This window comes from Pseudomonas sp. NFPP07 (genome assembly GCF_900115645.1).
GTDB classification, from domain to species: domain Bacteria; phylum Pseudomonadota; class Gammaproteobacteria; order Pseudomonadales; family Pseudomonadaceae; genus Aquipseudomonas; species Aquipseudomonas chlororaphis.
The window spans coordinates 399,616-453,733 of the sequence record NZ_FOXG01000001.1; the positions used below are offsets into that span (position 1 = coordinate 399,616).

Here is a 54,118-nt window from a genome sequence, read left to right on the forward strand (position 1 = left end):
CGCCGAAGTATTTGCTGTCGGTGAACGCCGGGCCGACGAACGCGAAGCCTTTGCCGGCGTCGGTTTTCAGGAAGCCGTCATTCAGCAGAGTAGCGTCTGCCACGGTGCCGTCGAGGCGACCGGCCGCCACGTCCAGGTAGATCTCGTTCTGCGAGCCATATGGCTTGATCTCGGCACCCAGCGGAGCCAGCACTTCACGGGCGAAGCGCTCGTGGATCGAACCGCGCTGCACGCCGATGTTCTTGCCCTTGAGCTCGGTCAGGCCATCGCTGACCTGGGTACCGGCCTTCATGACCAGGCGCGCAGGGGTGTTGTAGTACTTGCCGGTGAAGTCCACGGACTTCTTGCGGTCGTCGGTGATCGACATGGACGACAGGATCGCATCGATCTTGCGTACCTTGAGTGCGGGGATCAGGCCGTCGAACTCCTGCTCGACCCACACGCACTTGACCTTCATTTCTTCGCACAGGGCGTTGCCGATGTCGTAGTCGAAACCGACGATGCTGCCGTCCGGAGCCTTGGAGGCGAATGGAGGGTAAGCCGCTTCGATACCAATTTTCAGAGGCTTTTCATCGGCGAACGTCGGCAGGGAAAGCACGGAGGACAGTGCCAGGGCGCCAAGAAGCACGAGTTTCTTCATCTTAGGACTCCATCGGTAAAGGGCGAAAACGGCAGAGTGAGCGACAGCCCAATATGCGAATGGGTGGAACCTGATAGCGGCGCTGCGTCCTTGAGGACCTGGCCACGAACCCCATGCGGGTTCCCGGGCAGGCAACGACGAGCGAGTGATCGGCATTCTAACGACAGGCCCGAAGCCGATATTTCCTCAATGCGACAACAAATTACAGAAGCACTGAGAAACCAGGTCGAGCACATTGACAGCTCTTCAGATTTATGCAAGAGCAAAAGACGGTAAACCAATCTGTGTTGCAAATTGCGGGCCTATTATTCGCAAAGCCTTCTATTCCGGCAAGCGCAGCGTTATGACTTATTTTTTACCGACCCCGCAAAGGCCCTGAAACAGGGCTTGGCGTTTCTCATTGCCCCGAATCCGGGCAGCGGGTTACACATTCCCTCCCGCCGGTAACATTCAGATACGCCTGATGGATATGCCGATATTTATTCGATCGAAAAGCCGCTGCCTGTAGCCGCTGCCGCAGGCTGCGATAAGGCCCGAAGGGCCTTTCAGGGCCTTCAAGAGCGCGTCTCCTGCGGAGCCGATCGCAGCCTTCGGCAGCGGCTACAGAAGCCCCCGATAGCGCTCACAAAAAAGCCCCGCCCGGCACAAGGCCGGACGGGGCTTTCGCTGACACAGGTCCGTCTCAGGCGACGTTCATGGTCTTGTGGGTATCGACCAGATGCTGCACCACACCCGGGTCAGCCAGGGTGGAAATATCCCCCAGGCTGTCGTACTCCGCCGTGGCGATCTTGCGCAGGATACGGCGCATGATCTTCCCGGAACGGGTCTTCGGCAGGCCTGGCGCCCACTGGATGACATCCGGCGAGGCGATCGGACCGATCTCCTTGCGCACCCAGTTCTTCAGCTCCAGGCGCAATGCTTCGCTCGGTTCTTCGCCACCGTTGAGGGTGACGTAGACATAGATGCCCTGCCCCTTGATGTCATGGGGCACACCGACCACCGCCGCTTCGGCGACTTTCGGGTGAGCGACCATCGCGCTTTCGATCTCGGCGGTCCCCATGCGGTGGCCGGAGACGTTGAGCACATCGTCCACACGCCCGGTGATCCACCAGTAGCCGTCTTCATCGCGACGGGCACCGTCACCGGTGAAGTACATGCCACGGAAGGTCTTGAAGTAGGTATCGACGAAACGATCGTGGTCGCCATACAGGGTGCGCGCCTGGCCTGGCCACGAATCGAGGATCACCAGGTTGCCTTCGGCGGCGCCCTCGATAATGTTGCCCAGGTTGTCCACCAGCGCCGGCACCACGCCAAAGAACGGACGCGCCGCCGAACCCGGCTTGAGGGCATGGGCGCCCGGCAGCGGGCTCATCAGGGTGGCGCCGGTCTCGGTCTGCCACCAGGTATCGACGATCGGGCAACGGGATTGACCGACGTTCTTGTAGTACCAGTCCCAGGCTTCCGGGTTGATCGGCTCACCCACCGAACCCAGCAGGCGCAGGCTGCTGCCATCGGCGCCTGCGCAGGCGGCGTTACCCGAGGCCATCATGGCGCGGATCGCGGTCGGCGCGGTGTAGAGGATATTGACCTTGTGCTTGTCGACGATCTTCGCCACGCGGGTCACGTCCGGGTAGTTCGGCACGCCCTCGAACAGCACGGTGGTCGCGCCATTGGCCAGCGGGCCATAGACGATATAAGTGTGGCCGGTGACCCAGCCGACGTCGGCGGTGCACCAGTAGATTTCCCCCGGACGATAATCGAATACGCGCTCGTGGGTCAGGGCCGCGTACAACAGGTAGCCGCCAGTGGTGTGCTGCACGCCTTTGGGCTTACCGGTGGAGCCGGAGGTATAAAGGATGAACAGCGCTTCCTCGGCACCCATTTCTTTTGGCGCGCAGACGGTACCGGCCACTTTCATCAAGTCTTCGTACCAGATGTCGCGATGCTGGTTCCACTTGATCTGGCCATTGGTGCGCTTGCACACGATGACCTTCTGGATGCTGCTGGTTTCCGGGTTGGTCAGCGCATCGTCGACATTGGCCTTGAGCGGAATCTTCTTGCCCGCGCGGATGCCTTCGTCGGCGGTGATCACCACCTTGGATTTGCAGTCGATGATCCGCCCGGCCAGCGCTTCCGGCGAGAAGCCACCGAACACCACCGAATGAATCGCGCCGATCCGGGTACAGGCCAGCATGGCGACCACGGCTTCGGGGATCATCGGCATATAGATAGTCACCACGTCGCCGCGGTGCACGTCCTGGCCACGCAGGGCGTTGGCGAACTTGCAGACTTGTTCGTGCAGTTCGCGATAGGTGATGTTGCGGCTTTCGGAAGGATCGTCGCCTTCCCAGATGATCGCGATCTGATCGCCGCGCTCGGCCAGATGGCGATCCAGGCAGTTGTAGGAAACGTTGAGGGTGCCGTCGGCAAACCATTTGATATCGACATGGTGATCGTCGAAGGAGGTCTGCTTCACCGTGGTGAAAGGCTTGATCCAGTCGAGGCGCTTGGCTTGCTCGCGCCAGAAGCCGTCCGGGTTGACGACCGACTGCTGGTACATGGCCTTGTAGGTCGCCTCGTCAGTCAGCGTGTTGGCCGCAACCTCGGGACGAACGGGATACAGAGAAGCCGCACTCATCTTTCTTACCTCGGTGACATAGTTGTTGTTGTATGACCCCGTTGTAGCCGGGGCGGGCCTATAGAACCATTCGACGATGGTAGTAACAACCCCCAGCCGATCCCCCTGGAAAGTGCTTTGCCCCCTCTATTACGGGACTTGCGGCAGTTTCTGCGGCAAGTAGAAGACCGCTGCCAGGTCACTGGGGGTCGTTTTTACCGGGATTGTTACAAAAACCGTCAATAGTGTTTATCAAAAGCACGCCTGTATAGCGCCTATTCAGGAGCCTAAAATCAACCTCGCCAACAAGGCAATGTGATTAACCAAGTTACAGCCCCCACGAAGGCAGTTAATCCAGACTTCTACTCAAGTTCCACACGCAGCCCCACAAAGGCTGCGTGACCCTACACGACCTTAGAAAGGTGAAATCAAAATGAAAGCTTTATTAGTTCTGGCCCTCAGCAGTCTTTGCGTTACAGCAATGGCCGACGAGATCCCGACTGATGTCGCAAGCCAGCAACCAGCTGTAGAGGAATACTCTTACTCGTCCGACCTGGACATCGCCAAAGTTATATCCATGAGCGAAGTTCCAAATGTATGCGAAGTTGTACCTGCGCGTATGGAATATGAAGATTCGAAAGGCCTGCGACATATCCTGCAATACCACGTCATGGGTAACGGCTGCTCTAACGGCTGATACTAAAGTTGCTCTTAAAGTTCCAACAATTGCCGGCCGCAAGAGATCTTTCTTGCGGCAAAGATGGCCAGACGCATAACTGAATCCAGACTGGTTGCAAGCCATCGCCCAATGCAGTGCGACCACGGCTTTCGCACTCCCCTTTTTCATCTGTCGAGCCACCTTGCAGGGAGCGTTTCCGTATCGCCCCAAGGGGTTTGATGATGGTCCGAAAATGCCTTCTCGAGCATCAAGAACGACCTCGAGTGGCAACCCGGGACAGTAGTGTTTCAAAGGTCAAAAATTGACCATCCAACACAAGATGTAGTGGCAAAAGCGTTTTTTTGCTTATTTTTTGAGCAAACCATCCGAATGACAATTTGCACCATGAATTGAACACAATCCTGTCTACCAAAGCCCACGACCTTCCCTGTAAGCCATATACTACGGGGCTTGCAGAACATTGCACGAAAAAGCCGAGGTCTCGGATCGCTTCCAGGCGGCAAAAACCCGCGAAACCGGGTGAAAAAAAATCTTTGCCGGCCAAAGCCTTGTAAACCCTCGCTCCGCCGCGATCACGCCCCTCGCCGACCGAATCGTGAGCCACTTCGTCGCACCACAGCGGCAAAAAAATCCCTATAATGCGGCCTTAAAACGGGCCTGCAATATTCCCTTACAGGGATAAACAGCCAATCCGAAGCCCGCGCAGGAGTCGACTCGGTCCTCTGTGCCCATAACCGCCTCGGAACTCCCGTACATATTTTTGTTTATTGCCTGCGTTAGCTGCCGCAACAAACGATTCCTTAAGATCCAACGCGGCCAGTTCGGCCGTGTGAAAAGCCAACCATCAGGTTTCACACGGGCATCTGGCCCTCACGCAGGAGACGACACGTCATGCTGAGCTGGGACGAATTCGACAAAGAAGAAGGCGAAGTCGCCGTTAAAGGCGCCAACGCCGGCCACGCTGCCGAAGCTGCCATGGACAAACTCGACAGCGCCGGTGGTGCCGCCGCTCTCGAAGCCCGCGCCGTAACCGCCAGTGATTCCGCTGCCGTTGCCCGTGCCAAGGCCTCTCTGGACCAGCTCGACATCGCCGAAGGCCTGGCCGAGTTGGAAGGTGCTTCCGCCCGTGTCGCCGTCGATGAAAAGCGCATGATCAACTGCCGCGCCGACCTCAACCAGCTCGTGCCATTCAAATACGACTGGGCCTGGCAGAAGTACCTGGACGGTTGCGCAAACCACTGGATGCCGCAAGAAGTCAACATGACCGCCGACATCGCCCTCTGGAAAAACCCGGAAGGCCTGACCGACGACGAGCGCCGCATCGTGATGCGCAACCTGGGCTTCTTCTCCACCGCCGACTCCCTGGTTGCCAACAACCTGGTGCTGGCCGTGTACCGCCTGATCACCAACCCGGAATGCCGCCAGTACATCCTGCGCCAGGCGTTCGAAGAGGCGATCCACACCCACGCCTACCAGTACTGCATCGAATCCCTGGCCATGGATGAAGGCGAGATCTTCAACATGTACCACGAGATTCCATCGGTCGCCAAGAAAGCGGCCTGGGGCCTGAAGTACACCCGTTCGATCTCCGATCCGAAGTTCGAAACCGGCACCGTCGACACCGACAAGGAACTGCTGCGCAACCTGATCGCCTACTACTGCGTTCTGGAAGGCATCTTCTTCTACTGTGGCTTCACCCAGATCCTGTCCATGGGTCGCCGCAACAAAATGACCGGCGTCGCCGAGCAGTTCCAGTACATCCTGCGCGACGAATCCATGCACCTGAACTTCGGTATCGACGTGATCAACCAGATCAAGATCGAAAACCCGCACCTGTGGGATGCCGAGATGAAGGAAGAAGCCACCCAGATGATCCTCCAGGGCACCCAACTGGAAATCGAATACGCTCGCGACACCATGCCGCGCGGTGTACTGGGCATGAACGCGGCGATGATGGAGGACTACCTCAAGTTCATCGCCAACCGTCGCCTGTCGCAGATCGGCCTGAAAGAAGAATACCCAGGCACCACCAACCCGTTCCCATGGATGAGCGAAATCATGGACTTGAAGAAAGAGAAGAACTTCTTCGAGACTCGCGTGATCGAGTATCAGACTGGCGGCGCGCTGAGCTGGGATTGATTCCGAGCTCCAGCCCTGTGCCGATCTCGATCTGAATCGGCACAGCGAAAGATCAAAAAAGCCCTGACTTGCTCAGGGCTTTTTTATTGGGACCCGGTATCCCCGACTCCAGGCAAATCATCCAACCCGGAACTCAATCGGTGGAGGCCAAGGCACCACGAATCTCCTGTTTCACCGCCTCGAAATCCGCCGCCGCGCGGGGATCGTCCAGCAGCCGGGCCGCCAACACCGCGGCACTGATCTTTCCGCCCTCCAGGTCGCTGGGAAAATGCACGCCGGCGATGACCCGGCTGTCGGCATTGATCTGTGCGCGGCTGAACAACTCGCTGCGTTTCTCCGGCAGCGCCATGCTCAGCAAGGTGGCGTTGAGATAGCCGTTCATCGAATGACCGCTGGGGTAGGAATCGCCCTCCGGTGGCGGCAGTACCGGCTTCACCAGTGCCGATGCTTCGTAAGGGCGCGGCCGACCATAGCTGTGCTTGGCCGGCATCAGGAATTGCACCAGATCTTCCTGGGCCCGCCGGAAGAAGGCCCGGGTCAGGGGCAGGCGCTCAATGCTGAAACCGGCGCCGAGGGATTCCCTGGCGAAGTGGAACACGCTGTCTTCCCATTCATCATCCTGCTGGACCCGGCTCACCTGAGCGCTACTGCGTGCTGCCTGGGCCGCCAGCACGGCTGTTAAATCGCTTTGTTGCAACGATGAATCAACAGTTGGAGGCGGTGGCAGGTAGTCAGCCAGCCGGAACTGATTGGCCGGCAGATAAGGCAAGGCTGCCTGCTCCGCCAGGACGGCCCCTGTGCCGGACAGGGCCAGACAAAACAACAATGAACGCGCAACAACAGGCATATGAAGGTCCTCGTTATTGTGAGGGGAAAAGCCGTCTGGCTGGTTCCCACCGGGCCTTCATTCATGAGGCCGGCGCCTTCTTATCGGCCATTTGTTCGAGGCTTACTTGTCCCTCCTTGCCAAAGCTGTGACGTTCTCTGCCAGGACTAATCAAGGAACCTAAGCTTTTGTTTTTACAAGCTTTAACGCGTAGGACTCGTCTCTATATGGTGAGAGTTTTGTAAATTAGAACTGTAGGAAATTTCGTGCCCCTCATGCAGCCGCGATGACCTGGAAAGACTCAGGAAGGCTGTCAGTTTGATGGGTCCTGACGGGGAATTTTTCGCGAGCACGCTCGCCCTACCAAGGGAGTGGTTGGAACGGGGTCATGGCTTGTTCTGCTCAAGCGGACGCCAGTCGAAATGCTGCCGTTCGCCGACGCCATTGAAGTCGACGCGATAGGTGTGTTGCTTGCCGCCGATATCGCAGACGCCGATCAGATCGTGGTTATGCTGTTCGCGCGGCGGTGGCGTCTGGATACGCACGGTACCGTGGCAGTTTTCGTAATTGCAGGGCGCGGTATTGCGATACAGCAGGTAATCGCCACTTTCATCACGCTCGACCCAACGCCCATCGATGAATCGGGCCTGGTCGGGCGCAATGCTGGCGGTGGCCATCTTGCGCTTGCCGTTGCACAGCATCACCCCGCCCATGGCGGCGGCCATGATGAGGTAGGCCAGGATCCGCGATTCCACATTGAAGTAGGAAAGGATGCCCAACGCGTCGGCCAGGATCGACATGACCGAAAGCGCCAGTGCCGGCAGCGATAGAAAAAACGCCACCGCGCCTTTGATGACGCTGCCCCGGCTCACCCGCTCGACACTCCTCGGATCGATGACGAACTGAATGCTGGTGCGTTCAGGCGCCTGATTCTGGGCAATGTTGATGTGGTTTGCATCACCAATGGAGCCGATATTGATGCGATTACCGTCAGACATGAACCTGAGCCTTTTCCGGTGATGAGTAGAACGTGCTACCTACAAGGTTATGCCGAGATCAGCGCCCATGCTTGAAAAGATCAGTGCACTGCCCTGCGCCACCCGCTATTAATAGCCTTCTTCACTCAAGGACCCGAGCCCCCATGAAATTCGACACCGCCTACTGCATCAGCCTCGACGACAAGCTGTCGATCTATGACGTGCGCGATCTGAATTTCGACGAGACCATGGCCTTCGACTCGGCCAAGGAACAGTTCCAGTGCCCCAACGATGCCTGTCGCGCCGCCTTTGCCGCTGACAATCAGTTGGGGACCTTCAATGCCAAGAACGTCAATTACATCCGCACCCCGCATTTCAAGAACCTGCCTGGCACCCGGCATATCGAAGGCTGCCCGTATGGCACCAGCAGGACGCTGGCAGCCGGGGTGGAGGGTACGCCGGACGAGGATGATCGGGAGGAGCATTTCCCATCGGAATTGCTGCTGGCCCGCCGCGAATATGTGCGCAAGCCCGCCAGCCCGGCAGCGGATGGCGATACGCCAGGCACTGCCGCGCCAGCCCCCTCCTCCAGCCTGCGCACGCCGGCCCCGGCTCAGGCCGGCACCCCAGACAAGACCAGTGTCTTCGCCCATCCGGTGGAGTGTTTTGTGTCGAATATCGACGACAAGGAGCTGCTCAAGCGCATGCCGCTGAAGATCGGCGAACACACGGCGTCCTATGCCTCGTTCTTCAAGAAGATCGAATACCTGCTGGACAACAAGGGGTTGATCTACTGGGGCAAGATCAAGGAGATCAAGGACTATACCCAGAGCTTTCGCATCGACTTCGAACAGAAGGTCTGGTTCAAGCAGGCGGACGAGACGAAAAAGAAACCCTATTCGGTCAACGTCTACCTGAGCAAAAGACTGATCGAGAGCTACCGCAAGCGCAAAGCCTTCCTCGAAGAGATCAAGCATGCGATCGACAGCGAACAAGAGCTGTATTGCTTCTTTTATGGCGTGACCCCTGAGCTGAAACAGGTGCCGAGCAAAAAACACCCCGAACAGACGTTCGGGGTATTCAGCGCCAACATCGAGAACCTCGACCACTTCATCATTCGTGAAGCGCCGGGGTTGGCGCTGGGCTAACCCTTAGCGGACCAGCATGCCGAGCATCACCAGCACCAGCAGGCCGATGTACACCCGCGCATGCAGCCGGTCGGGAATGCGCCCGATCCACGGTGAGGCCAGGCGCATGCCCAGCAATGAGCCGAGGGTCAGCACGGCAAAGGCCAGCAGATCGATATAGCCGATAAACCAGGGGCCCAGATCGAAGCGACTGAAGCCGGCCATGGCCATATAGGTCAAGGTCCCGGCCAGGGCTACCGGCACGCTCAGCGGGTTGGCCATGGAGGTGGCCTGGGTCATGCTCAAGCCACAGCGGCGCAGCAGGGGCACGGTCATCACACTGCCGCCGACACCCAGGAAGGTAGCAATGGCCCCGATGCCCAGGCCTCCGGTGTTTTCCAGTCGCCCCAGGCAGCGCGGCGCACGGGTGTCGCCCTGTTCAAGAAAGCCACGACGCATCAGGCAATCGGCAATGGTCAGCGCCAGGTAGGCAATAAAGGCGTAGCGCATCGCCTCACCACTCACCGCCATTGCCAGGACCGCCCCCGCTATCGCTCCCAGCCCGATGTAGCCACCCAGCGGCCACAGATAATGTCGAATCAGGTTGCCCGCGCGGCGGTGTTTGCCGGTGGCCATCAGCGCGTTGACGATCATCACGCAGGTCGAGGTGGCGACCGCTATATGCATGGCCGACTGGGCGACGGCATCGTCAGCGCCATGGCTGCTCAGCAACATGCGATACAGCAGCGGCACCACTACAAAGCCGCCGCCAAAGCCGAACAGCACCGCGCTGATCCCGCTCATGCAGCCGAACACAGCCAGCCATAGATAAAACATCGAAGGTTCTCCGTTAGCAGAAGACCTCGACGATAGAGCGTCAGGGCTTGGCCGGCTTTAGCAAGTCGGCCAATACTGTTTGCATTCACGCCAACCCGCGGACGCCGATGCCATGCGTAACACTTCGATCGATCTGCTGGATCACACCCCACGCGCCGTGGTGGCGATCGGCACCGATTACCCCCAGGGCCACCTGTTGCCGAGCCACAGCCATCGTCGCGCGCAACTGTTGTATGGCGCCACCGGGGCGATGCAGGTCAGCACCACGAATGGCCGCTGGGTGGTGCCGCCACAGCGCGCGGTATGGATTCCACCGCGGGTGGCCCATGAGGTGCTGATGCTCGGGGTCAGTACCCGCAGCCTGTACATCGAGCCGGCGGCCATGCCGGCCCTGGGCGATGAGTGCCAGGTGATCAGCGTGTCGCCACTGATGCGCCAGTTGCTGATGGAGGCGGTGGATCTGCCGCTGGCGTACGACGAGAACGGACGCGACGGCGTGCTGGTCAGTCTGTTGCTGCATGAACTGAGCCGTACCACCCGCCTGCCCCTGCACATTCCCCTGCCCGAAATGCCACGCCTGCTCACCCTGTGCCAGGCCTTCCTGCAACAACCCGATGCCCACCAGTCTCCCGAGCAATGGGCGCAACGGCTGCATATCAGCCTGCGCACCTTCAACCGCCTGTTCCGCGAGCAGACCGGCATGAGTTTCGTCCAGTGGCGCCAGCGCGCCTGCGTGGTCAGGGCCTTGACCCGGCTCGCCGCAGGCGAGGCGGTGACGCGAATCGCCCTCGATTTCGGCTATGACAGCCCTGCCGCCTTTTCCACCATGTTCCGCCGGGTAGCGGGGCAACCGCCCAGCGCCTACCTGGAAACCGGGGCATAGGGCCGGGACAAGACTTGTCACGAAGACGTTGAGGCGATCGGCAAAATGAGTTTGATCCGGGAGCAAAACAACTGTACAAATAAACAGTACTTTATCGACTCATCTTCACCCGCTTCCGGAGAAATCCCATGGCCGCACTCGCGATGAAAGTCACCCTGGAACGTATCGCCCTCTTCCAGTTCACCCCAGAACACTGTATTCAGGCCCGCGCCATGCTGGGTTGGAGCCAGGAACAGCTGTCACAGGAATCCGGCGTCTCGATAGCCGCCATTCACCGCTTCGAGGCGGGCGGCGAATTGCTCGACGTGACCCGACTGGCCCTGGCCTTTCGCCTGGAAGCAGAAGGCCTGGTGTTCTTCCCCGGCTTCGCTCCGGGGCGTGGCATGAACATCAAGGGTGCGACGCCCAACCCGATGGAACGGCCCGACTACGCCATGATCGAGTGATCCAGGGCGCTCAATACCTCTTCCTGTAATGCCTGCACCGAGCGGTGAGTGGCATCGAGGCGGATTACCGGGCAGCTCAGCCCGGTGATCCAGCTCTCATGCCGGCGCAGGCTGCGCGTACCTTGGCCTCCCGTGTCGTAGCCAGCCGCCCAGGCAAGAAAGGTTTGAGTCGCGAGATGGCGTTCGCCGCCCTCATGGATCTGCTCGCCATAACGCTGAAACTCGCGCACCCGCAAACGCTGCAGGCGGACCTCGGGGTCCAGGCGGAGGAAAATGGCATGGGTAAAGGCCGGAATCATCGGATCGCCCCAACCGCACAAGGAGCCGGACAGCACCCAGCTGTCCAACCCGGCCACCTGCTGCTGCAACAGCTGGATGCGCTCGTCCCGGGGACGGCGCAGGCTGAAAGGCTGTTCGCTGGGGCGCCAGAAGAAGTTATCGGAATCGAAGTGGGCGATACCCAAACGCTGGGCCAGCGCCTGGCCCAAGGTCGTGGTGCCGGAACCAGACGCGCCAAACAGATGAAGCCGATAAGCCATCACCAGGTCCGTCGAGGATATTGGGGGAGTTCTCTAGATACTCCCCAGGCCCGGACACGGCAACCTGGCGATAGCCGGGCTCGGGGAGCAGCCGATGAAGGGTCTACAGATCGCTTGCCGTTACCTGCTCGGCCACGGGGTCGACCTCCATCCACCAGGCGTGCCCCCGTTGCGGGTGCGCCAGGTTGAAGGCCTCGCCCATCTGCGGCGTGGCAATAGCGATGCTGCGTTCCCAGGCCAGCGAGAGGATGCGATCGAACGGTTCGTACCAGGCATGCATCGACAGGTCGAACGTGCCGTTGTGGATGGGTAACAACCAGCGGCCCTTCAAATCGATGTGCGCCTGCAGGGTCTGCTCCGGCTGCATGTGCACGCCCGGCCACTCGACGTTGTAGGCGCCGGTTTCCATCAGGGTCAGGTCGAAAGGGCCGTAACGCTCGCCAATCCGCTTGAAGCCATCGAAGTAACCGGTGTCACCGCTGAAGAAGATCCGGCTGTCGCCATCGATCATTACCCAGGAGGCCCACAGCGTGCTGTTGCCATCGAACAGGCCACGGCCGGAGAAATGCTGGGAAGGCGTGGCGATAAAACGAATGCCATCGACTTCCGTGCCTTCCCACCAGTCCAGCTGGCGCACTTTGTCGGCCGGCACGCCCCACTTCACCAGGGTATCGCCCACACCCAGGGGGGTGAGGAAATGGCGGGTCTTGTCCGCCAGCTTGAGCACGGTCTGGTGGTCCAGGTGATCGTAGTGGTCATGGGACAGGATCACCGCTTCGATCGCTGGCAATTGCTCCAGGCTGATAGGCGGCTGGTGAAAACGTTTGGGACCGGCCCATTGCACCGGCGATGCGCGTTCGGCGAATACCGGATCGGTGATCCAGAACTTGTCGTGCAGCTTCAACAGCACCGTCGAATGCCCCAGGCGGTAGACGCTCTGGTTCGGCGCCGCCAGCAGCTGTTCGTGGGTCAATGGCTGCACCGGGATGGCCCCGACCGGGCGGGTATTACGCGGTTTGTGGAACAACATGCGCCAGAAAATACTCAGCGTCCTGCCCAGCCCGGCACGCCGGACCGGCGCGTGATTACGGAACGCCCCTTGTTCCTGCAAGGACGTTTCGGGGCGTGAGGCGCTGTCTGCACGGGAAGAGAGAGTGGCCATGAATCAGTGACTCCAAGGAGCCCGACAAGGCTCCGGTGATTCTCTGCGGAAACGACAAAGGCCAATGCACGCAAGCGTCAGCCGACCATCATTTTTTCTGCCATGAGCTACACTGCACAGTGTAGTTTTTCTAGATTGCAACAAACCCGGGACTAAGTAAACTGCCCCGGATAACTGCCAACGACCGCCATCGAACCCAACTTATGACAGCTCCCAAGCGCCTGACCGACCTCAAACGCGAAGCCATCATCCAGGCGGCGATCACCGAATTCCATGCCAGCGGGTTCGATATCACCAGCATGGACAAGATCGCGGCAACCGCCGGAGTGTCCAAGCGCACGGTGTACAACCACTTCCCCAGCAAGGAGGAGTTGTTCACCGAGATCATGCATAAGTTATGGGCGAGCATCAGGGCGCGGGCGGACATTCTTTACCACCCCGGATTAACCCTGCGTGAACAGTTGCGGGACTTGTTGATGGCCAAGCTGCAACTGCTGGCCGATGACAACTTCCTCAACCTGGCGCGGGTCGCCATTGCCGCGACCCTGCATTCCCCCGAGCGCGCCCAGTACATGGTGGCGCGCATGGGCGAGCGTGAAGAAAGCCTGATGGTGTGGATTCGCTCGGCCCGGGCGGACGGCCGGCTCAAGCCGCTGGACCCGGACTTCGCCGCCCAGCAGCTCCACGGCATGCTCAAGGCGTTTGCCTTCTGGCCACAGATCACCATGAATCAGCCGCCCCTCAAGGAAGACGAACAGCAGCGCGTCGTCGAATCCACGCTGGACATGTTCCTGGCCTGCTATCAAGCCTGATTCCCTTCTCCCCCGGTTTGCTCCGACAGCGGATCTGCCGACCGCCATGACTTGCACCGAGTGCTCTGCAATGGGCATTTGCGTACGCTCGTTCCACTAAATGGCCTGCAAGGACACTGATTATTCTTGTTGGAATAAATGACAATATTCGCCGCCTTGCCCAATGAAGGGTGACGGCCAATAAAAACACCACAAAGTGTTTCAAACCCGGGCTCGCGCAGAAATTTATGGATAACCAACAAGGCAAAGGGCTGTCGTTTGCCAAACGTATTTACCTGCCCAGGATCGTCGGGCTGGGGATTGGCAGCCTCAGCGTATTCGCCGGCTTGTACCCGCTGTCGCAACCGACCTGGGTTTGGCTGCTCCTGCTGTTCAACGGCTTTATCTGGCCGCACCTGGCATACCTGATCTCGACCCGCGCGGCCTTCCCCTACCAGGCCGAACGCCGCAACCTGCTGTGCGACTCGCTCTTCGGTGGTTTATGGGCGGCGGCGATGCAGTTCAATCCGCTGCCCACGGTGACCATTCTGGCCATGATGGCAATGAACAACGTCGCGGCCGGTGGCCTGCGCCTGTTCATCCATGGCTCCATGGCACAACTGAGCGGGATACTGCTGTCGTGGTTGCTGCTCGGTCCTGCCTTCACCGGGGATGCCACCCAGCTGCAGATCTACGCCTGCCTGCCGATGCTGACCCTCTACCCGATGGCGGTGGGTATGGTCTGCTACCGGCTGGCGATCAAGCTCTCCGAGCACAAGCGCACCCTCAGCGCGCTGAGCCGCACCGACAGCCTGACCGGCCTGCTCAACCACGGCGCCTGGAAAGACCTGCTGCACCTCAAGTTCACCAAATGCCAGCAGCAACGCTGTCACGGCACCATTGCCTTGATCGACATCGATCACTTCAAACACATCAACGACAGCTACGGCCATATCCTCGGCGATGCCGTGCTGCATCAATTGAGCCGGGACCTCAAGCTCAACCTGCGCCAGGACGACCTGGCCGGGCGCTATGGCGGCGACGAGTTCTGCGTGATCCTGCCGACGACCTCGATCCAGCAGGCCCACGAAGTGATGGAACGACTGCGGCAAGTCTTCAGCAACTATCGCCATCCGGGCGTGCCACCACTCCGGGTCAGCCTGAGTATCGGCCTGGCCGCCTGGCACCCGGGGCTGCGCGATGCCGCAATGTGGTTCATGGAGGCCGACAAAGCCCTGTATACCGCGAAAAACACCGGGCGCAACAAAGTCGCTGTCGCCCCCCCGATAAACGACGCGCTCCTGACGGCGTCCACCGGCTCCTGAAAAGTTGTACAAAAATGTAAAAACCCGCAGCTTTGTACAATTCTTACCCGCATCGCTCCCCACCAAGCCGGCATAATGCCGCCATGCGGTTGCCTAAAAAAAACGCGCGGCATATTCGCCGCCGTGCAACATAACTTCCCTAAATTGACTCGCAGGCCCAGCGTCTCACCTCAGACGTTGAGCAAGGGTACGCGCCGGACAGGGGCGTGCCCTTCCAAGGGGTATCTGTCAGTCATGGAATGCTGGCATTGAGCAGACAAGGCCGAGGCCCAGGGGGCTTTCGGCATGCAGGCGCAGACAACAGGGACTGACTCCAGGTTTTTCCCACTGAGCACCAGCCATCATGCTATTCAACCGCCATAACAAAACCATCGACGCCTTGCACCACACCATCGCCCAGCAAGCCAGCCTGCTCGAGGCCATCGACCGTTCGATGGCGGTGATCGAGTTCGACCTGGAGGGCACGGTCCTGCGGGCCAACGACAACTTCCTCAAGACCATGGGCTATCGCGCGGAGCAGGTCATCGGCCACCCCCATCGGCAGTTCTGCAATGCCGAATTCGCCCGCGGCAATCAATACCGCGAGCTCTGGACGCGCCTGAAAAACGGCCAGTTCCAATCGGGGACCTTCGAGCGCGTCAATGCTCAAGGCCAGCCGGTATGGCTGGAGGCCAGCTACAACCCGATCAGGGATGCCGACGGCAAGGTCTTCAAGGTGGTCAAGTACGCCCTCGATGTGACCGAGAAGGTCCAACAGGAAAGCGAGTCCAGAGGCAAGCTGCACGCCATCGACCGCGCCATGGCGGTGATCGAGTTCAACATCGACGGCAGCGTCATCACGGCCAACCAGAACTTCCTCGATCGCCTCGGCTACAGCCTCGCCGAACTCAAGGGCAAGCATCACCGGATCTTCTGCAAGCCCGAGCTGGCCAACAGCAGCGCCTACCAGGACTTCTGGCAGCGTCTCAACCAGGGCGAGTTCTTCAGCGGGCAGTTCGAGCGTGTCGACAAACGCGGGCAATCGCTGTGGCTGGAGGCCAATTACAACCCGGTGTACGACGCCGCCGGGCGCCTGTGCAAGGTGGTGAAGTTCGCCTCCGACGTAACCGCGAGGGTGGAGAAACACGCCCAGGACGCCCAGAGCGCGACCCAGGCCTATCACATCTCGGTGGAAACCCGGCAAGTCGCCGAACAGGGCACCGCGGTGATCCAGCAGGCGGCCAGCGAGATGCGCCAGATCGCCGCCAACATCGAAGACTCCTCGACCCTGATCGCCAAGCTCGGCGAGCGCTCCGAGCAGATCACCGCCATCGTCAACACCATCCGCGCGATCGCCGAGCAGACCAACCTGCTGGCGCTCAACGCCGCGATCGAAGCCGCGCGCGCTGGCGAACAGGGCCGGGGGTTTGCCGTGGTCGCCGACGAAGTCCGGCAACTGGCCGCCCGTACCAGCGGCTCGACCGCGGAAATCTCGGGAATGATCGACATGATCCAGCAAGAAACCCAGCAGGCCATCAAAAGCATGGACGGGACCCGGGACCGGGCGGCCAAGGGCGTGGACCTGGCGGATCAGGCCGGCACGGTGATCCTGCAGATTCGCGACGGTGCCAGCGAGGCGGTACAGGCGGTGAGCATGTTCGCCAACGAGCGTGCCACGCTCTGAACCGGCGCCTCTGAATCAACGATGTCGACGCCAGGGAAGGCGTCGGGCAACGGGCTATAGTGACCGGCAGTCCCATCGCCCCGAGCCCGTCATGACCCCGACCCCATCCGCAACCGCCTCAGCCGCCCCTGTCGACCACCTGCGTTTCCACCGTCCCCATGCCCATCTGGCCCCGACCTTCGGCACCGACCGCTTTGCCCTGAAGGCCGAAGCCTTCGCCCGCTTTTTCGGCACCCCGACCTTTCTCGGCGCGCAAACCCTGATCGTGCTGATCTGGGTCGGGCTCAACCTGAGCGGGGTGACGCACTTCGACGCCTACCCCTTCATCCTCCTCAACCTGGCCTTCAGCCTGCAATCGGCCTATGCCGCGCCGCTGATCCTGCTGGCCCAGACTCGCCAGGCCGCGCGCGACAAAGCCCAGACCGACGCCGATGCCCAGCACCGCGAAGCCATCGCTATCGCCAACAGCGAACGCCAGGCGCAAGCCGCGCAACACAGCGCGCAACTGCTCGAACTGCTGGAGCAGAACACCCGCCTGACCGAGATGACCAAACAGCTGACCGAACGTATCGAGGGCCTGACTTCGGAAATGCACCGGCACGTCCTGCACAAGGACCCGCCCCAGGCATGACTCACTGCGGCGCGCGCAGACGCTGGCTCAATTCGTCGAACAGCGTCACCACCGCGCGCAGCGCCCGGCAGTCGGCCCGGGTCAGCAACCAGAGCGCGGTGTCGCAGCCCGGCAGCGGGTCGCTCAGGGGTTGCAGGGCAGTGGTGTCGTCAAGCAGGAAATCCGGCAACACCGCCACGCCCAGCCCGGCCTTCACCAGCTCGCTGACCGCCAGCATGCTGTTGCAGCGATAGCCCGGCACCACACCAGGCAACGCCTGCCGGCGCCAGGCCACCGTGGCGTGGTCCGGGAGAAAATCGTCCGGGGCGATCCAGGTCAGCCCGGCCAGATCCGTCGAGGCGACCGACTGCCTGTAGGCCGGGCTGGCACAGACCCGGTAAGACACCGCCCGCAACTGCCGGCCCACCAGGTGCTCGGGTGGCGTGCGTGTCAGGCGCAGGGCCAGGTCGGCGTCGCGGCGGCTGAGGTTGGCGAAATCATTGGAGGTGCTGAGCTCCAGGGCCAGTGCCGGATAACGCGGCATGAAGTGCGCCAGCGCCGGCAACAGCAGGCCCTGCAACACCGAGTCGGTACAGGTCAGGCGTACCGTGCCGCTGACCACCGCGCCGCCCTGCTCCACCCCGACCTGTGCCGCGTCCAGTGCCTGTTCCGCGCGTTCGGCCTGCTCGGCCAGGGTGCGGGCCAGGCCGGTGGGCAGGTAGCCGGCGCGGCTCTTGTCGAACAGCTGCTGGCCCAGCGCGGCCTCGAGGCGCCGCACCGCACGGAACACCGTGGACACATCGACCTTCAACAACGCCGCCGCGCGGGCCAGGGAGCCGCCACGCACCAGGGCGAGGATCAGCGACAGGTCGGAGTAGTCGAGCCGATAGTGCGTGGCTGCATTGATCACTTGGATAAACGCCAATATTGAGTGCGTGAGCGCCAATCTATAGTGGCATCCAGCAACCGACAAGCGTTGGCCCTACCAGGAGAAATCCATGCCGCACATCGCACATCCGCCGACCCTGCACATCGCCCTGGTGGGCGACTACGACCCTCAGGTCACCGCGCACCAGGCCATTCCCCTGGCCCTGGAAATGGCCGCCGAGGAAACCAGCCTCAAGGTGCACTACCGCTGGCTGGCCACCGACAGCCTGACCAGCGACGCGCCACTGCAAGAGTTCGACGGCATCTGGTGTGTGCCCGCCAGCCCCTACCGCTCGATGGACGGTGCCCTGCGGGCGATCCGCTTTGCCCGCGAGCAGCAGCGGCCCTTCCTCGGCACCTGCGGCGGTTTTCAGCACGCGGTGCTGGAGTACGCGCGCAATGTGCTGGGCTGGGCCGATGCCGAACACGGCGAAACCCATCCCGAGGCCGAGCGCGCCGTGCTCACACCATTGACCTGCGCCCTGGTGGAAGCCACCGACAGCATTCACCTGTGCGCAGGCAGCCGAATCGCCGAAGCCTACGGCGAGCAGCAGATCAGCGAAGGTTATCGCTGTCGCTATGGGGTCAATCCGCAGTTCGCCGCGCAATTGCTCAAGCACGACCTGCGCCCCAGCGGCTACGACTCGGCCGGCGACCTGCGGGCGGTGGAACTGCGCGACCAGCGGTTTTTTGTCGCCACCCTGTTCCAGCCAGAACGGGCGGCGCTCAAAGGCGTCGTACCGCCCCTGGTCAACGCCCTGCTCGCCGCTTGCCTGGAGCGTCACGCATGATCGCCCGCACACCCGAGGCGCCCTACTACGCGGTGATTTTCAGCGCTCAGCGCCGCGAGCCGGACCCGGCCTACGAGCAGGCCGCCGAATGCATGGTCGAACTGGCGCGGCAGCAACCGGGGTTTCTCGGCCTGGAGTTCGCGCGTAACGAGGACGGCTTCGGCATCACGGTCTCCTATTGGCGGGACCAGGCCTCGATCCTCGCCTGGAAGCAGCATGCCGAACACCGCATCGCCCGCGAACGCGGGCGCAGCGACTGGTACGCGGCCTGTCACACCCGGGTATGCAAGGTCGAACGCGCCTACCTGTTCGAACGCTGAGACCTGATCGCCAGCCCGGCCACCGCGCATCCTGGTTATTGCGCCGCCGGCACCAGGCTGCGCACCGCCGAAATCTCCGGCAGGTCGGTGCGGCGCATGTACACGCGCAAGGGTTCGCTGATGTTGATGCGGTCGTCGATGTTCTGTTCCAGCAGCAGCTGGATCAGCTCGCGCTTGAGCACCATGACCTGGCCCTCGGCGCTGGCCCAGACGAATTCGCTGGCGGGGGTGATGGCGTCGTCGGCGACGTCCATGCCGAAGGAGTCTTCGCTGAAGCGCACGATGTGCTGGCCGCTCTTGCGGTTGAAACCGACAAAACCCTTGAGCTGGTCGGCGGCCTGGCAGATGAGTTCGGATGTGATGCGCATGGTAAACCTCACTGAGTGTCCCGAAGGACAGGTGATCGATGGTTTACACGCCAGGCAAGAGTGGAAATGTTTTCGCGCTTCCCTCTGACGGGGAAACTTCAGGGCGCAAGCGTACTGCAAAGCACCCCGCAAAAGCGTCGGAAAATTTGCCGCACCTGCAGATTTATGTCGGTTTCGCGATAGCACAACGGCCATTCAATTGTTAAAAGGTAGTCCTTTGAAAATCGCCCTCCACGAAAGGACCTCGACCATGCCTGCCACTTTCACCAAAAGCGCCCTGATGCTGAGCCTGATGCTTGGCCTGGGCCAGGCACAGGCCGCCAGCCCAAGCCCCACCGCACTGGCTGTCAGCCAAGGCATTCCACACCCCGCGGTGATCGCTCACCGGGGCGCGTCCTTCGATGCACCGGAGTCCACCGCCGCCGCCTACAAACTGGCCCGCGACCTGGGCGCCGACTACCTGGAAATGGACCTGCAACGCAGCAAGGACGGCGTGCTGTTCGCCCTGCACGACAACAACCTGCAGCGCACCACCGACGTCGCCAGCAAGTTTCCCGAGCGCAAGGACAGCCCGGCCAACGCCTTCACCATGGCCGAGCTGAAAACCCTCGACGCCGGCAGCTGGTTCAACCAGGCCTATCCCGACCGTGCCCGTGCGAGCTACGTCGGCCTGAAGATCCTGACCCTCGACGAAATCATCGACATCGCCCAGAGCAACCCGCATCACAAGCCCGGCCTGTACATCGAGACCAAGGAGCCCAAGCAGTTCCCCGGCATCGAGCACGACCTCAAGGAAAAACTCCAGGACCGCGGCTGGCTCAGCCCGGCCGGCTCCAAGCTGGCGAAAAGCGACCTGGCGGTAGGCCAGGGCAAAGGCAAGGTGGTGTTGCAGACCTTCGAGAAGAGCAGCCTGGAACTGCTGCAGAAAGAAATGCCGAAAGTGCCGAAGATCCTCCTGCTGTGGATCGGTGAAGGCGGCATGCAGCCCAAGTCCGACGTAACCTTCGCCAACAGCGGCGAGAAGGACAAGGCGGCCTACTACGCCAAGCAGGAGCCCAAGGACAAGGCCGAGTTCGAGCAGTGGGTCAGCTACGCCAAGGCCCAGGGCGCCATCGGCACCGGCCCGTCGGCGGCACTCACCAATGGCGGCGACCAGAGTTACTTCGACCTGGTGCAACCCTGGATGAACCAGTTCACCCACGACCAGGGCCTGCTGGTGCACGTCTACACCATCGACGAGCCGGTGGACTTCAAGAAGGTCCTGGACTCCGGTGTCGACGGTATCTTCACCAACCGCGCCGCGGAGCTGCTCAAGTACGTCAAGCGTCCGGCCAGCGGCAGCGTCAGCCAGCTGCTCGAGGCCAACGGCTACTGAGCCGGTCGCCGTGCGCACGCCCGAGTGGACAGGCCAGCTGTGGCTCGGGCGTGACTACGGACTGATCCAGGGCGAGCTGGGGCGTACCGCGCCCCACGCCCACTACGCCCATCAACTGATCCTTGCCCCCGCCGCACCGGTCACCGTCAGCCTCGACGACCAGCCCTGCACCGCAAAGCATGTGTTCATCCCGGCCATGCAACGGCATGCCATCCTCGATGCACCCGGGACCCTGTTCACCCTCTACGCCGAACCGCTGACGATTGACGCCCAGGCCCTGCAAGACAGCCTGCTGGGTGTCGAGCTGACGCTGCCGGCGCTGACCGAAGCGCTGCGGCGTTGCCCGCGCCGAATCTTGCAGGACCGGCGGATCGAAAAGGCCCTGGCGGTCCTCGACCGACAATTGACCGGCAAGGTCTCGGCCAGCGCCCTGGCGGCCCATGCGCACCTGTCCCTGAGCCAGCTCGAACGGCTGTTCAGCGGCCAGCTAGGGTTGCCGGTGCGGCGCCTGGTGCTGTGGCGGCGCCTGCGCCTGGCGATGGGCCTGGTGCTGGCGGGCCAGGCCATCACCGAGGCGGCTCATGGCGCCGGGTTTGCCGATTCCGCACACTTCTCCCGCACCCTGAAAACCCTGTTCGGCGTCACCGCGCGCCAAGCCCTGCAACACATCGAGCTGCGCCTGCTGGACTGACTCAACGGCGCAACGGCAAGGGCACCGGCGGTTCCTCATGCACGGCTTGCCTGCTGAAGGGTGCCAACAATTGTCGCCAGTACGCCTGCGGATAATCCGGCTGGCTGCCGATGCCCAGGTCGCCCTGGCGGATCGGGTAGGTCGAGGAATAAAACGCCGTGCCCAGCAACCAGTCCCAGACATTCAGGAACAGGCCGAAATTCACATTGCCGGCGGTGCCGTACTTCATGTGGTGAAAGCGGTGCATCGGCGCCCAGGCGAACACCCAGCCCAGGGGACCGGGGCGCATGTCGACATTGGAGTGCTGCAACAGCAGCTGGATGGCAATGGCAAATGCGAGCAGCTGCGCCACCGGCAAGGGGACTCCCAAAAACAGCAGCGGCAATAGTCCGGCGCTGGCTTCCAGCAACTGATGCAGCGGATGCTTCATCAAGCCGTTGAAGCCATACAAACGCTGCACGCTGTGATGCACCGCGTGCAGACGCCACAGCCAGGGCAACCGATGGCTGAAGTAATGCGCCAGGGTCAGGCCACAGTCGGCGACGACCATCGCCAGCGCCAACTGCGCCCACAGCGACCAGCCGCGCGGCCACAGGCCATCGAACGCCAGCAGGCTCACCAGCCCCGGCAACAGCAGCAACCCCAGGGCGTTCAGGCTTTCATTGACCAGCGCGTGCAACACGTCGCGCAAGCGATCCTGCCGCGGGCGGTTCCAGTCCACCTCATAGGGCAACCACCACTCCGCCAGAAAAGACACCCCCAGCGCCCCGGCGAACACCAGCAGCAACCAGCCCGGGGCCAGCCCCGGCGAGCCCATCACCCACACGCCAGCGCCGATGAAGCCGGCAAAGAACGTCGGTCCGTACAAGCCTTTGATCATTGCTTTCATCACTGCCTCTCCTGTTCGAGAGCACAGCTTGAAAGACCCGAGGGCCACTGCGATTGAACAAACGGCGCAAAGCTTGCGCTGAATTAAGGGTGAATTAAGTTGTACCGGCTAACCTGAACCCACTTAAACGAATCACCCCAAGGAAAGACCCTATGAAAACGTTGACTGCCCTGTTCGCCGCTACCGCCCTGACCCTGACCGCTGGCCTGGCCCAGGCCGACGTGCGCCCGGACCTGATCCCGGGCCTGCTCAAGGCCGGCACCATCATGGACCTGGAAAAACTCAACCAGGCAGCACTGGCCGAACACCCTGGCACCACCGCCGCCAACATCACCGACACCGAGCTTGAGCAAACAGCGGCCGGCGCCTACGTCTACCAGGTGGAACTGCGTGACGCCAAGGGCGTCGAGTGGGACGTCGATCTGGATGCCAAGACCGGCAAGGTCCTGAGCAACAAGCAAGACAAGTAATTCTTCAGGACAAAAAAAGCCGCGTGCCCGAAAGGCCACGCGGCTTTTTCATGCGCTGGGGCATCAGGCACTCAGGCGTGCCGTCACCTCGTTCAACTGCCCCGACAGCTCGTGCAGGTTCTGACTGGCGCGCTCGGTGCGCTGCACATTATCCAGGTTGGTGCTGGCGATCGAGGTGATCTCGGTCAGGTTGCGCGAGATGTCCTCGGCCACCGAGGTCTGCTCTTCCGCCGCCGTGGCGATCTGCCGGTTCATGTCGCGGATCGCTTCGACCGCCTCGGTGATCCGCTCCAGCATGGCGCCGGCCTGGGTCACCTGCTCGACGCTGGCATCGCTGCGCGCCTGGCCACTCTCGATCGCATGGGCGGCGTCCAGCGCGCCGGTCTGCACGCTCTGGATAATCTGGTTGATCTCGATGATCGACGCCGCGGTGCGCTGCGCCAGGCTGCGTACCTCGTCGGCGACCACGGCGAAACCACGCCCGGCCTCGCCGGCCCGCGCCGCCTCGATGGCCGCGTTGAGCGCCAGCAGATTGGTCTGCTCGGCGATGCCGCGGATCACTTCCAGCACTTTGCCGATACGCCCGCTGTCGGCTTCCAGGCGGCGGATCACCTCGGCGGTGTTGGCAATTTCACCGCGCATCAGGGTGATGGTGTGGATGGTGCCCTGCATCACTTGCTCGCCCTGCTGGGCCGACTGGTCGGCGTCATCGGCGGCGCGCGCCGCATCCGCCGCATGGCGCGCCACTTCCTGGACGGTGGCGGACATTTCATTCATCGCCGTAGCGACCTGATCGGTGCGATTGAACTGATCGTTGGTGCCCTGGGACATCAGGGTGGCAATCGCATTCAGTTCGCCGCTGGAGCTGTCCAGGTCGGTGGCGCTGCGCTGCAGGCGGCTGAAGGTTTCAGCGAGGAAATCCCGCAAAGTGTTGGCGGCCACCGCCAGCTTGCCCAACTCGTCCTGGCGGCTGCTGGCCACGCGTTCGGCAATCCGCCCACGGCTGAGTTGCGCCACGTAGTCGATCAACTGACGGATCGGCTCCACCAGGCTGCGGTTGACCAGCCACAGGCTCAGCAGGCCGATCAACAAGCCCGAGGCCAGCATCACCAGCAGGCCGATCCACACCGTGCGCTGGGCGGCGGCGCTGATGTCGCGCGACCGCTCGCTGCCCTGCTTGCGCAGCTCGCTCACCAGTGCGCTCATCTGCTCGCTGGCGGCGCGGTCCACGCCCTTGACCGCGGCATCGCCGGCGGCCGGGTCGGCACCGGCGGCGACAAAGGCATCGCGGCCCTTCTGGTACGCCGTGCCCAGCACCCGATGTTCTTCCCGCAAGCGCTCAATACGGCCCTTGAGCGCCGCATCGATGCCGGGCTCGGCCGCCAGCTGGCCAAGAATGCCCTGCACATCGCGCTGGCGATCCTCGAACTGCTGCCAGTATTTGCTCAGCTCGGCGCTCTGCTTGCCACGCAGCAACACGTTTTTCCACTCCTGCACCTGGACCTTGAATTGCAGGTTGGCTTCATCGATCAATTGCGAGGTGCGCAACGGCCCCTCGATCAGCTCGCGATAACCTTGCACGCCATTGGACAGGAAGTGAAAACACGCCAGCGCGATCAACAGCACCGCCAGCAGGCTACCGCTCAACAAAGCCAGGACTTGCGCTCTCAGGGATTTTTGCAAGGACATCGAATGAGATCTCTCAACAGGGATAGAGCACGCCCGAGGTGGGCATGGGTAGCGTGCGAACATCCCTGTCAGGCGAACCGGGGCAAGCCGGTCGTGCAGTCGTCACAGGCGTGATCGGCCTGGAAGAGGCTTTCTTGAGCGCCTCCGACAGCCGGTTATAACCGCCGAATATTGCACTTCGAACCGTCACAAAACAGTCATGAAGCCTTGCGATGATCGGGCTCAAGTGAACCTGTAAAACCGCCTACAGGTGCCTTCCCTCCTGCGAGCCTCCATGAACCACAGCATCGACCATGCCCATCGCGATTCGGATCTGTTCGGCCTGCTCTACGGCTTTGCGTTCCGCCCTGGCGAGCGGGGTCGCGAACTGGATTCGGCCAAGGCCCTGCAAGCCCTGCAACAGCCGGACGATGGCGAGGCGTTTCTCTGGCTGCACCTGAACCTGGCCCATGCCGCCTGCGAACGCTGGATGCAGACTCACCTGGCCCTGCCCGAGGAATTCTTCGAGGCCTTGCACGAAGGCTCGCGCTCGACCCGCATCGAGCATGTGGACTCGGCCCTGCTGGCGGTGGTCAACGACGTGGTGTTCAACTTCGGCAGCATGCTTTCCTCGGACATCTCCACCCTGTGGGTCTGCGTGCGCAGCCGGCTGATCGTCAGCGCGCGCCTGCAGCCCCTGCATTCGGTGGACAAGCTGCGCTCCTCGGTCAAGGCCGGCGAACGTTTCCGCTCGCCCCTGGAACTGCTGGTGCACCTGCTGCGCGACCAGGGCGAAGTGCTGACCCAGATCGTGCGCAAGACCAGCCTCAACGTCGACCAGATCGAAGACCAGTTGCTGGCCGCGCGGATCTCCACCAACCGTGCCGAACTGGGGGCCATGCGCCGGGTGCTGGTGCGCCTGCAACGCCTGCTGGCGCTGGAGCCGGGCTCGCTGCTGCGGCTGCTCAACCGGCCGCCGCAATGGCTGCAGAAGGAGGACGTCAAGGAGCTGCGCAAGTCCACCGAGGAGTTCGCTCTGATCATCAACGACCTCACCGCCCTCGGCGAGCGGATCAAGCTGCTGCAGGAAGAAATCGCCGCCAATATCAACGAACAGACCAACCGCACCCTGTTCACCCTGACCGTGGTCACGGTGCTGGCGCTGCCGATCAACATCATCGCCGGCTTCTTCGGCATGAACGTCGGCGGCATCCCCTTCTCCGAGGACCCGGAGGGCTTCTGGATCCTCGTCGCGCTGGTCGCCACCTTCACCGTCATCGCCGGCCGCTGGGCGTTTCGCAAGCGCCAGGATATGTAGGCCCTATTCCCTGTAGCCGCTGCCGCAGGCTGCGCAAGGTCAGCAGGACCTCCGGCGATTTCATGGCCGCCACGGCCGGCCCAGACCGATCGCAGCCTGCGGCAGCGGCCACCGACGCCATCGCGGGCAAGTCGGATCGCCGCCCGCTCGCTCCTACAGAAAAGGGCGCGGCTTCTTGACCAGTGGTTAAAGGATTCACCCAAACACTGACCTGAGGCAGTCTCTCTGTAATATTTGGCAACGATCATGGGCGACACTCCTCCCTGCCACAGGATTGTCCGGCAATGGCCACCCCTTCACTGACCGCCGCCTCCCCTTCCCCCGCCCTCGAAGCCAGACCGCAGCTGGACAAAAAAGCCAGCCCCTTCACCCTCGTGGTGTTCTTCGCGATCCTCGCCATGGGCCTGTTGTTCACCGCCTACAGCCTGATGCACGACGTGCACGAGCTGGGCACCACGGTCACCACCTGGACCCCGTTCCTGCTGCTCGGCGTGGCGCTGCTGATCGCCCTGGGCTTCGAGTTCGTCAACGGTTTCCACGACACCGCCAACGCCGTGGCCACGGTGATCTACACCCACTCGCTGCCGCCGCATTTCGCGGTGGTCTGGTCGGGTTTCTTCAATTTCCTCGGCGTGCTGCTGTCCAGCGGCGCGGTGGCCTTCGGCATCATCGCCCTGCTGCCGGTGGAGCTGATCCTGCAGGTCGGCTCGTCGGCCGGCTTCGCCATGATCTTCGCCCTGCTGATCGCCGCCATCCTGTGGAACCTCGGCACCTGGTGGCTGGGCCTGCCGGCCTCGTCGTCCCACACCCTGATCGGCTCGATCATCGGCGTCGGCGTGGCCAACGCCCTGATGCACGGCCGCGACGGCACCAGCGGCGTGGACTGGAGCCAGGCCACCAAGGTCGGCTACGCCCTGCTGTTCTCGCCGCTGATCGGCTTCGCCTTCGCCGCCCTGCTGCTCCTGGCCCTGCGCCTGTTCGTCAAGAACCGCGCGCTGTACAAGGCGCCCAAGGGCAACACCCCGCCGCCGTGGTGGATTCGCGGCATGCTGATCGTCACCTGCACCGGCGTGTCCTTCGCCCATGGCTCCAACGACGGCCAGAAAGGCATGGGCCTGATCATGCTGATCCTGGTCGGCACCCTGCCCATGGCCTACGCGCTGAATCGCACCATGCCGGCCGACCAGGCCCTGCAATTCGCCGCGGTGGCCGAAGTCACCCAACAAGCCCTGGTGAAAAACGCCCCGCAGCCGGCTCCGGCCGACCCGCGCGCGGTGCTTTCCGACTATGTACGCAGCAAGGAAGCCACGCCGCAGCTGGTCCCGGCCCTGGCCGCCCTGACCGGTCATATCGGTGACGAAGTGAAGGGCTACGGCTCCCTGGCCAAGGTGCCGGCCGAAGCCATGGGCAACGTGCGCAACGACATGTACCTGAGCAGCGAAACCATCCGCCTGATGGACAAGAACCAGGTCGGCGATTTCGACGCCGACACCCAGGGCAAGCTGCAACTGTTCAAGCAGCAGATCGACAACGCCACGCGCTTCATTCCGCTGTGGGTGAAGATCGCCGTGGCCATCGCCCTGGGGCTGGGCACCATGGTCGGCTGGAAACGCATCGTGGTCACCGTCGGCGAGAAGATCGGCAAGACCCACCTGACCTACGCCCAGGGCGCCTCGGCGGAAACCGTGGCGATGCTGACCATCGGCGCCGCCGATATGTTCGGCCTGCCGGTGTCCACCACCCACGTATTGTCTTCAGGTGTGGCCGGGACCATGGTCGCCAACGGCGGCGGCCTGCAGATGCAGACCATCCGCAACCTGCTGATGGCCTGGGTACTGACCCTGCCGGCGGCGATCCTGCTATCCGGCAGCCTGTACTGGCTGTTCACCCAATTGTTCTGAGCCCGCCTCTTCGGCTGAATCGGCGGTGTGGCTGCTGACGCCATCGCGAGCAAGCTCGCTCCTACAGGGGCGGGATTGCCCTTCGGTATATGGCCCCCTGTAGCCGCTGCCGCAGGCTGCGATCGGCCGGTACGGCCGCTGCGTACTGAAGATCGCTGAAGGCCTGCGGCCTTCTCGCAGCCTACGGCAGCGGCTACAAGAGCCGGGTCAGGGACAGCGGGTGGCGGGATTTTGCGCCCAGCGTTTGGCGGTGCCGGCAATGCGCTTGGCCAGCTCGTCGATGGCCCGCTGGTGGGCCTGGACCAGGCTCGACAGCTCGACGCTGCCCGGTTGGCTGATGCGGCTGCTGCAGGTCAGGCTGCGGCGCTCGACGCCATCGCCGCGCAGGCGCAGGTTCCACACCACATCGATCAGCGCATAACGCCCCGGCACCGATTCGAAGCGGCGCACATCGGTCTGCAACGACAGGATCGGCTGCCCCGCGGACTTGGGCAGACCCTCCAGGTTGCGCGTGCCCAATTGCTGCTCCATCTGGCTGGCCAGGGCATCGTGGAACTCATCCACCAGCGGCGCGCTCCAGCGCGCGGTTTCCAGGATCGCCAGGGTGCCGCCATCCTGGCGCACCACGAGTTGCGGCTGGTCGACCTGCATCGGAATGCGCACCCCGGCCATTTCGAATTGCAGGCCCGACGCCGCGCCGCCAGCAGCCACCGGCTCGGGCGCCGGCGGCATCAGGGTGTAGTAATGGGTCGGCGCCGAGCTGCAGGCCGCCAGGCCCAGGGACGCGATCAGCAACACTAGAGTTTTTTTCATGGCTGGACTTCCGATTCAGGCTCACGAGAAGACGAGGTCGAGGATTTGTAGGCGTCCGGCTGATTGTCCTTGAGCCGCCCACGGATCAGTGCTTCGGGATGACGACTGAGGAAATCGGTGAGCACCCGTACCGAACGGGCGGTGCGCTGCACTTCGTCCATCGCCTGGCCCAGTTGCAGACGCTGCGGCGAGTCCTCGGCGAAGCTGTCGTTGGCCGTGGTCAGGGTTTTCTTGGTCTGCTCCAGGGTGTCGCGCATTTCTGGCAGCACCTTGCCGTTGACGTTCTGCAAAGTCTTCTGCATCTCGGTCAGGCTGCCATTGAGGTTGTTGGCGATAGCATCGATCGGCAACTTGCTGATCTTCTCCACCACTCGCTGCAACTGCTCCTGCAGCTTGTCGAGGCCGCCCGGCACGGTGGGAATTTCCAGCGGCCGCGCGGTCGCATCGAAAGGCACCGGCTTGGCGTTGGGGATGAAGTCCATGGAGATATACAGCTGGCCGGTCAGCAGGTTGCCGCTGCGCGCCTGGGCCCGCAGGCCATGCTGGACGAAGGCACCGATCAGGTAGCCCGCGCGACTTTCATCGGCACCGCTGAGTTTCTCCAGTTGCTGATGGACCTTGCCCAGGCGTGCCGGGTAGATCACCACGCCAACCACGGTGGAGAAGGTCTTTTTCTGCTCGTCGTAATCCAGGTCCATCGACACCACCCGGCCGATGTTCACCCCGAGGAACTCCACCGGCGCATTGAGCGCCAGCCCGCGCAGGGTCTGGTCGAAACGCATGCGCATGTAGTACGGGTCGCCATCGGGCGGCGCCAGCGCGGTGTCCTGGTCGGCGAACAGCTGGTAGCTGGCGTTTTCCTCGGCCGGCTTGGCGTTGGGGCTGTACTTGGGTTCGACGAAGGCGATGCCGCCGGCGAGGATCGACGACATGGATTCGGTGTTGACCTTCAGGCCGTTGGCGCCCAGGGTCACGTCCACGCCGCTGGCGTTCCAGAAGCGCGAGTCGGTGGTGACGAACTGGTCGTTGGGCGCGTTGACGAAGATCCGCACGTCCACGCCCTTGCCGTTATCCGACAGTTTGTAGGAAATCACCTGGCCCACCTCGATGCGCCGGTAATAGACCGGCGAACCGACATCCAGCGAGCCCAGGTCATCGGTGCGCAGGGTGAAGCGCTTGCCCTTTTGCCCGTAAGTCACCGCAGGCGGCGTTTCCAGGCCGACGAAGCTTTTCTTGCGTTTTTCTTCATGGCCGGCGTCGGCGCCGATAAAGGCCCCCGACAGCAGGGTGTCGACCCCGGACACACCGCCTGCGCCAATGCGCGGGCGCACCACCCAGAACATCGAGTCGGCGGCGGTGAAGGACTCCGCCGACTGGTCCAGCTCGACCTTGGCGATCACCTTGCTGCGGTTCTTGCTCAAGGCAATGGAGGTGACCTTGCCGATCACCACGTTCTTGTATTTGACCTGGGTCTTGTTGGCTTCCAGGCCTTCGGCGGTCTGGAAGCTGATGGAGATCTCGGGCCCGGCCGACAGCGACTTGTGCACCAGCATCGACAGGCCGACGAGGGCCGCGACTATGGGCACGATCCACACCAGCGAGATATTGAACCGGCGCGTCCTGACCGCGGGGGTACCCGGCCTCGCTGGCGCGTTTGAAGCGTTGGAACCTGGATGATCAGACATCTTCAACCTCTACATCCCAGATAAGCCGGGGATCGAAACTCATGGCCGCGAACATCGTCAGGACCACGACCAAACCAAAAAACAGAATGCCCATGCGCGGTTCGATCGAGCTCAGGGCGTGGAATTGCACCAGCGCCGCCACCAGGGCGACCACCAGCACGTCGAGCATCGACCAGTAGCCGATCACCTCGATAAAGCGGTACAGCTTGGCGCGCTCGCGCATCGCCCAATGGCTGCGGCGCTGGCAGGTGATCAGCAGCATCCCCAGGACCAGGAACTTGCTGCACGGCACCACCACGCTGGCGATGAAGATCAGCAGGGCAATGTCCCAGGAGCCGTGCTGCCAGAACTCCAGCACGCCGCTGAGAATGGTGTTTTCGCTGCCGCTGCCGAAGATCTGGGTATACATCACCGGCAGCACGTTGGCCGGGATGTAGAGAATCAGGCTGGCCACGAGAAAGGCCCAGGTACGGCTCAGGCTGTTGGGTTTGCGCGCATGCACCACGGCCTCGCAGCGCGGGCAGTAGTGAACGTCCCGGGGGCAGGTCTGGCCGCAGGTGTGGCAGAGCATCAGGCCCAGGTCGCGGGCATAGGGAGGCTGGCTCATCAGTAGCGGCCCTCCAGGTCGTCCCAGAGGCGGCGGATGCCCTTGCCGGAAATCAGGATGATCAGCACCGTCAGCATCGCCAGCGACCACAGCCCCAGGCCCGGATGCACGTCGAGCATGCCGGCCAGCTTGACGATGGCCACCAGGATGCCCAGCAGGCACACCTCCAGCATGCTCCACGGCCGCAGGTGTTCCAGGGCCCGCATGCAGGCCTTGAAGCCCGGCGCCGCGCGCCCGATGTTGGCAAAGCCCAGCACCCAGCACAGCAGGGCAATCTGCAGGCCGGGGGCAAGGATGATGGCCAGGCCGGTGACGGCGGCGATCAGGCTGATGCGGCCCTGGGCCAGGGCTTCGACCGACTGCCAGAGGGTGGCTTCGTTGCTCAGGCCTTCGAGGCTGATGCCGATCACCGGGAAGGCATTGGCGAACACGAACAGCAGCGCCGCGGTGATCGACAGGGCGAGCAGCTGCTGCACGTTCAGGTGCCGGGCGCGCTCAAGCACCGCCCCGCAGCGCGAGCACTGGGAGGTCTGGCCTTTTGCAAGCGGCACGGACTCGTACAACGAATCGCAATGCTCGCAGATGATCCAGTTGGGAGAGAGTGTCATGGTCTTCAAGTCAGGTGGGACAGCGGAGGGCGCTGATCCATGGCGCGTATTCTCTGCAAAAGTAGAGGATGGTGTCTAGTTTTACCTGAGGACTGCAATCGCCCCGGTGCGCCATAATGTATGCCCCTTGCTGCCTCTCAGACCATGAACGATTCAAAAATGCTCCCGGCTAAAAACCCGCGCTCGCCGAAACAGACTCGTGGCCATGAACGGGTCACGGCGATTCTCGACGCCTGCGCCCACCTGCTGGTCAGCCAGGGAGTGGCCAGCCTGACCATGCATGGCCTCGCGCGCGAAGCCGGCACCTCCATCGGTTCGCTGTACCACTTCTTCAGCGACAAGCAGAGCGTGCTCGACGCCCTGGGCCAGCGCCATATCGACGCCTTCGAACAGATCACCGCCAACCTCCTGGCCATCGACCCGGCCACCTGGGTCGAGTCGAGCAGCCAGGAGGTGATCGACCGGATGATCATGCCGATCATGGAATACCTCGAGACCCATCCCGACCTGCTGCAGATGATCAGCCCCACCTTCACGCCCTGCCAGCTCCAGGCCCCGACCATCCAGGCGCGAATCCAGGAAACCTACGACCGCATGCTCGCCCTGCGCCTGCCCACCGCCAGCGCCGCGGAGCGCGACGCTTACGTGACGGCCATGCGCGGATTGCCCATCGGCCTGTTTCAGGTTGCCCTGGAGAATAGCCAGCTCAAGAGCATCCTGCTGTTGCAGGAAGTCCCCCGGGCGATGAAGGCCTACCTCGAAGCCATCGAGCGGCACCACGCCGCCCGCTGACCCCTGCGCTGTTCAACTGGCGCGATCGAGCGGACGACGCAGCATCAAGCGTTCCCGCACCAGGTCGTAACCCCAGTGATAGACATAGGTGTACGGCAGGAAGAACAGCAGCACGCCGATGTCGAGAATCAACGCCTGCATCAGGCTGACCTGCAGCCACCAGGCAATCAGCGGCACGCTTACCGCCACCAGGCCACCTTCGAACAGCAACGCATGGGCGACCCGGGTCCAGCCGCTGGGCGCCAGGGCCAGGCGCTTGAGCAGGCGGTCGAACAGGCCATTGAAGATCACGTTCCAGGCCAGGGCGATCAGGCCGATGGCGATGGTCGCCACGCCCATGTCGACAAAGGGTTTGTCCATGATCCAGGCCAGCAGCGGCGTACACAGCGCGAACGCCAGCAGCTCGAAGCCCACGGCCTGGAAAACCCGCTCGGTCAAGGACTTGGTGCTGCTCATGATCTGGCTCCCGCAAGTGAATGTGGTTGCCATGATCACCTTAGGTTCCGATACTTCATAATCATTAACCATCGAGCAAGGCGATAGTTCATGGCCTCACACGAAGTACTGCTGGCCTTTGTCCAGGCGGCCACCCAAGGCTCGTTTTCCGCGGCCGCGCGCAAGCTCGGCAAGAGCCAGTCGACCATCAGCGCGGCGGTGGCGAGCCTGGAGATCGACCTCGACCTGCAGCTGTTCGACCGCAGCAGCCGCAAGCCCGCCCTCACCCCGCAAGGCCACGTCATGCTGCAGCGGGCCGAAGACATCCTGGCCGCCACCAGCCGCCTGGAAATGGCCGCCAGCCAGCTGGCCCAGGGCGTGGAAGCCAAGCTCACGGTGGCCTTGTCCGACACCTATCAATCGGATCGTTTCGAGACCTCGCTGAGCGCCTTCGAACAACGCTACCCGGACCTGGAACTGGAATGCCTGATCGCCGAATGCGACGACCTGATCGAGCTGGTCCAGCGCGGTCGGGCACAGATCGCCTTTGCCGAGATGCAGCCCGAATACCCGGCGGACCTCGACCATTCGACGGTGGACGAGCGCACCGAAATCGCCCTGTTCGTGTCGCGCAACCACCCCTTGGCGGCACTGAAAAATATCGATCAGGCGCGCCTGCAACAGCACCGCGAGCTGCGCCTGGCGACCATCGTCAACCCCTACGACAGCCGGGCCCGGGGCCGGGTGTGGTCGGCGCCGAGCTACCTGATGCTGCTGGAAATGGCCCAGGGCGGCTTTGGCTGGGCGCCCCTGCCGCGCTGGCTGGTGGAGCGTTTCGGCGCCGACAGCCTGGTGGAACTCGATGCCCGTGGCTGGCCGCGCAACGTGGCGGTCGATGCCCTGTGGTCGCGCCTGCACCCGCCAGGTCCGGCGGGCAGCTGGTTGCTGGGGCGGATGCTGGAATAAGCGTTTTTTGCAGAGGCTCGCCCCGCTGGCGGCCGCTCCGCGCCCGATCGCAGCCTGCGGCAGCGGCTACAGGGCTCGGCTGATCTGAAGAAAAGCGCATCGTTGCGACGTTTCCGGAGTCGCTCCCGGCCCCTCCTCGCGTCACAATCCCTGTAGCCGCTGCCGTAGGCTGCGATAAGGCCAACAGGGTTCGGCTGATCTGAAGAAAAGCGCATCATTGCGACGTTGCAGAGCTCGGTCCCGGCCCCCTGCTCGCGCCACAATCCCTGTAGCCGCTGCCGCAGGCTGCGATAAGGCCGAAGGCCTTCAGCAATCGTCAATAGACCACGACCGCTCGGCCGACCACAGTCTTCGGATCGGCAGGCGTTCAGAGGGTTTTCAGAGCTTCGAGCTTGCTCTCGATAAAACGCCGCTCCGGTTCCTGTCGGGTCAGTTCCAGGGCGCGCAGATAGGCTTCCCGTGCCGGTTCGATCCGGCCCAATTGCCGGCAGAACTCGGCCCGCGCCGAATGGGCCAGGTGGTAATCCTGCAACTCGCCCCGGGCCAGGATCGCCTCGACCCGCTCCAGGCCAGCCAGCGGTCCGTCCCGCTGGGCGATGGCGACTGCGCGATTGAGTTCGATCACCGGCGAGGGCATGGCGCGCAACAGCACGTCATACAGGCCGACGATCTGCTGCCAGTCGGTTTCCCCGGCGGTCGCCGCCTCGGCATGCACCGCGGCGATCGCCGCCTGCAGGCAGTACGGGCCGAAACGGCGGGTGCCCAGGGCGTGCTCCACCAGGGCGCAGCCTTCGGCGATCAATTCGCGGTCCCACAGCGAGCGGTCCTGCTCGTCCAGCAGCACCAGCTCCCCGGTGGCCGAGGTTCGCGCCAGGCGCCGCGACTCATGCAACAGCATCAAGGCCAGCAGGCCCATCACTTCGGGTTCCGGCAGCAGTTCCAGCAACAGGCGGCCGAGGCGGATCGCCTCATGGGTCAGGTCTTCGCGGGTCAGCTCGGCGCCCATCGACGCCGAATAGCCTTCGTTGAATACCAGGTAAATCACCCGCAACACACTGTCCAGGCGCTCGGGCAGTTCGCCCAGGGACGGCACCTGATAAGGGATGTGCGCATCGCGGATCTTGGCCTTGGCGCGCACGATGCGCTGGGCGATGGTGGCCGGCGCCGAGAGAAAGGCCCGGGCGATTTCCTCGGTGGTCAGGTCGCAGATCTCCCGCAACGTCAGCGGCACCTGGGCATCCGCCGCCAACGCCGGGTGACAGCAGGTGAAGATCAGGCGCAGGCGGTCGTCTTCCAGGTCTTCCTCGCTCCAGTCTGCCTGCTCCAGCTCTTCGAGCTGGCTGACCAGCGCCGCCTGGGACGCGGCGAAACGCGCCCGCCGACGCAAGCCGTCGATGGCCTTGAAACGCCCGGCCGACACCAGCCAGGCCCGCGGGTTGTCCGGTACGCCGTCGCGCTGCCAGCGTTCGACCGCGACGAAGAACGCCTCGTGCAAGGCTTCTTCGGCGAGGTCGAAATCCCCCAGCAGGCGAATCAGGGTCGCCAGGATCCGCCGCGACTCGTTGCGGTAGACCGTCTCCACCAGCGCCTTGACGCTGTCTTGCGCCACCGCCGGCATCAGTCCGGCATGCCTCGGGTCACCAGGCTTTCCAGGCGATCCAGGCTCTGCCCCCAGCCCTCGTGAAAACCCATGGCTTCATGGGCCTGGCGATCCTCTTCGCTCCAGTGCATGGCGCGGGCGGTGTAGAGGGTCTTGCCATCCAGGTCGTCGAAGGTCACCTCAGCGCTCATGAAGGCCTTGTCCGAAGGAATCCAGCCCGGCAGGAAGGCATCGGTGAACACCAGCCGCCGCGGCGCGACGATCTCCAGGAACACGCCCATGGTCGGGTATTCGTTGCCGTCCGGGGCGCGCATCAGGGTGCGAAACTGGCCGCCGACCCACAAGTCCATTTCACACTCGGGGGTGGTCATGCCGTGGGGTCCCCACCATTGCACCAGCAACTGCGGTTCGGTCCAGGCACGGAACAGCTTGCCGGGCGGCGCATCGATCAGGCGGCTGATGGACAACTCATATTGGGCGGGCGCACGGCCCACGCAGTGCTCGGTCATTGCGAAACTCCTGCTTATGCTTGTTTTTCCAGGGCTCGTTTTCCAGGGTGGCGATCAGGGATTCAACTCACGCACCGGGCGTACCTCGACGCTGCCGACCCGGGCCGCCGGAATGTTGCCGGCGACCTGGATGGCTTCGTTGAGGTCCTTGGCATCGATCAGGTAGAACCCGGCCAACTGTTCCTTGGTTTCGGCGAACGGGCCGTCGGTGATCGACAGCCGGCCGCCGCGCATGCGCACCGTGGTCGCGGTCTGCACCGACTCCAGGGCCTCGGCGGCGAGCATCCGGCCGCTGCCCTGCACCGACTCGGCGTACGCCATGCACTCGGCGTCCTTCGGGCTCTCCGGCAGGCTGTGCAACAGCTGTTCGTCGCTGTAGACCAGGCATAGGTATTTCATGGGGCTCTCCTCGATCGGGCTGATCAACTATGGCTGCAGTTTCAGGCTTTGGCGAAAAACCCGACGATCAGGGTTGCAGGTCGAACAAGGCGGTGCCGCTCTGCATGTCGAACGGCGCCGACCAGTGTTCGTGGACCACTTTCCACTGGCCGCCCAGGCGCTGGTAACCGGCGGTCACGCGCATCCAGCAGGCCTTGCTCTCGCCCTTGTCGTCGGTGCCGCCGCAGTGGGCCAGCCAGTGGGCGAAGGCGCTGTCGCTGGCGCCGACTATGTGCAGTTGCTCGAAGTCGAAGATGCCCGGGCCGGGGCAGAACTCCATGCAGGCCTTCCAGTGCGCGCGGTAGGCTTGCTTGCCCTTGAATTGCAACGCGGCCACGGCGTCGAACGCGGTGATGTCGTCGGCGTAATAGCTGACGATGCGCTCGATGTCCTTGGCCATCACGGCCTGGCGCCAGGCGTCGATCAGGCTGCGGATTTCGCTTTCGGTGGTTTGGGCGTTCATGGCGATTCTCCTTGCGATTGAGTGATACGGGCTCAAGGTGGCCGCCGCAGGCGACCGTTAAATCGTGAAGACACCCTTAGTCGTCTGGCCGCCTGGCAAATCGACAGGGCCAGGAAAAAAAACCGGAACCCTGGGCAAAATCGCTAGAATCGCCACTTACCCAGCCCCCTCAGTGCCCGGATATGGACAGCCCAGTGACCACCCGACTCGTGCCCTACGAACAGCTCGACGCCAGGCAATTGCAGCAGCTCGACGCGCTCGAAGTGCACCCGCGGCAGAAGCATTATTCCGGCGATATCTACACCGCGCTGCATACCCTGCTCAAGGCGCCGGAGCCCGGGATCAAGGGCTTCGCCCTGCTGGCCGACGAGGTCCCGGTGGCCTTCCTGCTGCTCAAGCGCCCGCCGTTCCTGCCTCACTGGGCCGACCCCGACACCGCCACCCTGCATGCCTTGCAGGTCGATCACCGGGTCCAGGGCCAGGGCTACGGCCGGGCCTGCCTGCAAGCCCTGCCCGCCGCCGCGCGCCAGGCGTGGCCAGAGATCAAGGGGCTGATGCTGTCGGTGGACACGGACAATGCAGCGGCCTTCAGCCTCTACCTGAAGCAAGGCTGGGTCGACAGCGGCGAGGCCTACAGGGGCCGCATCGGCTATGAACGCCGTCTGGCCCTGATGTTCTGACGTTACCCAGGAGAAGCATGATGCTGACCACCCTCGAGCAACTGGAAGCAATCTACGGCCAGCCCATTGAGCGCGCCGTGCGCAAGGAAATCCCCTTCCTCAACCCGGACTACCAGGCCATGGTGCGCGCCTCGCCGCTGGTGATCCTGAGCACCGTCGGCCCAGGCGGCATGGACGGCTCGCCCCGCGGCGATACCCCGGGTTTCGTGCGGATCATCGACGAGCGCACCCTGGCCCTGCCCGACCGCCCGGGCAACAACCGCATCGACAGCCTGCGCAATATCGTCAGCGACCCGCGGGTGGCCCTGCTGTTCATCATTCCGGGCATCGGCGAGACCCTGCGGGTCAATGGCCGGGCGCGGATCTCGGCCGAGCCGGCGCTGCTGGACAGCTTCGCGGTGAATGGCAAGCCGGCGCGCACGGTGATCCTGGTAGACGTCGAGGCGGCCTACTTCCACTGCTCCAAGGCCATCGTGCGCTCCGACCTGTGGAACCCCGAGCACTACCTGGAACGCTCGGCCCTGCCCTCGGCCGGCGCCATCCTCAAGCGCCTCTGCGACGGCCAGTTCGACGCCGACCGCTACGACCGGGAAATGCCGGAACGGGTGCGCAACAGCCTGTATTGAAGGCCCTGCAGGAGCGAAGCTTGCTCGCAATGAAGGCTGACGCGGTACATCGGCCAGACCGCGGCGCCCTTTTCGCGGGCAAGCCTGGCTCCTGCGCCGTGGCGTTACGACCTCACAGTTTCAGCACCATCTCGTGCCAGGCCATGCCGCCATGGTCCGACGCCGAAGCCTTGAGGTAGACGAAGCCGAAGCGCTCGTACAAGGGCACATGCCGCTCCTTGCACATCAGGTTGATGCTGGCCTTGCCCAGGCCGCGCATGCGCTCGATAAAGGCCTCCAGCAGACGCCGGGAAACACCCTGGCCCTGATAGTCCGGATGCACCACCACCGACATGATCACCACATGGGGCCCGGCCGGGTCGTGGCCGATCAGTTCCTTGAAGGCCTCGTCGGCCATCTCGACCTCGAAGGCCGCTCCGGAATTGATGAAGCCGGCCACCACGCCCTCCCCTTCGGCGACGATGAAGCCCTCGGGCCAGGTGGCGATGCGGGTGGCGATCTTTTCCCGGGTGGCGGCTTCGTCGCCTTCGTAGGCCAGGGTTTCGATGGCGAAGCAGCGGTCCAGGTCAGCGGCGGCGACCTGACGGATCAACAGGCTGGATAAGGTCATGGGGAACAGATCGGCTATGGAAAATGCCGCCGATCATAAAGTAATAAGGCTTGCATATCGAATGACGGCAAGCCCGTAAAACCTGCGTAGAGTCGCTGTCATCCGCGCACCGACCGGGTTATTTATCAGGGCTCAATCAATCCCATCCTGGTCGAGTACGGAAGTCGCCATGAGCAATGTTCAGATCGGTTTGCTGGTGCTGTTCGGTATCAGTGCGTTCGGTTTTGTCACCCTGTCCATCGATCTGTGGCGCGCCCGCCGGCCGAACAAAGGCAAATGACCGGGCCCACCGCGGGCCCGGCCGGTACTCGCGGCGCGGCTCACTGTTCCTTGAGCGGCAGCCAGATTTCCAGCACGCCCTGGCCGGTGTCGGGGTTGAAGTCGGCGCTGTAGCGCTCGAACTCCGGCGCATCGGCGGCTTCGCGCCCGGACTGCGGCAGCCAGGTTTTCCAGATGTACTGGAAGGTCTGCGGCAGGCTCGCCAGCGGCCCCTGGTGCTCGAACACCGCGTAGTGCTGCGGCGGCACCTCGACCCATCGGTACAGCTCGGGCAAATCATCGAGTTTGCTGATTTCGACCCCGGCGATGTATTCGAACCCGCCCTTGCCGTCGGGGTTGCAGCAGAGGCCGTAGGTCTCCTCCCCGACCTGGCCGGGAACCTTGCCGATATGGGGAATGAAGCGTTCCCAGAGTTCAGGAATGCCCTGCGTCGTCTCGGGAGTGAAACGCCCGCCCAGACCGGCGATCAGCAGAAAGCGCCCCTTCTCGAAACGCGGCACCGGCCCGCTGACCTGTTTTTGCTCATCCATGATGCGACTCCTGCCTGAAAAATGGGTTCGGCAGGGAGTATAGAGGCCAAACCCGAATCGCTGGGTCAGAGCGCGGGAAGCTCCGCGACCGCCGCGCCGACGATGAATTCCTGGTAACCGGAAAGGATCACGTAGACCGCGAAATAGCAGAAGATCGCCGCAGATGCCAGGTAGGAGTAGCGCAACAACTTGTCGCCCAACAGCTTGCCGCCCTGGGTCGCGGCAAAGCACAGGCCCACGACCCAGGCCAGCCCGGCGCAGAAGAAACCGCTGAGGAACAGCCCGGAGCTGAGCAGGTCACCGCCGCCGGAACGGGCAATCAGGGTACCGCCCACCGCGGCGAACCAGAGGATCGCGCTGGGGGACGACATGGCCAGGAAGATGCCGCGGAAAAACTCCTTGCGCGGCGAACCGTTGTCCACCTCCCCGGCCTCGGCCAGCACCGCGCTGTGGTGGATCGCCGAATAGATCATCTTCGCCGCGAAGTACACCAGCAGCGCCGACCCGCCGATCCACAGCACCCAACGCACCGCTTCGTACTGCAGCAGCACGGTCATGCCGGCCAGCGCCAGCACGGCGTAGACCAGGTCACCGACACAGGTGCCCAGGCCCAGGCAAAAACCCTGGAAATAACCACGCTGCATGGCCAGGGTAATCATCGCGATATTGGCCACGCCTATGTCCAGGCACAGCGAAAGGCTCAGCAGAAAGCCGCTGGTAAACTCCATCATTCATCCTGTTCGATGCGGTTGTTCGAGTGGGGGGTATTTAACGCGGGAGGGCCCGGCAAACACAATGCGCGGGCTGCGAATCCAGCCTGCATGATGCAAATCCCTGTCCAGGCAATGCCGCTGCCGGCAAAAAAATAGTTGCCGCGCCCCTCTGGACAGCCTGGCGCCACAGCCCTTATCGTCTGCCCCCAGGCCACCGCAGTGGCCGACGTCGCTCGGACGGTTCCGGGCGCTCACGTACTCCGAGGCAACAATGGCCGAACAAGGTTCGCCGCGCCGCTTTGCGCGCATAGATCGACTCCCCCCTTACGTATTCAATATCACTGCCGAGCTGAAGATGGCTGCGCGTCGGCGCGGCGAAGACATCATCGACTTGAGCATGGGTAACCCCGACGGGGCGACTCCGCCGCACATCGTCGAGAAACTGGTCACCGTCGCCCAGCGCGAAGACACCCACGGCTACTCCACCTCCAAGGGTATTCCGCGTCTGCGCCGGGCCATTTCGCGCTGGTACAAGGATCGCTACGAGGTCGATATCGACCCGGAAAGCGAAGCCATCGTCACCATCGGTTCCAAGGAAGGCCTGGCGCACCTGATGCTCGCCACCCTGGACCAGGGCGACACCGTGCTGGTGCCCAACCCGAGCTACCCGATCCATATCTACGGCGCAGTGATCGCCGGCGCCCAGGTGCGTTCGGTGCCGCTGGTGCCAGGCGTGGATTTCTTCGACGAACTGGAGCGGGCCATCCGCGGCTCGATCCCGAAACCGAAGATGATGATCCTTGGCTTCCCGTCCAACCCGACCGCGCAGTGCGTCGAGCTGGACTTCTTCGAGCGGGTGATCGCCCTGGCCAAGCAGTACGACGTGCTGGTGATCCACGACCTGGCCTACGCCGACATCGTCTACGACGGCTGGAAAGCCCCGTCGATCATGCAGGTGCCGGGCGCCAAGGATATCGCGGTGGAGTTCTTCACCCTGTCCAAGAGCTACAACATGGCCGGCTGGCGCATCGGTTTCATGGTCGGCAACCCGGAGCTGGTCAATGCCCTGGCGCGGATCAAGAGCTACCACGACTACGGCACCTTCACCCCGCTGCAGGTGGCGGCCATCGCTGCGCTGGAAGGCGACCAGCAGTGCGTGAAAGACATCGCCGAGCAGTACCGCCAGCGCCGCAATGTGCTGGTCAAGGGCCTGCATGAGCTGGGCTGGATGGTCGAGAATCCCAAGGCCTCGATGTACGTCTGGGCGAAGATTCCCGAAGCCTACGCGCACCTGGGCTCGCTGGAGTTCGCCAAGAAGCTGCTGGCCGAGGCCAAGGTCTGCGTCTCACCGGGCGTGGGTTTCGGTGAGTACGGCGACGACCATGTGCGCTTCGCCCTGATCGAAAACCAGGACCGTATCCGCCAGGCCGTGCGCGGCATCCGCGGCATGTTCCGCGCCGATGGCCTGGTGCAGAAAGGCTGATATACGCCGACAAACAAGCAGGCACAAAAAAACCGCAGCGATGCGGTTTTTTTGTGTCTGTCTGCCGCCCCTGTAGCCGCTGCCGCAGGCTGCGATAAGGACCGAAGGGCCTTCAGCGATTGCAAGATCGCTACGGCCGTACCGGCCGATCGCAGCCTTCGGCAGCGGCTACAGGGTTCGGGTCACACCACCAGCGACAGCAGCAGGATAAAGATCAGGCCCACCACCGAAAGGATGGTTTCCATCGCGGTCCAGGTCTTGAAGGTTTCCGCCACGGTCATGTTGAAGTACTGCTTCACCAGCCAGAAACCGGCGTCGTTGACGTGGGACAGGATCAGCGAACCGGCGCCGGTGGCCAGCACCAGCAGCTCGCGGTTGACCCCAGGGATCATGCCGACCACCGGTACCACGATGCCCGCGCCGGTGATGGTCGCCACGGTCGCCGAACCGGTGGCGATCCGGATCACCGCCGCCACCAGCCACGCCAACAGGATCGGCGAGATCTGCGCGTTGACCGCCATGTGGCCGATTACGTCACCCACGCCGCTGGTCACCAGCATCTGCTTGAAGCCACCGCCGGCACCGATGATCAGGATGATTGCCGCGGTCGGCGCCAGGCTGGCGTCGAGCAGCTTGAGGATCTGCTTGGAGCCGATGCCCTGGCGCGAACCGAAGGTGTAGAGCGACAGCAGCAAGGCCAGCAGCAGCGCGCTGATCGGGTGACCGATCATGTCCATCCAGATACGGAAGAAATGCCCGTCCGGGAAGGCCACGTCGGCGAAGGTCTTGAGCAGCATCAGGAACACCGGCAGCAGCACGGTCAGCAGGGTCACGCTGAAGCTCGGCAGGTTGGCCGAGGTGTTTTCGCGCGCCAGCTGGTCGACCAGTTCCTGGTTCGGATGACCCGGGATGTGCTTGGCGATGAAGGTGCCGTAGATCGGACCGGCGATGATCGCGGTCGGCAGGGCCACGATCAGGCCGTAGAGAATGGTCTTGCCGATGTCGGCGCCGAACACGCCAATGGCCAGCAGCGGGCCCGGATGCGGCGGCACCAGGCCGTGCACCGCGGACAGGCCGGCCAGCAACGGGATACCGATCTTGATGATCGACACGCCGGTGCGCCGGGCGACGATGAACACCAGCGGGATCAGCAGCACGAAGCCGATCTCGAAGAACAGCGGGATACCCACCAGGAAGGCGGCGAACATCATCGCCCACTGCACCCGCTCCTTGCCGAACGAGCGGATCAGGGTCTGGGCGATCTGATCCGCGCCGCCGGATTCGGCCATCATTTTGCCGAGCATGGTGCCCAGCGCGAGGATGATCCCGACGAAACCGAGTACCCCACCGAAGCCGTCCTGGAACGCCTTGATGATCTTGTCCACCGGCATGCCCGACGTCAGGCCGAGGAAACCCGCGGCGATGGTCAGGGCGATGAAGGGATGCAGCTTGAATCGGGTGATCAGCACGATCAGCCCGATAATGGTGACCACTGCGTCTACCAGCAGATAGGTCTCTTGGGACATGCCAAACATGGGGTTGCCTCCGGTTTGTTGTTTTTATTCAAGCGTTAAAAACGTGAGCCGAGTGGGATAGCGCTATCCAGGTGAACCGAAGCTTATCGGGGTGAGTCCAGCCCGTGCTCCAGCCACCAGCCATGGGCCTGTTCGGCCAGCCGGTCAACGCTGTGGATGGTGGCGTCCAATGCCAGGGTCAGGGGTTCGCCCACGGGAGATTCGAGGGTCGCGAACTGACTGTCGATCAGGGTCGAAGGCATGAAATGCCCCGGACGGTGGGCCACGCGATCGGCGGCCACCTGTGGTGTCAATTGCAGGAAAACGAAGCCCAGGCCGGGCGTGGCGCTGCGCAGGCGGTCGCGGTACTTGCGCTTGAGCGCCGAGCAGGTCAGCACCGGACGTTGTCCGGCGGCCAGGGCGCGACGCAACTCGTCGCACAGGCTGTCGAGCCAGCCGGCACGGTCGTCGTCGTTCAGGGGAATACCGGCACTCATCTTGGCGATATTGGCGGCAGGGTGGAACGTATCGCCTTCAATGGCCGTGGCGCCGCTGCGCTGGCACAGCGCTTCACTGACGCTGGACTTGCCGCAGCCGGCAACGCCCATGATGACCAGGGCGGTGATGGGTTGACTCATGAAACACCTCAGCGCGCAGACAGCGCTACCTTCGCTCTTCGAAACTCTAGTGCAAAAATAGTTTCTGCCGACGCCTTCTTGTCATTTTTGTGGGTTGCCGCGTATATAGGCCGCGAAACCAAAGAGTGCGGGTCAGGCCGACCGCGCTCACGCATTGCAGCTGTTTCGAGACAGCGCTACCTTAGTGACTTGAATTTTGTTTGGCAAGCCGTCTGATGACCTCCTCCAAGAACGATAAAAATACCCGCACCACGGGGCGCCCTACCCTCAACGAAGTCGCGCGCCTGGCCGGCGTCAGCCCGATCACTGCCTCGCGAGCGCTGCGCGGCATCGACACGGTGGCCACCGAACTGGTGGAAAAGGTGCAAAAGGCCGCCCGCGAACTCAACTATGTGGTCAACCCCGCCGCCCGCGCCCTGGCCTCGGCCCAGAGCCATTCGGTGGTGGTGCTGGTGCCGTCGCTGTCCAACCTGCTGTTCATCGATACCCTGGAAGCCATTCATCAGGTTCTGCGGCCCAAGGGCTTCGAAGTGCTGATCGGCAACTACCACTATTCCCCCGACGAAGAAGAAAACCTGCTGCGCAACTACATGGCCTACCAGCCCCGCGGTTTGCTGCTGACCGGCTTCGACCGGACCGAAAGCGCCCGACGGATGGTCGAAGCCAGCAACGTCCCCTGCGTCTACATGATGGACCTCAACCCCGAGGCCGGCCTGAACTGCGTGGGCTTCTCCCAGCACAACGCCGGGGAAACCGCCGCCGAGCACCTGATCTCCCGCGGGCGCAAGCGCCTGGCCTATATCGGTGCCCAGCTCGATCAGCGCACCCTGATGCGCGGCGAAGGTTTCCGCCGCGGCCTGGAGAAAGCCGGCCTCTACGACCCGAAACTGGAAGTCCTCACCCCCCGCCCCTCGTCGGTGGGCCTAGGCGGCGAACTCTTCCTGCAACTGATGCACAGCTACCCGGACGTCGACGCGATCTTCTTCGGCAACGACGACCTGGCCCACGGCGCCCTGCTGGAAGCCATGCGCTGCGGCATCAGGATCCCCGAGCAAGTGGCGGTGATGGGCTTCAACGACCTGCCCGCCTCGGCGCACATGGTGCCGCGCCTGAGCAGCATCAGCACCCCGCGCGAAGCCATCGGCCGCCGCGCCGCGGAACAGCTGCTGACCCTGATGGCCGGCAACAGCGTGGCCAAGCCGGTGGTGGACATGGGCTTCGAGCTGATGGTGCGCGAGAGCACCTGAGCCGCGTTCAGGAACGCAGGCTCAGGGCGCTGAGCAACACGCCGAAGCCCACCAGCAGAACGCCGAACAACTGGTCGATACGCCGCTTGTAAGCCATGAGCCGGGCCCGGATGCCCGGCGCCGAAAAGAACAGCGCCACCGCCACGAACCACAGCACATGGGCCAGGACAATGATCGCGCCATAGCCGATCTGCACACCCGGCGCGGTACCTGGCTGCATCACCTGCATGAACAGGCTGACCACGAAAATCATGGTCTTGGGGTTCAGCGCATTGGTCAAAAAACCCGTACGCAACGCCGCCCACGCCGAGACCCGCGGCGCATCGACCGTTACCTCTTCCTCGACCGCGCGGCTGCGCAGCATGCCGATACCGAGATAAACCAGGTACAGCGCCCCGGCGATTTTCAGCACGCTGAACAGCAGCAGCGATTCCTTGACCAGCAGGCCGACGCCCAACAGCGTGTAGCCGATATGCAGCATCACCCCGAGCCCGATCCCCAGCGCCGTGAACACCCCGTGCCGACGCGACAGCACCAGGCTGTTACGCGTGACCATGGCGAAATCCGGCCCCGGGCTGAGCACTGCCAGGATGGTGATGGTGATTACTACTAACAGTTCAGTCATTTTCAAGCACCTTCGCTATAGAATCCGGCCCATACTTTATGGGCACGAACCGTCACAGAGCGAACGATGAAAACTGACATTCCCGGTGATAAAAACTCACAGACAAGCCATCGCCGCCTGCCGCCCCTGAGCGCCCTGCGCTGTTTCGAGACCGCCGCCCGTCTGGAGAGCTTCACCCGCGCCGGCGAAGCCCTGCACCTGACCCACGGTGCCATCAGCCGTGCCGTCCGCACCCTGGAAGAAGACCTCGGCACACGGCTGTTCGAGCGCCGCAGCCATCGGGTCTTTCTCACCGAGGCCGGCCGCGAATTGCTGCACAGCGTGGAGCATGCCTTCGACCTGATCGACGCCGCCGCCCGCAAACTGCGAACGCCGGACAAGGCCGCGGCCCTGGTGCTGTCCTGCGAACCGACCCTGCTGATGCGCTGGTTGATTCCACGGATCCCGGCCTTCTTCGCCGCTCATCCGGATATCCCCCTGCAACTGGTGGCCGGCGGCGGACCCTTCGCCTTTGCTCAAGGCATCGACCTGGCGATCCGCCGCAACGACTTTCCCTGGCCGCCCCACACCCATGCGCAGTGGCTGTTCGATGAAGCCATCGGCCCGGTGTGTCGCCCGGACCAGGCCGTCGGCTGGACCCGCGACGCAAGCGGCAGAGTACGGCTATCGGATACGGCGCCACGCCTGCACAGCGCGACCCGGGCAGCGGCCTGGGAGCAATGGTTGACCCTCAAGGGAATGCAACAGGCGCCGGGCACGGAGCAGGTCTTCGAGCATTTCTACTTCAGCCTGCAAGCGGCGGTGGCTGGGTTGGGGCTGGCCATCGCGCCCTGGCAACTGGTGCGCGACGACCTGGAGTCGGGCCTGCTGGTCGCGCCTTTCGGTTTTATCGCCGACGGCAGCGCCTACTATTTGTTGTCGCCCGAGGCAGTCGACCCGGACTCGCCCGTCGCCCGCTTGCTCGACTGGCTGCGTCACCAGGCGCTGGGCAGCGAGCAGCACGACGCCACCCGCCCGGCCCCATAAGCGGACAGGCTTACGGCCTCACCTCGGCATGAACCTGCGGGGCCTGCGCCGGGTCCTGCCCACCCAGCAACTGCACAAAAGCCTGGGCGGCCTTTTGCAGGGGCTGGTTCTTCAGCCAGACCGCGTGCACCGGCAGCAGCAGGCCGTTGTCGATGTTCTTGAAGGTCAGGCGCTTGAGCCTTCCGGCCTGGAGCAAGGGCGCGATCACCGATAGCGGGAAATTGCCCCAGCCAATGCCGGACTCGACCATGTCCAGGGCCATGGCCAGGCTGTCGGTGCGCCAGTAGGACTCGGCGATCAGCGGCCGGGTGTCGCGGATCGGCAAATCGCGGCTGGCAACCACCACCTGACGCACGTTGACCAGCTCTTCCAGATAGAGGGTGGCGTCCGGCGCCTCGGGTAACGGATGGCGCGCGGAAATGCAAGCGATCATCCGCTCGCTGCCGACGTACTGGAAATACTCCAGCACGTTCAGGCTGAGCCCGGCGAAGGCCACGCCGACCGCGACCCGACCACTGTGCAGCAGCTGCAACAGATCGTCCTGGGGCGCGCTCAGCACCTCGATGTCGAGCAACGGATGACGCTCGGCGATCAGCTTGATCGCCGCCAGCACCCGGGACTTGTCGATGTCCTCGACCACGCCGATGGACAGCCGGCTTTCCAACCCCAGGGACAACTCCACCGCATGCACCTGCAGGTGCTTGAGCTGCTCGGCGATCAGCCGCGCGTGCGGCGCCAGGGCATTGGCCATGGCGGTGGGCACCGGCTCGCGATGGCTGCGATCGAACAGGGGGTAACCCAGCTCCGCCTCGAGGTTGGCGATACCCATGCTCACCGCCGACGGCACCTTGCCCAGGGCCCGGGCCGCCGCGGAAAACGAACCGCGCTCGAGCACGGCGAGAAACAACTGGATGCTGTCGCTGGAGAAATTCATGCAGACGCCTGTCTAGGATGTCGACCTATCAGTAAACCTGAAAGCTACTGACTTTTTCTGTCAGGCACATTGAAGCTATCTTGCGCCGCATTCGCCAGCCCTTCCTGCAAAAGGAGCGGCCCGGGCCAACGAACGCGGAGGAAAAAACATGCAAGGCATCAAGCGCAAACTGGTTTACGTGTCACTGTTCGAGGTGTTCGGCATGACCTTCTCGGCCCTGGGCCTGGCCTTGCTGTCCGGCACCTCGCCGAGCAGCACCGGCCCGCTGGCGGTGGTGATCACCAGCATCGCGGTGACCTGGAACTTCATCTACACCAGCCTGTTCGAGCGTTGGGAAAGCCGCCAGGTCTCACGGACCCGCACGGTCAAGCGGCGGATCGCCCATGCCGTGGGTTTCCAGCTGACGCTGATCCTGTTCCTGATTCCGTTGATCGCCTGGTGGATGAACATCAGCCTGGTGCAGGCCTTCCTGCTGGACCTGGCGCTGATCCTGTTCATCCCCTGCTACACCTTCGTCTTCAACTGGCTGTTCGACCGGGTCTTTGGCCTGCCGGCGTCGGCGCTGCCGGACCCGGTCTGAGGCCAGAGTGCAAATCGGTATCGCCCAAGAGCGGCGCCGCTGTTAGATTTCCAGGGCCCTTCACCCGCCAAGGAAAGCTTGCATGGGAACCCTGAGAATTCTCGGTAAAGCCTCGTCGATCAACGTCCGAAAAGTGCTGTGGACCTGCGAGGAACTGGGCCTGCCCTACGAACGCGAGGATTGGGGCAGCGGCTTCCAGTCGACCCACACGCCGGAGTTTCTCCGGCTCAACCCCAACGCCCAGGTGCCGGTGCTGATCGATGACGCCGGCGCGCTCTGGGAGTCCAACAGTATTTGCCGGTACCTGACCGGCAAGGTCGCCGGGCAACGGCTGCTGCCCGGCGAACCCCGGGCCCGGGCGTTGGTGGAGCAGTGGATAGACTGGCAGGCCACGGAGCTCAATCCGGCGTGGAGCTACGCCTTCGTCGCCCTGGTCCGGCAGAACCCGGACTTTCAGGACCCGCAACGGATCACCGCCGGCCTTCGCGGCTGGAACGCCAAGATGGCCCTGCTCGAACAGCAACTGGCGAACAGCGGCGACTATGTGCTCGGCGAGCAGTTCAGCCTGGCCGATATCGTCCTCGGGCTGTCGGTGCATCGCTGGATGATGACGCCCATGGAGCGCCCCAACTTCCCCGCCGTCGCCGCCTACTACGCACGGCTCAGCGAACGCCCGGCCTTCCTGCTGCATGGACGCAATGGCATTCCCTGAGTCGTCTTTTTCTTCTGTAGGAGCTGGATGCCGCTTTGGTTGATGCTGCGGCACAAACCGCCAAAATGTAACGGAATACGACAATAAATCAGCGCACAGCCCGGCTTCCGACCCCGCATTCACAATCATTGATTTCCGTTAGCCAGCTAAGATTCCTCTTCACCGAAACCTGGAATCCCGCCCATGTCGTCCCTCACCCCTACTGTCGCTACCGACGGCCTCGACCCGGTCCGCGCCGCCGATATCTCCGCCCGCGTCGATCGCCTGCCCGCCGTCGCCACCGTCTGGCGCCTGGTGGCGCTGCTGTCGATTGGCGGTTTCTTCGAGCTGTATGACCTGTTCCAGACCGCCTATATCAGCCCTGGCCTGATCCGCGACGGGATCTTCGCCACCGGCAGTCAGGGCGTGTTCGGTTTCTCCGACCAGGCGGCCTTCGCCTCGGCGACCTTTCTCGGACTGTTCCTCGGCGCCAGCCTGCTGAGCCCGATCGCCGACCGCTTCGGGCGCCGGGCGATCTTCACCTTCGCCCTGATCTGGTACACCGTGGCCACAGTGCTGATGGGCATACAGACCTCAGCCCTGGGGATCATCGGCATGCGCTTTCTGGTAGGCATCGGCCTGGGCATCGAACTGGTGACCATCGACGCCTACCTCTCCGAGCTGGTGCCCAAGCACATGCGCAGCTCGGCCTTCGCCTTTGCCTTTTTCGTGCAGTTTCTCTCGGTGCCGGCGGTGGCGCTGATGTCCTGGTGGCTGGTGCCGCAGGACCCGTTCGGCATCGCCGGCTGGCGCTGGGTGGTGTTGGCCAGCGCGGTGTTCGCATTGTTTATCTGGTGGTTGCGTTCACGCTTGCCCGAGTCGCCGCGCTGGCTGGCCCAGCATGGGCGCTTCGCCGAGGCCGAGCGGATCATGGACAGCATCGAGGCGCGCTGCGCCAAAGACCACGGCAAGCCGCTGGACACCCCGCAACCCGAGGCCCTCGGCGTCCAGGGCTCAGGGCGTTTCGCCGATATCTGGCAACCGCCCTATCGGCGCCGGGCGCTGATGCTGATCGTGTTCCATGTGTTCCAGGCCATCGGTTTCTTCGGTTTCGGCAACTGGCTGCCGGCGCTGCTCTCGGGCCAGGGCGTGAGCGTCACCCACAGCCTGATGTACGCCTTTATCATCACCCTCGCCTATCCGCTGGGGCCGCTGCTGTTCGTCAAATTCGCCAACCGCTTCGAGAACAAGTGGCAGATCGTTGGCTCGGCCCTCGGCGCCATGACCTTCGGCACCCTGTTCGCCTGGCAAAGCACGGCCCTGGGGCTGATCGTCTGCGGGGTGATGATCACCTTCTGCAACGCCTGGCTGAGCTTCAGTTACCACTCCTACCAGAGCGAATTGTTCCCCACCAATATCCGCGCCCGGGCGGTGGGTTTCTGCTACTCGTTCAGCCGCCTGTCGACGGTGTTCAGCAGCCTGCTGATCGGCTTTTTCCTCGACCGCTTCGGCACGCCCGGGGTCCTGGCGTTCATTGTCGGCAGCATGCTGATCGTGATGTTCACCATCGGCCGTTTTGGCCCGCGTACCCGCAACCTGGCCCTGGAGAATATCGCCCAGCGTTGACCGGTCGTCGCTGGCCGCAAGCGGCAAGGCTTGTCCGCCGCGCGCCGCCAGCCTTGCCGGGTAATCGGCGCAAAGCCCTGGCAAAGAGCCCCGTCCCGGGGCGCTGCAGGGTGGCGGCATGCAAATTGCTGCGCAGCCTTCGATAGCCCTTACACACAGGTACCCAATCATGTTGGTCAGTGCCCAGAAAACCTCGGCGATCCAGCCCACCCAGCGGTCCGACATGGACCCGAGCACCGCGGCCGCCAGCGCGCTGTACAGCGGTTTGATGCAGAACGTGCAGAACACCGCGACCCTGCAAGCGTCCCAGGCCGTGCAGCAGGCCGGCAACACGGTCAACGACAATGTCGCGGCGGCCTTCGCCAAGACCCGCGTACTGCTCCAGGCCACCCCGCCGACCGCCAGCACCGCGCAGGCCAACAGCGCCATCCAGAGCCCGGCCCTGGATGAGTTCAAGGACTACATGAGCAAGTCCCCCGAGCAGCGCCTGCGCGACCGCATCCTCGAAGAGATGGGCATTACCGAGGAAGACCTGAAAAACCTGCCACCGGAGAAACAGCAGGCGGTGGCTCAGGAAATTGCCCAGCGGGTCCAGGACAAGCTGAAGCTGGCGCAAGTCGAGAAGGACGCCAACGGCGTCGAGAAACAAGTCGCCGACAAGTTCCTCGCGGCGCTTTAATCGGCCAGTCGAAACAGGTTCCCCACGGCAACCCTGTTTCATGGGGAGACTTGAGTGGCTGCGCTCAGCCCTGGGCCAGCATGTCGAGCAAGGCCCGCAGCGCCGGCGACGGCTCGCAGCCCTCGGCCAGCACCAGGGCAAAGGTGCGCTGGATCGGCACGCTCAACGGCAGCACGCACAGGCCCTGGCGTTGCTCCGGCAAGGTCATCTGCGGCACCAGGGTCACCCCCACTTGCTCGCGAACCAGGGTGAAGGCGCTGCTCCACTCCCGCACCTCGACCCGCACGTCCGCCAGCTCCAGGCCGGCATCCACCGCCAGGCTGCGGGCATTCACCGAACAGCCGCCGGTAGCCAGCACGAAGGGTTGGCTCACCAGCTCCTGCAAGGTCACCCCCTGTTCCTGAGCACGGCGCGCCAGGGCATGCCCCGCCGGCAGCACCGCCACCCAGGCATCGCGCCCCAGCAGGCCGACGCTGCGCCCGGGCGCAGGATTGAGCAGCACCCCGACATCGATCAAGCGCGCCTCGAGCAAGGCCTCGACCTCGTCGTCGCTGACCTCCAGCGCCACCACCTGGATGCCCGGATACAACAGTTTGAAGCGCCGCAGCAGCGGCGGCAGGAAAGTCGCCAGCACCATGGGGAAACTCGCCAGGCGAATGGTGCCGCGCTGAATGTCCCGGCAGGCGTCCGCGGTGTCGCGGATGTTCTGCAACGCCGCGAGCATCAGCCGCGCCTGTTCCACCACCTGTTCGCCAATGGCGGTGGGCAGGGTCTGGCGGTTCTCCCGGGTGAACAGCTGCACGCCCAGGTTGTCTTCGAGCAGCGCCAGGGCCTGGCTGGCGCCGGACTGGGTCATGCCGACCCGCTCGGCGGCGCGGGTGATGTTGCCGGTATCCGCCACGGCCACCAGCATGCGCCAGTGCATCAGGTTCATCATGGCAGTAGCTGTCCTTATGGGATTTTTCTGAAAGATTAATTTTACTGAGAGCAGCGCGGACTATGACACTGATCTCCCCCCTCTGGAGAGCCCTCGATGAACCTGTATTTCTCGCCCAACGCCTGCTCGCTGGCCCCGCATATCGTGCTGCGCGAACTGGCCCTGCCGTTCAACCTGGTCCGGGTCGACAACCGCAATAAAACCACGGCCGACGGCGGCGACTTCCTGGCGATCAACCCCAAGGGTTATGTGGCGGCGCTGGAACTGGAGGACGGCCAGGTGCTGACCGAAGGCCCGGCGATCCTGCAATACCTCGCCGACCTCAAGCCGCAGGCGGGCCTGGCACCGGCCAATGGCAGCTGGCAACGGGTGAGGTTGCAGGAGATGCTCAACTTCGTCTCCAGCGAGATCCATGGCGGCCTCGGCTGGCTGTTCAACCCCGAGTTTCCCGAAGCGACCCAGGCGCTGATCCGGCAGAAACTGTTCAAGCGCCTGGCGCTGCTGGACCGCACGCTGGAGCAGCAGAGTTACCTGCTGGGCGAATCCTTCGGTGTCGCCGACGCCTACCTGTTCACCGTGCTGCGCTGGACCGCCGGCTTCGCCATAGACCTGGAACAATGGCCGGCGCTGGCAGGTTTCCAGGCGCGAATCGCCCAGCGCGAAGCGGTGCAAGCGGCACTGGCGGCCGAAGCGGCATAAGGCTCGAGGCAGATGCCGCAGCAGCTCTGCCGGTTATTTACTTAGAAGCAAAAACAAGGAAGCCCGCAGGGCGGGCTTCGTAGGGGATCAATGGCCGAAAATATTGTGCTCGGTCTTCTTGGCTTTCTTGTCCGCGCGCTTTTCATCGGCGGTCCGGCTGGGTTTTTTCTTCGCCGTCTTTTTGGCATTCATACCTTTGGACATGATGCACACTCCACTCGCAGGGGATCGTTCATCTGGTATACACCTATCCCGCGCACTTCGTACTTTTATAATCACTGCCCCGGCCCACCCTGCGAAACCCCATGCCCGACACCCAATACCTGCTGCTTGCCGACACCCTGCGACCGCTGCTGAACAAGTTCTATCGCGCCCACAACTCGCCGATGCGCGCGGCCGGCGAAGGGCAATCCTGGGTGGCGAAACGGGGAGCGATCATTGCCGGGCTGAACCTCACGCCCGTCGCCCAGGGCCACTGGCTGACCGGGCTGTTCGTCGACCCGGCCCATCGCGGCCAGGGCGTTGCCGCAATGCTGGTCGAACGGTCACGCGCGCAGCTGCCGGGGCCGCTATGGCTGTTCTGTCATCCGGACCTGCAAGCCCTGTACGAACGCATGGGCTTTACCACGGCCCCTGCCCTGCCCCAGGCCCTGGCGGATCGCCTGGAGCGTTATCGCAGGAGCAAGAGCCTGATCGCCATGGGCATCGATCCTTTGGTCGGCTCGACCCGCGACAGGATGTGATCGCGGGCCCTGGAGCGCGGGCCCGCCTCAACGGCAAACCGGCCTCCGGCAGGTCCATGAAACCGACGTTTCAGGCTGTCTGTTTCAATCGTCGGCGTGGGGATCGAGGTCGGGGAACATCACCTCGGTAAAACCGAATTTGCTGAAGTCGCGGATCCGCGACGGGTACAGGCGGCCGATCAGGTGATCGCATTCGTGCTGCACCACCCGTGCGTGGAAACCCGAGGCCAGGCGCACGATCGGTTCGCCCCTGGGGTCGACGCCTTCGTAGCGAATGTGCTGATAACGCTCGACCGCGCCGCGCAGCCCCGGCACCGACAGGCAGCCTTCCCAGCCTTCTTCCAGCACCGGGCTCAAGGGCGT

General features: G+C 63.2%; 58 protein-coding genes (2 of these 58 running past the window's edge). 29 read left to right on the top strand and 29 right to left on the bottom strand.

The features are described from left to right. Positions 1-640 carry the 5' portion of an ABC transporter substrate-binding protein gene (locus tag BM019_RS01885; RefSeq protein ID WP_007921537.1) on the bottom strand. It extends 137 nt beyond the left edge of the window, so the window shows 640 of its 777 coding nt (coding positions 1-640); it begins with the start codon at positions 638-640; the stop codon falls past the left edge of the window. Between the two features lie 682 nt (positions 641-1,322). After that, positions 1,323-3,278 (bottom strand): acetate--CoA ligase, encoded by a 1,956-nt coding sequence (gene acs / locus BM019_RS01890; RefSeq protein ID WP_007925196.1) that lies wholly within the window; start codon positions 3,276-3,278, stop codon positions 1,323-1,325. A 412-nt stretch (positions 3,279-3,690) separates the two neighbouring features. Here acs and BM019_RS01895 point away from each other — a divergent pair, with 412 nt between their 5' ends. Then, positions 3,691-3,954 carry a DUF2790 domain-containing protein gene (locus BM019_RS01895; protein ID WP_009045165.1) on the top strand — a complete coding sequence of 88 codons (264 nt, stop codon included), beginning with the start codon at positions 3,691-3,693 and terminating at the stop codon, positions 3,952-3,954. A gap of 873 nt (positions 3,955-4,827) precedes the next feature. Beyond that, complete coding sequence (locus tag BM019_RS01900; protein ID WP_007925192.1) at positions 4,828-6,075, top strand: ribonucleotide-diphosphate reductase subunit beta; 1,248 nt, start codon at positions 4,828-4,830, stop codon at positions 6,073-6,075. A 133-nt stretch (positions 6,076-6,208) separates the two neighbouring features. On the opposite strand, the gene BM019_RS01905 is transcribed toward BM019_RS01900, so the two are convergent. Both BM019_RS01905 and BM019_RS01910 read right to left on the bottom strand, forming a co-directional pair. After that, on the bottom strand, positions 6,209-6,922 hold the full coding sequence (locus BM019_RS01905; RefSeq protein ID WP_092417472.1) for an acid phosphatase: 714 nt from the start codon (positions 6,920-6,922) through the stop codon (positions 6,209-6,211). A gap of 365 nt (positions 6,923-7,287) precedes the next feature. Next, complete coding sequence (locus tag BM019_RS01910) at positions 7,288-7,899, bottom strand: phage holin family protein (protein WP_007925190.1); 612 nt, start codon at positions 7,897-7,899, stop codon at positions 7,288-7,290. Positions 7,900-8,042: 143 nt separating this feature from the next. Here BM019_RS01910 and BM019_RS01915 point away from each other — a divergent pair, with 143 nt between their 5' ends. Next, the gene (locus tag BM019_RS01915) at positions 8,043-9,026 is read left to right on the top strand and encodes a hypothetical protein (RefSeq protein WP_092417473.1); all 984 of its coding nucleotides are present in this window, start codon (positions 8,043-8,045) and stop codon (positions 9,024-9,026) included. 3 nt (positions 9,027-9,029) lie between these two features. Here BM019_RS01915 and BM019_RS01920 read toward each other — a convergent pair whose 3' ends face one another. Next, entirely contained in the window at positions 9,030-9,842 is an 813-nt protein-coding gene (locus BM019_RS01920) for a sulfite exporter TauE/SafE family protein (protein ID WP_092417474.1), read from the bottom strand. Between the two features lie 112 nt (positions 9,843-9,954). Here BM019_RS01920 and BM019_RS01925 point away from each other — a divergent pair, with 112 nt between their 5' ends. Continuing rightward, entirely contained in the window at positions 9,955-10,725 is a 771-nt protein-coding gene (locus tag BM019_RS01925) for an AraC family transcriptional regulator (protein ID WP_009045170.1), read from the top strand. Positions 10,726-10,853: 128 nt separating this feature from the next. Then, a complete protein-coding gene (locus BM019_RS01930; protein WP_009045171.1) occupies positions 10,854-11,171 on the top strand; it encodes a helix-turn-helix transcriptional regulator in 318 nt (105 codons plus the stop codon). On the opposite strand, the gene BM019_RS01935 is transcribed toward BM019_RS01930, so the two are convergent. Together BM019_RS01935 and BM019_RS01940 are read right to left on the bottom strand one after the other, a co-directional pair. Beyond that, complete coding sequence (locus BM019_RS01935) at positions 11,153-11,710, bottom strand: AAA family ATPase (RefSeq protein ID WP_092417475.1); 558 nt, start codon at positions 11,708-11,710, stop codon at positions 11,153-11,155. The genes BM019_RS01930 and BM019_RS01935 overlap by 19 nt on opposite strands. Positions 11,711-11,813: 103 nt before the next feature. Next, positions 11,814-12,872 carry an MBL fold metallo-hydrolase gene (locus BM019_RS01940; protein ID WP_092417476.1) on the bottom strand — a complete coding sequence of 353 codons (1,059 nt, stop codon included), beginning with the start codon at positions 12,870-12,872 and terminating at the stop codon, positions 11,814-11,816. A 203-nt stretch (positions 12,873-13,075) separates the two neighbouring features. On the opposite strand from BM019_RS01940, the gene BM019_RS01945 reads away from it, so the two are divergent. The 4 genes from BM019_RS01945 (at position 13,076) to BM019_RS01960 (ending at position 17,282) form a co-directional block, all read left to right on the top strand. Then, the gene (locus BM019_RS01945; protein ID WP_009045174.1) at positions 13,076-13,684 is read left to right on the top strand and encodes a TetR/AcrR family transcriptional regulator; all 609 of its coding nucleotides are present in this window, start codon (positions 13,076-13,078) and stop codon (positions 13,682-13,684) included. Positions 13,685-13,911: 227 nt separating this feature from the next. Next, positions 13,912-14,988 (top strand): diguanylate cyclase, encoded by a 1,077-nt coding sequence (locus BM019_RS01950; RefSeq protein ID WP_092417477.1) that lies wholly within the window; start codon positions 13,912-13,914, stop codon positions 14,986-14,988. A 343-nt stretch (positions 14,989-15,331) separates the two neighbouring features. Next, complete coding sequence (locus BM019_RS01955) at positions 15,332-16,651, top strand: methyl-accepting chemotaxis protein (RefSeq protein ID WP_092417478.1); 1,320 nt, start codon at positions 15,332-15,334, stop codon at positions 16,649-16,651. A 91-nt stretch (positions 16,652-16,742) separates the two neighbouring features. Then, positions 16,743-17,282: a DUF1003 domain-containing protein gene (locus BM019_RS01960; protein ID WP_092417479.1), complete on the top strand. Its 540-nt coding sequence runs from the start codon at positions 16,743-16,745 to the stop codon at positions 17,280-17,282. A gap of 1 nt (position 17,283) precedes the next feature. Here BM019_RS01960 and BM019_RS01965 read toward each other — a convergent pair whose 3' ends face one another. Then, positions 17,284-18,234 (bottom strand): LysR family transcriptional regulator, encoded by a 951-nt coding sequence (locus BM019_RS01965; protein WP_175510553.1) that lies wholly within the window; start codon positions 18,232-18,234, stop codon positions 17,284-17,286. 25 nt (positions 18,235-18,259) lie between these two features. Here BM019_RS01965 and BM019_RS01970 point away from each other — a divergent pair, with 25 nt between their 5' ends. Both BM019_RS01970 and BM019_RS01975 read left to right on the top strand, forming a co-directional pair. Further along, positions 18,260-18,979 (top strand): CTP synthase C-terminal region-related (seleno)protein, encoded by a 720-nt coding sequence (locus tag BM019_RS01970; protein ID WP_092417480.1) that lies wholly within the window; start codon positions 18,260-18,262, stop codon positions 18,977-18,979. Continuing rightward, positions 18,976-19,299: an antibiotic biosynthesis monooxygenase family protein gene (locus BM019_RS01975; RefSeq protein WP_092417481.1), complete on the top strand. Its 324-nt coding sequence runs from the start codon at positions 18,976-18,978 to the stop codon at positions 19,297-19,299. The genes BM019_RS01970 and BM019_RS01975 overlap by 4 nt, the downstream gene beginning before the upstream one ends. 35 nt (positions 19,300-19,334) lie before the next feature. Here the strand turns inward: BM019_RS01975 and BM019_RS01980 are convergent, their stop codons facing one another. Further along, a complete protein-coding gene (locus BM019_RS01980; RefSeq protein WP_009045181.1) occupies positions 19,335-19,667 on the bottom strand; it encodes a DUF2025 family protein in 333 nt (110 codons plus the stop codon). Between the two features lie 250 nt (positions 19,668-19,917). Between BM019_RS01980 and BM019_RS01985 the strand changes: the two genes are divergently transcribed. Beyond that, entirely contained in the window at positions 19,918-21,042 is a 1,125-nt protein-coding gene (locus BM019_RS01985) for a glycerophosphodiester phosphodiesterase (RefSeq protein ID WP_092417482.1), read from the top strand. A 10-nt stretch (positions 21,043-21,052) separates the two neighbouring features. Then, the gene (locus tag BM019_RS01990) at positions 21,053-21,733 is read left to right on the top strand and encodes a helix-turn-helix domain-containing protein (protein WP_009045183.1); all 681 of its coding nucleotides are present in this window, start codon (positions 21,053-21,055) and stop codon (positions 21,731-21,733) included. 1 nt (position 21,734) lies between these two features. Here BM019_RS01990 and BM019_RS01995 read toward each other — a convergent pair whose 3' ends face one another. Beyond that, entirely contained in the window at positions 21,735-22,622 is an 888-nt protein-coding gene (locus BM019_RS01995) for a sterol desaturase family protein (RefSeq protein WP_092417483.1), read from the bottom strand. A 152-nt stretch (positions 22,623-22,774) separates the two neighbouring features. On the opposite strand from BM019_RS01995, the gene BM019_RS02000 reads away from it, so the two are divergent. Next, complete coding sequence (locus BM019_RS02000; RefSeq protein WP_007925169.1) at positions 22,775-23,092, top strand: PepSY domain-containing protein; 318 nt, start codon at positions 22,775-22,777, stop codon at positions 23,090-23,092. Between the two features lie 63 nt (positions 23,093-23,155). Here the strand turns inward: BM019_RS02000 and BM019_RS02005 are convergent, their stop codons facing one another. After that, complete coding sequence (locus BM019_RS02005) at positions 23,156-24,781, bottom strand: methyl-accepting chemotaxis protein (RefSeq protein ID WP_092417484.1); 1,626 nt, start codon at positions 24,779-24,781, stop codon at positions 23,156-23,158. A gap of 274 nt (positions 24,782-25,055) precedes the next feature. Here BM019_RS02005 and BM019_RS02010 point away from each other — a divergent pair, with 274 nt between their 5' ends. Both BM019_RS02010 and BM019_RS02015 read left to right on the top strand, forming a co-directional pair. Beyond that, positions 25,056-26,078, top strand: a complete 1,023-nt coding sequence (locus BM019_RS02010; protein ID WP_092417485.1) for a transporter — start codon at positions 25,056-25,058, stop codon at positions 26,076-26,078. 284 nt (positions 26,079-26,362) lie between these two features. Then, entirely contained in the window at positions 26,363-27,979 is a 1,617-nt protein-coding gene (locus tag BM019_RS02015; protein WP_085531982.1) for an inorganic phosphate transporter, read from the top strand. Positions 27,980-28,186: 207 nt separating this feature from the next. On the opposite strand, the gene BM019_RS02020 is transcribed toward BM019_RS02015, so the two are convergent. The 4 genes from BM019_RS02020 to BM019_RS02035 are packed head-to-tail and all read right to left on the bottom strand — an operon-like array spanning position 28,187 to position 31,692. Then, positions 28,187-28,792 carry a PqiC family protein gene (locus BM019_RS02020; protein ID WP_092417486.1) on the bottom strand — a complete coding sequence of 202 codons (606 nt, stop codon included), beginning with the start codon at positions 28,790-28,792 and terminating at the stop codon, positions 28,187-28,189. After that, the gene (locus BM019_RS02025) at positions 28,789-30,477 is read right to left on the bottom strand and encodes a PqiB family protein (RefSeq protein WP_085531986.1); all 1,689 of its coding nucleotides are present in this window, start codon (positions 30,475-30,477) and stop codon (positions 28,789-28,791) included. The genes BM019_RS02020 and BM019_RS02025 overlap by 4 nt, the downstream gene beginning before the upstream one ends. Further along, positions 30,470-31,084, bottom strand: coding sequence for a paraquat-inducible protein A (locus tag BM019_RS02030; RefSeq protein ID WP_009045191.1), 615 nt, complete (start codon positions 31,082-31,084; stop codon positions 30,470-30,472). Before BM019_RS02030 ends, BM019_RS02025 begins: the two co-directional genes overlap by 8 nt. Further along, on the bottom strand, positions 31,084-31,692 hold the full coding sequence (locus tag BM019_RS02035) for a paraquat-inducible protein A (protein ID WP_007925154.1): 609 nt from the start codon (positions 31,690-31,692) through the stop codon (positions 31,084-31,086). The genes BM019_RS02030 and BM019_RS02035 overlap by 1 nt, the downstream gene beginning before the upstream one ends. 144 nt (positions 31,693-31,836) lie before the next feature. Here BM019_RS02035 and BM019_RS02040 point away from each other — a divergent pair, with 144 nt between their 5' ends. Beyond that, positions 31,837-32,484: a TetR/AcrR family transcriptional regulator gene (locus BM019_RS02040; protein ID WP_009045192.1), complete on the top strand. Its 648-nt coding sequence runs from the start codon at positions 31,837-31,839 to the stop codon at positions 32,482-32,484. Positions 32,485-32,496: 12 nt separating this feature from the next. On the opposite strand, the gene BM019_RS02045 is transcribed toward BM019_RS02040, so the two are convergent. Then, positions 32,497-32,940 (bottom strand): multidrug/biocide efflux PACE transporter, encoded by a 444-nt coding sequence (locus tag BM019_RS02045; RefSeq protein ID WP_092417487.1) that lies wholly within the window; start codon positions 32,938-32,940, stop codon positions 32,497-32,499. A 90-nt stretch (positions 32,941-33,030) separates the two neighbouring features. Between BM019_RS02045 and BM019_RS02050 the strand changes: the two genes are divergently transcribed. Then, complete coding sequence (locus BM019_RS02050; RefSeq protein WP_053262327.1) at positions 33,031-33,885, top strand: LysR family transcriptional regulator; 855 nt, start codon at positions 33,031-33,033, stop codon at positions 33,883-33,885. A gap of 367 nt (positions 33,886-34,252) precedes the next feature. Here BM019_RS02050 and BM019_RS02055 read toward each other — a convergent pair whose 3' ends face one another. From BM019_RS02055 to BM019_RS02070, 4 genes are all read right to left on the bottom strand, one after another. Continuing rightward, positions 34,253-35,503: an RNA polymerase sigma factor gene (locus BM019_RS02055; protein WP_092417488.1), complete on the bottom strand. Its 1,251-nt coding sequence runs from the start codon at positions 35,501-35,503 to the stop codon at positions 34,253-34,255. After that, positions 35,503-35,994, bottom strand: coding sequence for an SRPBCC family protein (locus BM019_RS02060; RefSeq protein ID WP_092417489.1), 492 nt, complete (start codon positions 35,992-35,994; stop codon positions 35,503-35,505). Before BM019_RS02060 ends, BM019_RS02055 begins: the two co-directional genes overlap by 1 nt. Before the next feature lie 54 nt (positions 35,995-36,048). Continuing rightward, positions 36,049-36,393, bottom strand: coding sequence for a YciI family protein (locus BM019_RS02065; protein ID WP_007925146.1), 345 nt, complete (start codon positions 36,391-36,393; stop codon positions 36,049-36,051). Positions 36,394-36,460: 67 nt separating this feature from the next. Beyond that, positions 36,461-36,895: a YybH family protein gene (locus BM019_RS02070; RefSeq protein ID WP_085531992.1), complete on the bottom strand. Its 435-nt coding sequence runs from the start codon at positions 36,893-36,895 to the stop codon at positions 36,461-36,463. Positions 36,896-37,089: 194 nt separating this feature from the next. On the opposite strand from BM019_RS02070, the gene BM019_RS02075 reads away from it, so the two are divergent. Further along, a complete protein-coding gene (locus BM019_RS02075) occupies positions 37,090-37,575 on the top strand; it encodes a GNAT family N-acetyltransferase (protein WP_175510555.1) in 486 nt (161 codons plus the stop codon). Positions 37,576-37,595: 20 nt separating this feature from the next. After that, positions 37,596-38,201 (top strand): pyridoxamine 5'-phosphate oxidase family protein, encoded by a 606-nt coding sequence (locus BM019_RS02080; RefSeq protein ID WP_037004957.1) that lies wholly within the window; start codon positions 37,596-37,598, stop codon positions 38,199-38,201. Between the two features lie 112 nt (positions 38,202-38,313). Here BM019_RS02080 and BM019_RS02085 read toward each other — a convergent pair whose 3' ends face one another. The 3 genes from BM019_RS02085 to BM019_RS02095 all read right to left on the bottom strand — a co-directional run bounded on the left by BM019_RS02085 (position 38,314) and on the right by BM019_RS02095 (position 40,348). Continuing rightward, positions 38,314-38,811 (bottom strand): GNAT family N-acetyltransferase, encoded by a 498-nt coding sequence (locus BM019_RS02085; RefSeq protein WP_092417491.1) that lies wholly within the window; start codon positions 38,809-38,811, stop codon positions 38,314-38,316. A 320-nt stretch (positions 38,812-39,131) separates the two neighbouring features. Beyond that, entirely contained in the window at positions 39,132-39,620 is a 489-nt protein-coding gene (locus BM019_RS02090; protein WP_085531996.1) for a GyrI-like domain-containing protein, read from the bottom strand. A gap of 65 nt (positions 39,621-39,685) precedes the next feature. Beyond that, positions 39,686-40,348: a LysE family translocator gene (locus BM019_RS02095; RefSeq protein ID WP_007925134.1), complete on the bottom strand. Its 663-nt coding sequence runs from the start codon at positions 40,346-40,348 to the stop codon at positions 39,686-39,688. 256 nt (positions 40,349-40,604) lie between these two features. On the opposite strand from BM019_RS02095, the gene alaC reads away from it, so the two are divergent. Continuing rightward, entirely contained in the window at positions 40,605-41,816 is a 1,212-nt protein-coding gene (gene alaC / locus BM019_RS02100; RefSeq protein WP_092417492.1) for an alanine transaminase, read from the top strand. Between the two features lie 182 nt (positions 41,817-41,998). Here alaC and BM019_RS02105 read toward each other — a convergent pair whose 3' ends face one another. Both BM019_RS02105 and BM019_RS02110 read right to left on the bottom strand, forming a co-directional pair. Further along, positions 41,999-43,351, bottom strand: coding sequence for a GntP family permease (locus tag BM019_RS02105; protein WP_007925132.1), 1,353 nt, complete (start codon positions 43,349-43,351; stop codon positions 41,999-42,001). 83 nt (positions 43,352-43,434) lie between these two features. Continuing rightward, positions 43,435-43,968 (bottom strand): gluconokinase, encoded by a 534-nt coding sequence (locus BM019_RS02110; protein ID WP_009045204.1) that lies wholly within the window; start codon positions 43,966-43,968, stop codon positions 43,435-43,437. 215 nt (positions 43,969-44,183) lie between these two features. Between BM019_RS02110 and BM019_RS02115 the strand changes: the two genes are divergently transcribed. After that, on the top strand, positions 44,184-45,215 hold the full coding sequence (locus BM019_RS02115) for an HTH-type transcriptional regulator GntR (RefSeq protein ID WP_092417493.1): 1,032 nt from the start codon (positions 44,184-44,186) through the stop codon (positions 45,213-45,215). A gap of 7 nt (positions 45,216-45,222) precedes the next feature. Here BM019_RS02115 and BM019_RS02120 read toward each other — a convergent pair whose 3' ends face one another. Beyond that, positions 45,223-45,840 (bottom strand): LysE family transporter, encoded by a 618-nt coding sequence (locus tag BM019_RS02120; protein WP_092417494.1) that lies wholly within the window; start codon positions 45,838-45,840, stop codon positions 45,223-45,225. 66 nt (positions 45,841-45,906) lie between these two features. Here BM019_RS02120 and BM019_RS02125 point away from each other — a divergent pair, with 66 nt between their 5' ends. Continuing rightward, the gene (locus tag BM019_RS02125) at positions 45,907-46,866 is read left to right on the top strand and encodes a LysR substrate-binding domain-containing protein (protein WP_092417495.1); all 960 of its coding nucleotides are present in this window, start codon (positions 45,907-45,909) and stop codon (positions 46,864-46,866) included. A 10-nt stretch (positions 46,867-46,876) separates the two neighbouring features. Here the strand turns inward: BM019_RS02125 and BM019_RS02130 are convergent, their stop codons facing one another. Then, entirely contained in the window at positions 46,877-47,800 is a 924-nt protein-coding gene (locus tag BM019_RS02130; protein ID WP_092417496.1) for a LysR family transcriptional regulator, read from the bottom strand. A gap of 148 nt (positions 47,801-47,948) precedes the next feature. Between BM019_RS02130 and BM019_RS02135 the strand changes: the two genes are divergently transcribed. The 4 genes from BM019_RS02135 (at position 47,949) to BM019_RS02150 (ending at position 51,376) form a co-directional block, all read left to right on the top strand. Next, positions 47,949-48,380 carry a PACE efflux transporter gene (locus BM019_RS02135; RefSeq protein WP_092417497.1) on the top strand — a complete coding sequence of 144 codons (432 nt, stop codon included), beginning with the start codon at positions 47,949-47,951 and terminating at the stop codon, positions 48,378-48,380. 82 nt (positions 48,381-48,462) lie between these two features. After that, positions 48,463-49,092, top strand: a complete 630-nt coding sequence (locus tag BM019_RS02140) for a glutathione S-transferase family protein (RefSeq protein WP_092417498.1) — start codon at positions 48,463-48,465, stop codon at positions 49,090-49,092. A 183-nt stretch (positions 49,093-49,275) separates the two neighbouring features. Next, positions 49,276-50,697 (top strand): MFS transporter, encoded by a 1,422-nt coding sequence (locus BM019_RS02145; RefSeq protein ID WP_092417499.1) that lies wholly within the window; start codon positions 49,276-49,278, stop codon positions 50,695-50,697. A gap of 169 nt (positions 50,698-50,866) precedes the next feature. Further along, positions 50,867-51,376, top strand: a complete 510-nt coding sequence (locus BM019_RS02150) for a hypothetical protein (RefSeq protein WP_092417500.1) — start codon at positions 50,867-50,869, stop codon at positions 51,374-51,376. Between the two features lie 64 nt (positions 51,377-51,440). Here the strand turns inward: BM019_RS02150 and BM019_RS02155 are convergent, their stop codons facing one another. Continuing rightward, on the bottom strand, positions 51,441-52,313 hold the full coding sequence (locus tag BM019_RS02155) for a LysR family transcriptional regulator (RefSeq protein WP_092417501.1): 873 nt from the start codon (positions 52,311-52,313) through the stop codon (positions 51,441-51,443). A gap of 96 nt (positions 52,314-52,409) precedes the next feature. Here BM019_RS02155 and gstA point away from each other — a divergent pair, with 96 nt between their 5' ends. Then, positions 52,410-53,012, top strand: coding sequence for a glutathione transferase GstA (gene gstA, locus BM019_RS02160; RefSeq protein ID WP_092417502.1), 603 nt, complete (start codon positions 52,410-52,412; stop codon positions 53,010-53,012). A 305-nt stretch (positions 53,013-53,317) separates the two neighbouring features. Further along, positions 53,318-53,755 (top strand): GNAT family N-acetyltransferase, encoded by a 438-nt coding sequence (locus BM019_RS02165; protein WP_092417503.1) that lies wholly within the window; start codon positions 53,318-53,320, stop codon positions 53,753-53,755. Positions 53,756-53,839: 84 nt separating this feature from the next. Here BM019_RS02165 and def read toward each other — a convergent pair whose 3' ends face one another. Continuing rightward, positions 53,840-54,118, bottom strand: the 3' portion of a protein-coding gene (gene def / locus BM019_RS02170; protein WP_062824912.1) for a peptide deformylase. 261 nt of this gene lie beyond the right edge of the window; the window shows 279 of its 540 coding nt (coding positions 262-540); the start codon falls outside the window, past its right edge — the gene reads right to left on this strand; its stop codon occupies positions 53,840-53,842.

What these genes read in the sequence shown, in the direction of transcription:
- BM019_RS02055 (WP_092417488.1), bottom strand. Translation starts at nt 35,503, where the DNA reads ATGCCGGCGGTGGCGCAAGACAGCGTCAAGGCGCTGGTGGAGACGGTC.
- BM019_RS02065 (WP_007925146.1), bottom strand. Translation starts at nt 36,393, where the DNA reads ATGAAATACCTATGCCTGGTCTACAGCGACGAACAGCTGTTGCACAGC.
- BM019_RS02050 (WP_053262327.1), top strand. Translation starts at nt 33,031, where the DNA reads ATGGCCTCACACGAAGTACTGCTGGCCTTTGTCCAGGCGGCCACCCAA.
- BM019_RS02105 (WP_007925132.1), bottom strand. Translation starts at nt 43,351, where the DNA reads ATGTTTGGCATGTCCCAAGAGACCTATCTGCTGGTAGACGCAGTGGTC.
- BM019_RS01915 (WP_092417473.1), top strand. Translation starts at nt 8,043, where the DNA reads ATGAAATTCGACACCGCCTACTGCATCAGCCTCGACGACAAGCTGTCG.
- BM019_RS01895 (WP_009045165.1), top strand. Translation starts at nt 3,691, where the DNA reads ATGAAAGCTTTATTAGTTCTGGCCCTCAGCAGTCTTTGCGTTACAGCA.
- BM019_RS02025 (WP_085531986.1), bottom strand. Translation starts at nt 30,477, where the DNA reads ATGTCTGATCATCCAGGTTCCAACGCTTCAAACGCGCCAGCGAGGCCG.
- BM019_RS01980 (WP_009045181.1), bottom strand. Translation starts at nt 19,667, where the DNA reads ATGCGCATCACATCCGAACTCATCTGCCAGGCCGCCGACCAGCTCAAG.
- BM019_RS01975 (WP_092417481.1), top strand. Translation starts at nt 18,976, where the DNA reads ATGATCGCCCGCACACCCGAGGCGCCCTACTACGCGGTGATTTTCAGC.
- BM019_RS02165 (WP_092417503.1), top strand. Translation starts at nt 53,318, where the DNA reads ATGCCCGACACCCAATACCTGCTGCTTGCCGACACCCTGCGACCGCTG.
- BM019_RS01955 (WP_092417478.1), top strand. Translation starts at nt 15,332, where the DNA reads ATGCTATTCAACCGCCATAACAAAACCATCGACGCCTTGCACCACACC.
- BM019_RS01900 (WP_007925192.1), top strand. Translation starts at nt 4,828, where the DNA reads ATGCTGAGCTGGGACGAATTCGACAAAGAAGAAGGCGAAGTCGCCGTT.
- BM019_RS02045 (WP_092417487.1), bottom strand. Translation starts at nt 32,940, where the DNA reads ATGAGCAGCACCAAGTCCTTGACCGAGCGGGTTTTCCAGGCCGTGGGC.
- BM019_RS02000 (WP_007925169.1), top strand. Translation starts at nt 22,775, where the DNA reads ATGAAAACGTTGACTGCCCTGTTCGCCGCTACCGCCCTGACCCTGACC.
- BM019_RS02130 (WP_092417496.1), bottom strand. Translation starts at nt 47,800, where the DNA reads ATGAATTTCTCCAGCGACAGCATCCAGTTGTTTCTCGCCGTGCTCGAG.
- BM019_RS01905 (WP_092417472.1), bottom strand. Translation starts at nt 6,922, where the DNA reads ATGCCTGTTGTTGCGCGTTCATTGTTGTTTTGTCTGGCCCTGTCCGGC.
- BM019_RS02150 (WP_092417500.1), top strand. Translation starts at nt 50,867, where the DNA reads ATGTTGGTCAGTGCCCAGAAAACCTCGGCGATCCAGCCCACCCAGCGG.
- acs (WP_007925196.1), bottom strand. Translation starts at nt 3,278, where the DNA reads ATGAGTGCGGCTTCTCTGTATCCCGTTCGTCCCGAGGTTGCGGCCAAC.
- BM019_RS01970 (WP_092417480.1), top strand. Translation starts at nt 18,260, where the DNA reads ATGCCGCACATCGCACATCCGCCGACCCTGCACATCGCCCTGGTGGGC.
- BM019_RS01920 (WP_092417474.1), bottom strand. Translation starts at nt 9,842, where the DNA reads ATGTTTTATCTATGGCTGGCTGTGTTCGGCTGCATGAGCGGGATCAGC.
- BM019_RS02120 (WP_092417494.1), bottom strand. Translation starts at nt 45,840, where the DNA reads ATGACTGAACTGTTAGTAGTAATCACCATCACCATCCTGGCAGTGCTC.
- alaC (WP_092417492.1), top strand. Translation starts at nt 40,605, where the DNA reads ATGGCCGAACAAGGTTCGCCGCGCCGCTTTGCGCGCATAGATCGACTC.
- BM019_RS02135 (WP_092417497.1), top strand. Translation starts at nt 47,949, where the DNA reads ATGCAAGGCATCAAGCGCAAACTGGTTTACGTGTCACTGTTCGAGGTG.
- BM019_RS01910 (WP_007925190.1), bottom strand. Translation starts at nt 7,899, where the DNA reads ATGTCTGACGGTAATCGCATCAATATCGGCTCCATTGGTGATGCAAAC.
- BM019_RS02010 (WP_092417485.1), top strand. Translation starts at nt 25,056, where the DNA reads ATGAACCACAGCATCGACCATGCCCATCGCGATTCGGATCTGTTCGGC.
- BM019_RS01940 (WP_092417476.1), bottom strand. Translation starts at nt 12,872, where the DNA reads ATGGCCACTCTCTCTTCCCGTGCAGACAGCGCCTCACGCCCCGAAACG.
- BM019_RS02005 (WP_092417484.1), bottom strand. Translation starts at nt 24,781, where the DNA reads ATGTCCTTGCAAAAATCCCTGAGAGCGCAAGTCCTGGCTTTGTTGAGC.
- BM019_RS01945 (WP_009045174.1), top strand. Translation starts at nt 13,076, where the DNA reads ATGACAGCTCCCAAGCGCCTGACCGACCTCAAACGCGAAGCCATCATC.
- BM019_RS01930 (WP_009045171.1), top strand. Translation starts at nt 10,854, where the DNA reads ATGGCCGCACTCGCGATGAAAGTCACCCTGGAACGTATCGCCCTCTTC.
- BM019_RS02115 (WP_092417493.1), top strand. Translation starts at nt 44,184, where the DNA reads ATGACCTCCTCCAAGAACGATAAAAATACCCGCACCACGGGGCGCCCT.
- BM019_RS02095 (WP_007925134.1), bottom strand. Translation starts at nt 40,348, where the DNA reads ATGGAGTTTACCAGCGGCTTTCTGCTGAGCCTTTCGCTGTGCCTGGAC.
- BM019_RS02080 (WP_037004957.1), top strand. Translation starts at nt 37,596, where the DNA reads ATGCTGACCACCCTCGAGCAACTGGAAGCAATCTACGGCCAGCCCATT.
- BM019_RS02040 (WP_009045192.1), top strand. Translation starts at nt 31,837, where the DNA reads ATGAACGATTCAAAAATGCTCCCGGCTAAAAACCCGCGCTCGCCGAAA.
- BM019_RS01960 (WP_092417479.1), top strand. Translation starts at nt 16,743, where the DNA reads ATGACCCCGACCCCATCCGCAACCGCCTCAGCCGCCCCTGTCGACCAC.
- gstA (WP_092417502.1), top strand. Translation starts at nt 52,410, where the DNA reads ATGAACCTGTATTTCTCGCCCAACGCCTGCTCGCTGGCCCCGCATATC.
- BM019_RS02140 (WP_092417498.1), top strand. Translation starts at nt 48,463, where the DNA reads ATGGGAACCCTGAGAATTCTCGGTAAAGCCTCGTCGATCAACGTCCGA.
- BM019_RS01985 (WP_092417482.1), top strand. Translation starts at nt 19,918, where the DNA reads ATGCCTGCCACTTTCACCAAAAGCGCCCTGATGCTGAGCCTGATGCTT.
- BM019_RS01925 (WP_009045170.1), top strand. Translation starts at nt 9,955, where the DNA reads ATGCGTAACACTTCGATCGATCTGCTGGATCACACCCCACGCGCCGTG.
- BM019_RS02125 (WP_092417495.1), top strand. Translation starts at nt 45,907, where the DNA reads ATGAAAACTGACATTCCCGGTGATAAAAACTCACAGACAAGCCATCGC.
- BM019_RS02155 (WP_092417501.1), bottom strand. Translation starts at nt 52,313, where the DNA reads ATGATGAACCTGATGCACTGGCGCATGCTGGTGGCCGTGGCGGATACC.
- BM019_RS02070 (WP_085531992.1), bottom strand. Translation starts at nt 36,895, where the DNA reads ATGAACGCCCAAACCACCGAAAGCGAAATCCGCAGCCTGATCGACGCC.
- BM019_RS02085 (WP_092417491.1), bottom strand. Translation starts at nt 38,811, where the DNA reads ATGACCTTATCCAGCCTGTTGATCCGTCAGGTCGCCGCCGCTGACCTG.
- BM019_RS02015 (WP_085531982.1), top strand. Translation starts at nt 26,363, where the DNA reads ATGGCCACCCCTTCACTGACCGCCGCCTCCCCTTCCCCCGCCCTCGAA.
- BM019_RS02060 (WP_092417489.1), bottom strand. Translation starts at nt 35,994, where the DNA reads ATGACCGAGCACTGCGTGGGCCGTGCGCCCGCCCAATATGAGTTGTCC.
- BM019_RS01995 (WP_092417483.1), bottom strand. Translation starts at nt 22,622, where the DNA reads ATGAAAGCAATGATCAAAGGCTTGTACGGACCGACGTTCTTTGCCGGC.
- BM019_RS02020 (WP_092417486.1), bottom strand. Translation starts at nt 28,792, where the DNA reads ATGAAAAAAACTCTAGTGTTGCTGATCGCGTCCCTGGGCCTGGCGGCC.
- BM019_RS01950 (WP_092417477.1), top strand. Translation starts at nt 13,912, where the DNA reads ATGGATAACCAACAAGGCAAAGGGCTGTCGTTTGCCAAACGTATTTAC.
- BM019_RS02090 (WP_085531996.1), bottom strand. Translation starts at nt 39,620, where the DNA reads ATGGATGAGCAAAAACAGGTCAGCGGGCCGGTGCCGCGTTTCGAGAAG.
- BM019_RS02145 (WP_092417499.1), top strand. Translation starts at nt 49,276, where the DNA reads ATGTCGTCCCTCACCCCTACTGTCGCTACCGACGGCCTCGACCCGGTC.
- BM019_RS02030 (WP_009045191.1), bottom strand. Translation starts at nt 31,084, where the DNA reads ATGAGCCAGCCTCCCTATGCCCGCGACCTGGGCCTGATGCTCTGCCAC.
- BM019_RS01935 (WP_092417475.1), bottom strand. Translation starts at nt 11,710, where the DNA reads ATGGCTTATCGGCTTCATCTGTTTGGCGCGTCTGGTTCCGGCACCACG.
- BM019_RS02035 (WP_007925154.1), bottom strand. Translation starts at nt 31,692, where the DNA reads ATGACACTCTCTCCCAACTGGATCATCTGCGAGCATTGCGATTCGTTG.
- BM019_RS02110 (WP_009045204.1), bottom strand. Translation starts at nt 43,968, where the DNA reads ATGAGTCAACCCATCACCGCCCTGGTCATCATGGGCGTTGCCGGCTGC.